Source organism: cf. Phormidesmis sp. LEGE 11477, assembly GCF_015207105.1.
Lineage (GTDB): Bacteria > Cyanobacteriota > Cyanobacteriia > Phormidesmidales > Phormidesmidaceae > Phormidesmis.
The window spans coordinates 1-50,473 of sequence record NZ_JADEXO010000037.1 but is presented as its reverse complement, the minus strand read 5'-3'; the positions used below and the strand labels follow the sequence as shown (position 1 = coordinate 50,473).

Annotated in this window: 51 protein-coding genes, 3 tRNA genes and 1 pseudogene; 19 read left to right on the top strand and 36 right to left on the bottom strand. The window is 50.0% G+C overall.

Translation table 11 applies throughout. From position 1 onward, the window contains the following. Positions 1-414: 414 nt before the first annotated feature. Positions 415-663 (top strand): hypothetical protein, encoded by a 249-nt coding sequence (locus IQ256_RS12875; RefSeq protein WP_193855949.1) that lies wholly within the window; start codon positions 415-417, stop codon positions 661-663. A gap of 53 nt (positions 664-716) precedes the next feature. Here the strand turns inward: IQ256_RS12875 and IQ256_RS12870 are convergent, their stop codons facing one another. From IQ256_RS12870 to IQ256_RS12830, 9 genes are all read right to left on the bottom strand, one after another. Beyond that, entirely contained in the window at positions 717-1,520 is an 804-nt protein-coding gene (locus IQ256_RS12870; RefSeq protein ID WP_193855948.1) for a D-Ala-D-Ala carboxypeptidase family metallohydrolase, read from the bottom strand. 79 nt (positions 1,521-1,599) lie between these two features. Continuing rightward, positions 1,600-1,956 (bottom strand): hypothetical protein, encoded by a 357-nt coding sequence (locus IQ256_RS12865; RefSeq protein WP_193855947.1) that lies wholly within the window; start codon positions 1,954-1,956, stop codon positions 1,600-1,602. Next, the gene (locus IQ256_RS12860) at positions 1,946-2,275 is read right to left on the bottom strand and encodes a hypothetical protein (RefSeq protein WP_193855946.1); all 330 of its coding nucleotides are present in this window, start codon (positions 2,273-2,275) and stop codon (positions 1,946-1,948) included. The genes IQ256_RS12865 and IQ256_RS12860 overlap by 11 nt, the downstream gene beginning before the upstream one ends. Beyond that, entirely contained in the window at positions 2,259-2,888 is a 630-nt protein-coding gene (locus IQ256_RS12855; RefSeq protein ID WP_193855945.1) for a hypothetical protein, read from the bottom strand. The genes IQ256_RS12860 and IQ256_RS12855 overlap by 17 nt, the downstream gene beginning before the upstream one ends. After that, positions 2,888-3,298, bottom strand: a complete 411-nt coding sequence (locus tag IQ256_RS12850; protein WP_193855944.1) for a hypothetical protein — start codon at positions 3,296-3,298, stop codon at positions 2,888-2,890. The genes IQ256_RS12855 and IQ256_RS12850 overlap by 1 nt, the downstream gene beginning before the upstream one ends. Then, on the bottom strand, positions 3,299-3,592 hold the full coding sequence (locus IQ256_RS12845) for a hypothetical protein (protein WP_193855943.1): 294 nt from the start codon (positions 3,590-3,592) through the stop codon (positions 3,299-3,301). A gap of 5 nt (positions 3,593-3,597) precedes the next feature. Next, complete coding sequence (locus tag IQ256_RS12840; protein ID WP_193855942.1) at positions 3,598-4,233, bottom strand: hypothetical protein; 636 nt, start codon at positions 4,231-4,233, stop codon at positions 3,598-3,600. 155 nt (positions 4,234-4,388) lie between these two features. Then, entirely contained in the window at positions 4,389-5,909 is a 1,521-nt protein-coding gene (locus IQ256_RS12835; RefSeq protein ID WP_193855941.1) for a hypothetical protein, read from the bottom strand. Beyond that, on the bottom strand, positions 5,909-7,651 hold the full coding sequence (locus IQ256_RS12830; protein WP_193855940.1) for a hypothetical protein: 1,743 nt from the start codon (positions 7,649-7,651) through the stop codon (positions 5,909-5,911). Before IQ256_RS12830 ends, IQ256_RS12835 begins: the two co-directional genes overlap by 1 nt. A gap of 253 nt (positions 7,652-7,904) precedes the next feature. Between IQ256_RS12830 and IQ256_RS12825 the strand changes: the two genes are divergently transcribed. The 7 genes from IQ256_RS12825 (at position 7,905) to IQ256_RS12795 (ending at position 12,347) form a co-directional block, all read left to right on the top strand. Further along, complete coding sequence (locus tag IQ256_RS12825; RefSeq protein ID WP_193855939.1) at positions 7,905-8,171, top strand: hypothetical protein; 267 nt, start codon at positions 7,905-7,907, stop codon at positions 8,169-8,171. A 104-nt stretch (positions 8,172-8,275) separates the two neighbouring features. Beyond that, complete coding sequence (locus tag IQ256_RS12820; RefSeq protein WP_193855938.1) at positions 8,276-8,542, top strand: hypothetical protein; 267 nt, start codon at positions 8,276-8,278, stop codon at positions 8,540-8,542. A 192-nt stretch (positions 8,543-8,734) separates the two neighbouring features. Next, the gene (gene bchI, locus IQ256_RS12815; RefSeq protein ID WP_370623433.1) at positions 8,735-9,811 is read left to right on the top strand and encodes a magnesium chelatase ATPase subunit I; all 1,077 of its coding nucleotides are present in this window, start codon (positions 8,735-8,737) and stop codon (positions 9,809-9,811) included. Positions 9,812-9,823: 12 nt separating this feature from the next. Next, positions 9,824-10,318, top strand: coding sequence for a crossover junction endodeoxyribonuclease RuvC (gene ruvC, locus IQ256_RS12810; RefSeq protein ID WP_193855936.1), 495 nt, complete (start codon positions 9,824-9,826; stop codon positions 10,316-10,318). Between the two features lie 84 nt (positions 10,319-10,402). Continuing rightward, positions 10,403-10,915, top strand: a complete 513-nt coding sequence (locus IQ256_RS12805; protein WP_193855935.1) for a hypothetical protein — start codon at positions 10,403-10,405, stop codon at positions 10,913-10,915. Between the two features lie 269 nt (positions 10,916-11,184). Further along, complete coding sequence (locus tag IQ256_RS12800; RefSeq protein ID WP_193855934.1) at positions 11,185-11,817, top strand: glutathione S-transferase family protein; 633 nt, start codon at positions 11,185-11,187, stop codon at positions 11,815-11,817. Positions 11,818-11,888: 71 nt separating this feature from the next. Beyond that, entirely contained in the window at positions 11,889-12,347 is a 459-nt protein-coding gene (locus tag IQ256_RS12795; protein WP_193855933.1) for a cupin domain-containing protein, read from the top strand. Between the two features lie 43 nt (positions 12,348-12,390). Here the strand turns inward: IQ256_RS12795 and IQ256_RS12790 are convergent, their stop codons facing one another. The 8 genes from IQ256_RS12790 to IQ256_RS12755 all read right to left on the bottom strand — a co-directional run bounded on the left by IQ256_RS12790 (position 12,391) and on the right by IQ256_RS12755 (position 19,887). Then, positions 12,391-13,335: an NAD(+) kinase gene (locus IQ256_RS12790; RefSeq protein WP_193855932.1), complete on the bottom strand. Its 945-nt coding sequence runs from the start codon at positions 13,333-13,335 to the stop codon at positions 12,391-12,393. 44 nt (positions 13,336-13,379) lie between these two features. Further along, positions 13,380-13,685 carry an NADH-quinone oxidoreductase subunit NuoK gene (nuoK, locus tag IQ256_RS12785; protein ID WP_193855931.1) on the bottom strand — a complete coding sequence of 102 codons (306 nt, stop codon included), beginning with the start codon at positions 13,683-13,685 and terminating at the stop codon, positions 13,380-13,382. Positions 13,686-13,779: 94 nt separating this feature from the next. Continuing rightward, the gene (locus tag IQ256_RS12780) at positions 13,780-14,409 is read right to left on the bottom strand and encodes an NADH-quinone oxidoreductase subunit J (RefSeq protein ID WP_370623430.1); all 630 of its coding nucleotides are present in this window, start codon (positions 14,407-14,409) and stop codon (positions 13,780-13,782) included. 171 nt (positions 14,410-14,580) lie between these two features. Then, the gene (ndhI, locus tag IQ256_RS12775; protein ID WP_228024836.1) at positions 14,581-15,216 is read right to left on the bottom strand and encodes an NAD(P)H-quinone oxidoreductase subunit I; all 636 of its coding nucleotides are present in this window, start codon (positions 15,214-15,216) and stop codon (positions 14,581-14,583) included. Between the two features lie 98 nt (positions 15,217-15,314). Continuing rightward, on the bottom strand, positions 15,315-16,433 hold the full coding sequence (gene nuoH / locus IQ256_RS12770; RefSeq protein WP_193855929.1) for an NADH-quinone oxidoreductase subunit NuoH: 1,119 nt from the start codon (positions 16,431-16,433) through the stop codon (positions 15,315-15,317). 381 nt (positions 16,434-16,814) lie between these two features. After that, the gene (locus IQ256_RS12765; RefSeq protein ID WP_370623434.1) at positions 16,815-17,966 is read right to left on the bottom strand and encodes a citrate synthase; all 1,152 of its coding nucleotides are present in this window, start codon (positions 17,964-17,966) and stop codon (positions 16,815-16,817) included. Between the two features lie 74 nt (positions 17,967-18,040). After that, positions 18,041-19,195: a bifunctional oligoribonuclease/PAP phosphatase NrnA gene (locus IQ256_RS12760; RefSeq protein ID WP_370623429.1), complete on the bottom strand. Its 1,155-nt coding sequence runs from the start codon at positions 19,193-19,195 to the stop codon at positions 18,041-18,043. A gap of 191 nt (positions 19,196-19,386) precedes the next feature. Then, entirely contained in the window at positions 19,387-19,887 is a 501-nt protein-coding gene (locus IQ256_RS12755) for an HNH endonuclease (protein WP_193855926.1), read from the bottom strand. A gap of 145 nt (positions 19,888-20,032) precedes the next feature. Here IQ256_RS12755 and alr point away from each other — a divergent pair, with 145 nt between their 5' ends. Continuing rightward, positions 20,033-21,232 (top strand): alanine racemase, encoded by a 1,200-nt coding sequence (gene alr, locus IQ256_RS12750; RefSeq protein WP_193855925.1) that lies wholly within the window; start codon positions 20,033-20,035, stop codon positions 21,230-21,232. Between the two features lie 40 nt (positions 21,233-21,272). After that, positions 21,273-21,361 (top strand) — tRNA-Ser (locus IQ256_RS12745). Between the two features lie 82 nt (positions 21,362-21,443). Here the strand turns inward: IQ256_RS12745 and IQ256_RS12740 are convergent. The 7 genes from IQ256_RS12740 to IQ256_RS12710 form a co-directional block, all read right to left on the bottom strand. Then, entirely contained in the window at positions 21,444-21,983 is a 540-nt protein-coding gene (locus IQ256_RS12740) for a peroxiredoxin family protein (protein WP_193855924.1), read from the bottom strand. 37 nt (positions 21,984-22,020) lie between these two features. Then, positions 22,021-22,620, bottom strand: coding sequence for a peroxiredoxin (locus tag IQ256_RS12735; RefSeq protein WP_193855923.1), 600 nt, complete (start codon positions 22,618-22,620; stop codon positions 22,021-22,023). Positions 22,621-22,675: 55 nt separating this feature from the next. After that, positions 22,676-22,748 (bottom strand) — tRNA-Met (locus tag IQ256_RS12730). 213 nt (positions 22,749-22,961) lie between these two features. After that, positions 22,962-24,950, bottom strand: a complete 1,989-nt coding sequence (locus IQ256_RS12725; protein ID WP_193855922.1) for a peptidoglycan DD-metalloendopeptidase family protein — start codon at positions 24,948-24,950, stop codon at positions 22,962-22,964. A 742-nt stretch (positions 24,951-25,692) separates the two neighbouring features. Continuing rightward, positions 25,693-26,166: a tRNA (cytidine(34)-2'-O)-methyltransferase gene (locus IQ256_RS12720; protein ID WP_193855921.1), complete on the bottom strand. Its 474-nt coding sequence runs from the start codon at positions 26,164-26,166 to the stop codon at positions 25,693-25,695. Between the two features lie 28 nt (positions 26,167-26,194). Further along, the gene (gene gshA, locus IQ256_RS12715) at positions 26,195-27,349 is read right to left on the bottom strand and encodes a glutamate--cysteine ligase (protein WP_193855920.1); all 1,155 of its coding nucleotides are present in this window, start codon (positions 27,347-27,349) and stop codon (positions 26,195-26,197) included. A 544-nt stretch (positions 27,350-27,893) separates the two neighbouring features. Further along, positions 27,894-27,976 (bottom strand) — tRNA-Leu (locus IQ256_RS12710). 162 nt (positions 27,977-28,138) lie between these two features. Between IQ256_RS12710 and dnaK the strand changes: the two genes are divergently transcribed. The 3 genes from dnaK (at position 28,139) to IQ256_RS12695 (ending at position 32,403) form a co-directional block, all read left to right on the top strand. After that, positions 28,139-30,961 (top strand): molecular chaperone DnaK, encoded by a 2,823-nt coding sequence (gene dnaK, locus IQ256_RS12705; RefSeq protein ID WP_193855919.1) that lies wholly within the window; start codon positions 28,139-28,141, stop codon positions 30,959-30,961. 82 nt (positions 30,962-31,043) lie between these two features. Next, positions 31,044-32,114, top strand: a complete 1,071-nt coding sequence (locus IQ256_RS12700) for a DnaJ C-terminal domain-containing protein (RefSeq protein WP_193855918.1) — start codon at positions 31,044-31,046, stop codon at positions 32,112-32,114. A 73-nt stretch (positions 32,115-32,187) separates the two neighbouring features. After that, positions 32,188-32,403 carry a hypothetical protein gene (locus IQ256_RS12695; RefSeq protein WP_193855917.1) on the top strand — a complete coding sequence of 72 codons (216 nt, stop codon included), beginning with the start codon at positions 32,188-32,190 and terminating at the stop codon, positions 32,401-32,403. Positions 32,404-32,472: 69 nt separating this feature from the next. Here IQ256_RS12695 and IQ256_RS12690 read toward each other — a convergent pair whose 3' ends face one another. Next, positions 32,473-33,057, bottom strand: coding sequence for a thioredoxin family protein (locus IQ256_RS12690; RefSeq protein WP_193855916.1), 585 nt, complete (start codon positions 33,055-33,057; stop codon positions 32,473-32,475). Positions 33,058-33,344: 287 nt separating this feature from the next. On the opposite strand from IQ256_RS12690, the gene IQ256_RS12685 reads away from it, so the two are divergent. Further along, positions 33,345-34,112 (top strand): hypothetical protein, encoded by a 768-nt coding sequence (locus tag IQ256_RS12685; RefSeq protein ID WP_193855915.1) that lies wholly within the window; start codon positions 33,345-33,347, stop codon positions 34,110-34,112. Between the two features lie 195 nt (positions 34,113-34,307). Next, positions 34,308-35,141: an ABC transporter permease gene (locus IQ256_RS12680; RefSeq protein ID WP_370623428.1), complete on the top strand. Its 834-nt coding sequence runs from the start codon at positions 34,308-34,310 to the stop codon at positions 35,139-35,141. Between the two features lie 188 nt (positions 35,142-35,329). On the opposite strand, the gene IQ256_RS12675 is transcribed toward IQ256_RS12680, so the two are convergent. The 6 genes from IQ256_RS12675 to gltX form a co-directional block, all read right to left on the bottom strand. Next, on the bottom strand, positions 35,330-35,677 hold the full coding sequence (locus tag IQ256_RS12675) for a 4a-hydroxytetrahydrobiopterin dehydratase (RefSeq protein ID WP_193855914.1): 348 nt from the start codon (positions 35,675-35,677) through the stop codon (positions 35,330-35,332). Between the two features lie 54 nt (positions 35,678-35,731). Then, positions 35,732-37,015 carry a GTPase Era gene (gene era, locus IQ256_RS12670; protein WP_193855913.1) on the bottom strand — a complete coding sequence of 428 codons (1,284 nt, stop codon included), beginning with the start codon at positions 37,013-37,015 and terminating at the stop codon, positions 35,732-35,734. A 3-nt stretch (positions 37,016-37,018) separates the two neighbouring features. Beyond that, positions 37,019-37,453, bottom strand: coding sequence for a secondary thiamine-phosphate synthase enzyme YjbQ (locus IQ256_RS12665; RefSeq protein ID WP_193855912.1), 435 nt, complete (start codon positions 37,451-37,453; stop codon positions 37,019-37,021). 87 nt (positions 37,454-37,540) lie between these two features. Further along, the gene (locus IQ256_RS12660; protein WP_193855911.1) at positions 37,541-38,641 is read right to left on the bottom strand and encodes a glycosyl transferase; all 1,101 of its coding nucleotides are present in this window, start codon (positions 38,639-38,641) and stop codon (positions 37,541-37,543) included. Positions 38,642-38,761: 120 nt separating this feature from the next. Continuing rightward, a complete protein-coding gene (gene ftsH2 / locus IQ256_RS12655) occupies positions 38,762-40,654 on the bottom strand; it encodes an ATP-dependent zinc metalloprotease FtsH2 (RefSeq protein ID WP_193855910.1) in 1,893 nt (630 codons plus the stop codon). Positions 40,655-40,879: 225 nt separating this feature from the next. Then, the gene (gene gltX, locus IQ256_RS12650; protein ID WP_193855909.1) at positions 40,880-42,322 is read right to left on the bottom strand and encodes a glutamate--tRNA ligase; all 1,443 of its coding nucleotides are present in this window, start codon (positions 42,320-42,322) and stop codon (positions 40,880-40,882) included. A gap of 375 nt (positions 42,323-42,697) precedes the next feature. Between gltX and IQ256_RS12645 the strand changes: the two genes are divergently transcribed. Together IQ256_RS12645 and IQ256_RS12640 are read left to right on the top strand one after the other, a co-directional pair. Next, complete coding sequence (locus IQ256_RS12645; protein ID WP_193855908.1) at positions 42,698-44,563, top strand: DUF3825 domain-containing protein; 1,866 nt, start codon at positions 42,698-42,700, stop codon at positions 44,561-44,563. 116 nt (positions 44,564-44,679) lie between these two features. Then, entirely contained in the window at positions 44,680-44,904 is a 225-nt protein-coding gene (locus IQ256_RS12640) for a hypothetical protein (protein ID WP_193855907.1), read from the top strand. Between the two features lie 180 nt (positions 44,905-45,084). Here IQ256_RS12640 and IQ256_RS12635 read toward each other — a convergent pair whose 3' ends face one another. From IQ256_RS12635 to IQ256_RS12625, 3 genes are all read right to left on the bottom strand, one after another. Then, positions 45,085-45,516 (bottom strand): 23S rRNA (pseudouridine(1915)-N(3))-methyltransferase RlmH, encoded by a 432-nt coding sequence (locus IQ256_RS12635; protein ID WP_193855906.1) that lies wholly within the window; start codon positions 45,514-45,516, stop codon positions 45,085-45,087. Between the two features lie 27 nt (positions 45,517-45,543). Continuing rightward, positions 45,544-46,218: an amino acid ABC transporter permease gene (locus tag IQ256_RS12630; protein ID WP_193855905.1), complete on the bottom strand. Its 675-nt coding sequence runs from the start codon at positions 46,216-46,218 to the stop codon at positions 45,544-45,546. A gap of 89 nt (positions 46,219-46,307) precedes the next feature. Beyond that, positions 46,308-47,114: a basic amino acid ABC transporter substrate-binding protein gene (locus IQ256_RS12625; protein WP_193855904.1), complete on the bottom strand. Its 807-nt coding sequence runs from the start codon at positions 47,112-47,114 to the stop codon at positions 46,308-46,310. A 285-nt stretch (positions 47,115-47,399) separates the two neighbouring features. Here IQ256_RS12625 and IQ256_RS12620 point away from each other — a divergent pair, with 285 nt between their 5' ends. Both IQ256_RS12620 and IQ256_RS12615 read left to right on the top strand, forming a co-directional pair. After that, entirely contained in the window at positions 47,400-48,164 is a 765-nt protein-coding gene (locus IQ256_RS12620; RefSeq protein ID WP_193855903.1) for an amino acid ABC transporter ATP-binding protein, read from the top strand. Positions 48,165-48,325: 161 nt separating this feature from the next. Further along, a complete protein-coding gene (locus IQ256_RS12615; RefSeq protein WP_193855902.1) occupies positions 48,326-49,078 on the top strand; it encodes a phosphatase PAP2 family protein in 753 nt (250 codons plus the stop codon). Positions 49,079-49,093: 15 nt separating this feature from the next. Here IQ256_RS12615 and IQ256_RS12610 read toward each other — a convergent pair whose 3' ends face one another. Beyond that, positions 49,094-49,921 (bottom strand): DUF1206 domain-containing protein, encoded by an 828-nt coding sequence (locus IQ256_RS12610; protein ID WP_193855901.1) that lies wholly within the window; start codon positions 49,919-49,921, stop codon positions 49,094-49,096. 185 nt (positions 49,922-50,106) lie between these two features. Beyond that, a pseudogene (locus IQ256_RS12605) lies at positions 50,107-50,473 on the bottom strand (glycosyl hydrolase family 57); the annotation flags it as partial.

The following is a 50,473-nucleotide window of genomic DNA, read 5'->3' as shown; positions in this document are numbered from 1 at the left end:
ATTCAATTGCTTGAAGACATTCTTCCTGCTATCGGCTTAGCCACACGCACACGCTGCGATGAGGAGTTGCAATTACTCGCCTCAATAAAAGAAGACTTGAGCAACATCTAGCCCGACTAGTTGCGATACCCAGCAACCAACCATATGAAATTCACCGACTTAATAGGAACACCCCCTGGGCCTCCTTCAACAGAAGATCTACGTCTCTTTTCCGCTCTGATTTCTTTAGCCCGCGATTGGGAAACTCTCTCCGACGGCTACGGCTACAGACGTAGAATTGGAGGTTTGATATTCACTATCTACAGAGAATCTTTGAGGCCAGAAGCTGACTGGTATCTATCAGTTGTCGATAGCCAAGACCGATGTTTAATCCAAACTGGTCTTCCATAGCCAACAAATAACCAAAGGGACGTAATGCCTACTCTTCGTGAAAAAGCCTTGGAAGAAGCTGGCTTTTATTACAACGAAATAACAACTTACTCAAAGGAATTAGGAGACTATATTTGCTCGATCACGTTTGAAGAAGGAGTTGCTCGATGGAATATAGATTCTGAAGAAGAGGTAGGAGTCTGTAGCGGCGAGCACATCTATGATCAGTACGCTATTCACCTCGCTGATAGCGCTTTGAAGATGTTGGCTAACGCCCCCAAAATTCCTTTCTAATATGCCAGGAGGCGGACTTGAACCGCCGACACGAGGATTTTCAAACCTCTGCTCTACCACAGATCAACTTTAGGCCCGCGTGGGTACATCCATCGAGCGGGCGCGCCGGGGCGCATATCCAAATGCACGAACCCGTTGCCGACTGCCAAACCGCCCTTCGTATGAAAGCCCTTCAGCTTGTAAAAGACATCCACAACGTTTATGCCTTTCACCCAGAAGTCTACGGCATCACCAGCCATATGACGCGAGCTTCTAGCACCCCCTACCCGTTGGTTAGTGATGGGGTCGCGGTATGCCGATGTGATATGCATCGGCTTGTTGCCGAGAAACGCGCGAACCTCATCTAGATACTTGCATAGCTCAACGATTCGAGCTGTGATGCTGGCATCGACGGGGATACGAGTACCCCCTTTTGTCATCTCTGACCAGGTGAAGTTACAGACTGTCGGTTCGAAATAGACAGGCTCAAAGACACCTACAGGGCGGCTGATGCCTGGTAGTGAGATCTTTGGCCCATAGTCTTTGTCTTGTTTGGCCTTTGCGATCGCAGCCTCCTGATTTTCAATAGGCTCATCCTGCGGATCGTTGTCGGGGTCGGTGCCCTCGATCTGAGAATGCAGCCCATACACAAACCAGCGGATGCCGAGAGTTTCAGCCAGTGGCTGCGCGAGCTGTACAAACTCGTGGTCATCGTTAATCGAGCTTTTATTGCCTTCGTAAGGCCGTGAGTCAACCAGCTCAAAAGATTGCCCGGCTTTAATCTCCACCAATTGATTAGGCAATCCCTTCAGCCTAATCTCGCTTGCTTGATTGGGTAGCGCTTTGAGAAAGGTATCGGCTGTAATGATAAGCTTCATTTTTCAATTGATAGATAAACTATTGCAGAATTCACGGCTCTCTCAACTAGAAATAGAGCGCATCATCAACAGAAAGAGCCTAATCATCGGCTCTACGGCGGCTAGTTATCATCTCCATCACCTTAAAAGCACCTGCCAACTCGCTTACTCGGTGCTCTAGATCCAAAATCCGTGGCCTATAGTTCTCATCTACGGCTGTAATTCTGGCCTTGGATTCATCATCTAAAAACTTTAAATTCTCACCCATCTGAGCAAGATTTCTCTTCATATGGCCAATATCTCGGATGTGGCCCTCTTGCTCCACCATCTTAGAGCCGTACTCGTCCAGCGTACGCCGTCTCTCATTTCTGAATTCGCGCCCGTGCTTCCAAAGCGTAAATACGTTCGAGCCCACAGCCCCAAGGATGGTTAGCAGTAAGGGCAATTCAATTTTCATCATTCACCACTAGTAAACCGCTGCTGTCGAAGCTGATAGGCATATCGTTGTCGGCTGCGATCGCATCCCATGTCGCCGCTTCCCCTGCCACTGGCTGCATAGAAGCCGGAACGCTCTCAACCATCAGTTTCCATAGCTGCACAGCTATAGCCAGCTCACCGCCTTGGATAGAAAAAAAGGTTTCCACCCGGCTAACACTCAATTGATTCTCTGCTGTGGTGCTGATTCGCTGATAAGAAGAATCGGCAAGCATAGAGATCATAAAAGCGCTCCAGTCTGGCGAGCTAGCGGGCTGTGGAACTCTATTGGCTTTGGGCATCGTACAACCTTCGGATTTTGGCCGTAATCGTGACATTTCGCACTCTGGGCACTGAATTGATGCGAGAGACTTTTATCCACAGTGCAAACCCTCCGTCAAGGGGTAGTGATTCGCCTGCAAATTCGCTTATTTCAAAAATTTCTCCTAGTCCTATCCCTTCTAGCTCTAGAAAGTAATAGCCAGTTTGCTGATTATCAGAATTGATAAAAGCGAATTCGATCCGCCATTTCTGCCCCGCTGAAAAGGCATCTTCACCCACACCTCTAATCGAGAAGCTATCAAGCCATAAACTTTGTTCAGGCAATCCATATTTTTGAGTTCCCCCGCTGCTGAGAATAGGCTCATGATGAGAAACTCTAATTACTTCATCTGATACCCACAGCCCACCAGGTCGCAGCATCCAAAAATCTACAGGGAGCCCGTCCGACATCTGCCACCACAGCGCCTTATCATTAGGCGGCGTTTCTGAGTAGGCGATCGCGCCTCCTGTAGCAACCTCTCCAGCTCTAGCTAATTGCGAGACAGAAGCCCGGTACGGCTGAGAACCGCGACCAACCAACAAGAAATCATCATCCTGTAGTTGAGTCAGCGCCAGATCGTAAAACTCACTCATTAGATCTCTACGGGACTACCGCCTAAAGTAAAGGGCTCCTGGTTGATCGTCATGGGCCCAGCTTCGTAAGAAATCAGATAAGGCTCAGCCTGAAACTCCTCTACTAAAACGCTGTAATTCGCGTTCGAGCTATAGGGGTCTCGGCGTTTCCTGATCTCAAAATAATTTGAAGCGATGGCTATAGGCACAAACAGAAAGACCTCTTTTAGCCCATCCTTCGGCCAAATCGTAATCCAGTCATGCATATAGTCTGAGCCGATTCGGAATCGAAGGTAAGCCCGTGGCTGAAACTTTTTGAGATAAGCCTCATCGCCAATGTACGTAAGACGCAACAGCCGCGATTGCAGGCGAAAAGATAGTGAATCCCATTCACCATCAGGCGTAATTGACCCTAAATTAGCCCAAGCCATCTATTCAGCCTCTGTACTCGGCTCCCCAATTTGGGCCATCCGTTCAGCGTGCTCACCGCCCTGGAAATACTCGCGCAGATCCTTGGGCGACACTTCAGAGAGCGTATCCTCTCCCGATCGACACACCAGCACTTGAGCTGATTTAGCCGCCTTCATGCGAGCCCACGCAGACGGCGGCGGTGTCGATTGCAGTAACTGAGTAAAGCCAGGGTGATTCCTTAGCCAGAGCTGATGCTCTGGGGTAATCCACCCTAGTTCTACTTGGTCATTGAGGGAGAGGTAGATATCACTCATGAGCGCTATTCAGCTACGGGTACGGGGCTGATAGTAGGATCAGCGCTAGCATTGCGGATGACTGCGCTCCAGCCGTCAGGCAACGAGTCTACAGCGGCGATATCGACGTAGCCAACTGATAGAGTATCGTCAACGCCGGGGTTCACAGCGCCGTAGATGGTTGCGCCGAAGTAGGAGTTAGCACCAGTCACGGCAGTGACACCCGCTCCCTCAGTCAGGGTAGCGATGCCCATAGTGGCAAGATTGGCAGCGCCAATCTTTGTAAACTGGGTCTGTCGCATATCCCAAGCTACGTTTAGACCGTTAGCGGCCTCAGCGTAAACGCGAACAGAGCGGGTGCTACTTCTGGGTGCTGGTCCGGCTTTATATCCCCTAGATTGCTTCCAGCCTGCAGCTTTGGCAGCGTTAAAGCTACCGTGGTCAACAAAGCTGCTCGTAGTACCAGTCGCGCGCTGCCTGCTCATGCGAGCAGGCTTTGGACGCGAAGTGCCAGCAACCGCAATTCCAGTCAGTGTTGAGATGGCTTTCTGACCTAAAGCAGTTCGATCGGCGGCGTCGATATTTGTTTGCCAAGCGTACTTGACAGTTGCTCCGTTGAACGGAGTAACAAACACCGTATCTTTATCGTCGTAAACGCTCATAGATTTAAACCTTGTTGACAGTGAATTGATAGCTATCAACATTTAGCCCAACAACAAGCCCCAAAAACACACCTGTAAAAGGGCACAGGACTAGCATGGAACCTTAGGTTTTTGCTATTTGGAATGTTTTTTGAGTTCCATCAACAGCAGTAGATTTATCCCTGCTGTTGCGGCTGATCCGCTACGCCGAATCGGTCTATGCCGACAGGCTGATCTCGCCACAAAAACATAGTTTGAGTCTCGATGTCGAAGCGGCCTGAGACTTGGTTTAGCGATCGCGTCGCCATTGTCGCCTTGACCGGATAAAGACGAACTGATTCTTTTCGCTGGTTTGCAGATACGCCGCTGTTTACGTTCGTGTAAACGGTTCGCGTAGCCTCAGCAGAGGTAAACGAGAGCAGCGATTGAATCATGTCGTTGCATTCTGCGTCGCTGATGGCGTACACCGCTAGTTGTCGCCCGTTGTCTAGTTGGGTGGTTGCTCTTATTCCGCCCCACGTATAGGGCTTAAAAGCAATTTTTAGCTGATTGAAGGTGATGCCTAGCTCTGAATCGGACACCTTGAGTTTTGCCGTCTTCCCTCGTCTTCCTAATCGGGTGAATGGCGGCTTTTCAAATTCGTTGTAGTGGATAGTCAGGGTGTATCGAGATGTAGCCGGGGTGACGACTTCGTGCATTGGCACGGCTGCAATATCGCCTACGTCTTTATTTTCTAGCGCTCTACGGTTCGCCAAGACACCCTGTACATGCGGTATTAGCTCGTTTTGGTTGCCAACTAGAACAATTTTATCGTTGGGATTATCTCTATCCGGGTAGAGCAGTATTCCGCGCTCTGGATCGTCGGTCTTGGCATTTTTAGCAGCTTCTACCGCTGCATCTAGCTCGCCGGCCACGATAAATCCAGCTTCGATAAAAGAATCGAAGAATTCATCCACGGCTTCTTCAGCAAAGATTTGGCCGACTAGCGGCAGCGTTTCAAGCCGCTCTTCAAATGATTCAGCAATTGTGACCCTTGGGCCATTGTCGCTGCCCCACTCATCTACGATTTCTCGCAGGTTTTCTGGCAATAGATCTCTACGGCGCTTCAGAAACTTACGGCTGTTGATGTACAGGCTGATGCTTGTTTGGTCTACCAGTAGCTGAAATGTCTGGGCTATGGCTTGAAATAGCTTTTGTGAAACTTCTTCAATAGCTTCTTGAGCAACTCTACCAGCGACATATTTAGCCAGAACTGCCCCGCCAATAACCGGCACCAGCATAGATACGCCATACCCTAGGCCAATTCCGGCTGTCCAGCCCAAAGCGGAGCCAACAAATGCGCCCCATGTCGCCGCAGCGGCTGTGTAACTACCTTGGACAAGCTGCTTAAGTTCTTCATCCGAGGCGTTCCAATCGAAGTTGACGACTCTAAAGCTAGTGTTTACGAGCCAGCCCCAAGCAGACGTAAACGTGAGGGAGCCAAGTTTTAGCAAGTTGGTTGCGATCCAACCTGCACCCTTCACGGAGAATCGAAAAACCTTCTGAAAGAAGCCTAGGATGCCACCCGTATCGTCTTGCTCTGAGTTGGAAAGAAAGCGGTTGAGGGTTGATAGCTTTCTGATGCCTCCTGAGTTTTGGGTGACGCTTTGCCGGATTGTTCGGCTAGAAAGATTTGAGGCGGTAACAATAATTCCCATTACTCATTTGGACGGTCTGGCAAGACTGTTCCAATATCTAGTGCATTATCCACTGATGTTGCCCGAGGGCGTGGCGAAACGCTTCTGTCGGTCAAATTGCTCTCGGCCCTATTTAGGGCGTCAATGAACTTTTCCCAAGACTCAGAGCTGTCTTCTGGCTGATTATCAACAACTGATTGAACCTCATCAGTCAGGTTGCCTTCTAGGTCAGCGCCGCGAAACAGACTAGCTTTTACCAGACCAGCCGCGTATTTGAATTGTTGAACCCACTCCACTAGGGTGTGCGGATCGTCATCTTCTACACCCTGAACCTTGTATTTTGAGGGGTTTAGGAAATCTACTAAAGACTCTGGAGTCAGCGGGTTAAAGTTGCTGTCAACTTCTCGCTGAACGTTTTTTGTGCGGAAGCCGAGCCAGTTAGTGACGGCTTGAATGTAGTCTTGAGCGGTGAGGCTGGAATTTTTCGCCGCGATCACTTCGGGGATGAGTCGAAAGATCATGTTCACCGCCAACTCACTATTTGTGTTGGCTTCGTAAGCTAGGCCAAACAACTCAGCCATTGCTTCGGCCTGGTTCGGTAGCTTGATGGTCTCTGATTGGTTGCCCCGTGTGATGGGGTCGGTGTCTTCGATCTCTAGGGTGATTGGGTATTGGCCGCTGATGGCGTCGATGTTTCTGGCTAGCCATGCGATCGCCTGTGGCAGGCTTTCAATATCGTAGGTAGCGCTGTCGTCAACTGTGAGCAGGTCGGGGACGGTAATTGGCCATCCGTTTGTTTCACTATCTGTTTCGCCACAGATCCGCTGTTTCACACAGCTATCGTCGCCAGATCCATCGCCGCCGTCACCATCACCATCAGGCGAATTACCACCTTCAGCACCTAGCCCAAAATCAATAGATCCGTCGGATGTGTTAACGGAGCCAGCTAGAGCCCAGTCGTCACCTTGCATTATGAAAGGGATTCTTAAATTTCCGTCTCGATCAAAGTACGGGTTGCCAAAAGTTAGGTTCCCTGAATTTGGCCCAATTTGCACAGGATAGACGGGGTTTGGTGGTGCTGTGCCATAGGTCGGATCATATTCTTGGCCATTGTCACAGGTAGTTCCATAAGCAACGGAACAGCCAAAATTACTACCATCACCGCCTTCTGAGTTTTTAAGCTCTCCAAAGCCGGGCGCAGGCTGTGTTTTGCTAGTGCTTGGTGCGCCACCTGCTTTACATGCTCGCAGCCATCCAAAAGCACCGTTTCTATTACTCGTCAAAAAACTAAATTGTTCGTATCCTGTGTGAGTGGGGGAATACGTTCCATCGCTGTTTCTTGTCTGGTAGTAAACACCACATTTAGGCTTAGAGCCGTTTACATTGCCGTCTTTATCAGTCTCTCCAGGGTTTATTAGATCGGGAATAAAGGGCGGGTATCCAGTGAAGTAGTTTGGGCCCAAACCCCTCCACCCTTGAGACCCTATTGCTTCCCAACTCCAGGCTACGGAGTGTTTTTGTGGACAAAACCCTTCTCCATTTGGCGGTGGAGAAACAAGCGGCTCTGACTCATCTTTGAGCAGTCCAGCCAACCCTTTGTATAGATCTACCCCCAATTGCAAAACGGGGTCTAAATTGACGCCAAATCCGTTGCCAGTGTTGGCTTTAGCCTTGCTGAGCACATACTGTGATCTGCTCTCAGCCATAAAAGAATTAAAGCCTGTGGTTACTTCGGTCTTTGCTAGTTCTAAGAGGGTTGTCATCTGCCCATATCAAGAGTTTTGCATAGGCTACCCTCTAGCGTTAGGTCTCAATTTCTGGGCTACAATTAGCCTAAGAGATTAAGAGCCTTGGGGTAGTAGGGGTCGTGGGTTCAAATCCCGCCGCTCCGATTCGGTTATTTAATTTGCATAGTAAGGCTTACAAGCGCGGACTGTTGTCGGCGCTTGTCTTCGTATTGAGAGATAGTTTTCTGTGAAGAGTGATCGCGCACTGATATGTAGGTAGTGACGCTCTATGAAGGCGATAAAACTAGAAGCTGTGATTGATGATCGCCATGAACTTCACTTAAAGTTACCTAAAGAAGTAAAGGTTGGTCCGGCTGAAGTCATTGTTGTGTTCGAGGACGATAGTGATGTTTCAGGAATCCTGCAAAAGTCGCCAGAGGCCAAAGTAAGGTCTTTAGGAGAGGTGCGGAGGTTTGGACAGTTTAGAGGACTCATTCAGAGCGCTGACGATTTCGACGCGCCTTTACCTAATGCGTTTTGGCTAGGAGATAATTGACTCGGTTACTAGCTTTAAGCGTTGGCAAATGCCAGCGATTCTCTTATATCTGGTGCGATCTATTCAACGTAGGATAGACAAAAGGACGATAAGAGGAAAGTGCGGTGACCGAAACTAGAGTGAATAATCTAGAGAACCGGATGGATCGGGTAGAAGCGGCGCTAGTAAGCGCTGGCGATTTTCTTACACAAGCTTCAAGTCTTATTCTGCAAAATGCGGCAACCATCGACAGATTGACTGAGAAGTTTGACAGACTAACTGAGAAGGTTGATAGCTTGGCGGCGGCAAGTGCTCAGCATGACCGCATTCTTGATTTTTTGCTTAGAAGAGAGACAGAAAACGGAAGTGGCGGCGCAAGTGGTAGCAATTAAGGTTGAGTCCAATATGTCTGGCACATCTGTTCGATGATCTATGTCTGATGCCCATAGTGCTTTCTACAGTTCTTATATCTATACCTCTGGCATCTGCCCTCTTTCCCTACGAGTTTATTCTCTGCGAAAGAACTAGGCACAGCCTCCTATGGCACAATGGAATCAGCCCAATGTAATAGATGATTGACACCTGTGAGTATCGCAAAATCGCCAGTCCGCCGAGCCGTTTTTCCCTTCACTGCGGTGATCGGCCAAGAAGATATGAAGTTAGCGCTGATCCTCAACGTGATCGATCCTAAGATCGGTGGCGTGATGATTATGGGCGATCGCGGCACAGGTAAGTCCACTACGATCCGTGCTCTGGCTGACCTGCTACCAGAAATTGAAGTAGTCGAAAACGATCCTTTTAACCGCGCGCCTGACAATCCTGATATTCCGACTGATTACGCAGGCCAAGAGATTACGACTACCGCTAAAAAAGTACCTATGGTTGACCTGCCGTTGGGCGCAACCGAAGACCGTGTCTGCGGCACGATCGATATTGAAAAAGCGCTAGCTGAGGGTAAGAAAGACTTTGAGCCTGGTCTATTGGCTAAGGCGAACCGGGGTTTGCTCTATGTAGACGAAGTGAACCTGCTAGACGATCATCTAGTGGATGTCTTGCTAGATTCTGCCGCCTCTGGTTGGAATACTGTAGAACGCGAAGGCATCTCCATTCGTCACCCAGCCCAGTTTGTTCTAATCGGCTCTGGTAACCCAGAAGAAGGCGAACTGCGTCCTCAGCTATTGGATCGTTTTGGTATGCACGCGGAGATTCGTACCGTACGTGAGCCCGCCCAGCGAGTTCGAATTGTCGAGCAGCGAACCGAGTTTGACCAGGATCCAGAGGGATTTTCCGCCCAGTGTCAGGTAGAACAAGAAGCATTGCAAGAGAAGATTGTCGCCGCACAGAAGCGATTAAAGGCGGTCACCCTCGACCGGGAGTATCAGCTCAAAATATCTGAAGTCTGCTCGGAGCTTAACGTTGACGGGCTAAGAGGCGATATCGTCAGCACTCGTGCGGCTAAGGCGCTAGCCGCATACGAAGGCAGAACCGAAGTGACCCTAGAAGATATTCAGCGGGTGATTGCTCTGTGCCTGCGTCATCGCCTGCGGAAAGATCCTTTGGAATCGATTGATTCTGGCTTCAAGGTAGAGAAGACGTTCAGTACTACTTTCGGCGTGGCTGCACCAGAAATGAATGGCCGTAAGCCGATGGCTACTCGATAATTTAGCGTTTGCATGACTAAACGCATTCTCGGCTTGGACCCAGGTCTGGCAATTTTGGGATTTGGCGTAATCGAATACGACCCGGCTCAGATGCGAGACTTAACGCCAGACATTCGAGTGATTGACTACGGTATCGTGCAGACTCCCGCTAGGACAGAGACAGGCAAACGTCTTTGCACTATCTACGACGATTTACACAGCGTCATTGATGAGTACAAACCCGATTTGGTTTCGATAGAAAAACTGTTTTTCTATCGGATGGGCAATACCATTTTGGTCGCCCAGGCTAGAGGCGTTGTGATGCTGGTGCTGGCTCAGCGTAATCTGCCCTTTGTAGAATTTACGCCTGCTCAGATCAAACAGTCGATTACAGGCCACGGCAACGCGGACAAAGTAGAAGTACAAGATGCCGTGGCCAGAGAGCTGAAGCTAGACACTATTCCTAAGCCCGACGATGCGGCAGATGGCTTGGCGGTTGCTTTGACCGCCTGGTTTCGGATGGAATAGCTGAAATGAAATGGGTGTAGATCAGCAAATGCGAGTCGTAACTCGGCAGATGCGAATAGAGCGACGCAGATGGAGGAAAAAGTCATGCCTGAGTTTGTAAGCGCTGCCGATAGAGAGAAGGTTGATCGGTTAATGCAGCCTGCTTTGATTCGAGTGATTGACAATATCCGAAAGCAGTTGGATAGCACCGCTTGGGAAGGCCGCTACGAAGAGAAGCTAGTGTGGCCAGAAGGGACGACGCCATCGCAGCAGGAAGAATACGCAAGGCTGCAAAAAGGTCTACATGGTGTGCCGACTGAAGAGCATGACCGGGTAGCGGCGCTGATAGCTGTGCTGCCGCAACCGTCGCCTCTTTATACGCTGAGGCTGACGCATGATGGGCAGGTAGATCAGACGGTAGATATTTGGAGTTTGTGCTACCGGGTGTGCGCGTCAGCGCCGTCTGCCGATGCGAAAATCGCCGCTCAGGACAATCTTGGATCGGCGATCGCAACCGATAACAGCCTGTTCGATGAGTTTGGCGAAGTCGATTGGCGAGCACTTGATGACAAGACATTGGGTCTGGTCAAAGACATCTTTGCCGCCTTGCCAGCTTAGCTAACAAGTTAATGCGATCTCACTTCTAGTTTTATTGATTCGCTATCGGTTTAATAGACCCATCCGATTCAGAGAATAGATAGGGTGAGCTCTAGATTTGTGCTTATCTGTGTTTGACAAGAGATATAGCAATCTGGCCTTAGCTTGCAACATCATCAGAGGCTACAGCCCTAACCAAATAAAGCCCTCACCCAAAAAAGCTAAATGCTGAGCGATTTGCTGACTAAAGACACGCCGAAATATCTACTTAAAGTCACCAGGATAGAGCTATGCAACTGATTGGAATGCTTGATTCTCCTTATGTCAGACGGGTGGCGATCGCCCTTCACGCGCTCAATATCCCTTTTGATCATTCGCCGCTGTCAGTCTTTCGCAATATGCCAGAGTTCAGCCAGATTAATCCACTAATCAAAGCGCCGACGCTAGTGTGTGACGATGGCGAAGTGCTGATGGATTCTAGCTTAATTCTCAGCTATATCGAGCGGATCGCTAGCCCCGACAAAACGCTGATGCCAGCGGATATAAAACGCTATCAGCGAGCCATCCGACTGATCGGCTTAGGCATCAATGCCTGTGATAAGACTGTACAAGTTGAATACGAGCGTAAAAGGCCCGAAGAAAAGCAGTATCAGCCCTGGCGCGATCGCATCCAGGCACAGCTGATCGCCGCCTACGATCAAATTGAGCCCTATGCTGCTGAGACTTCAAACTGGCTAGTCTTAGAGACCATGACCCAGGCTGATATCACCGTCTGTGTGGCCTGGCAGTTTACTCGCTTGATTGCAGATGACGTGATCGAATCTAATCGCTATCCGGGCATAGCGGCGCTTTCAAAACGCGCCGAAGCCAGCGCTGCATTCAAAGCGGTGCCAATAGAGTCTGAGTGGCAACCAAAGTTTTAGTTTGCTTTTGCGTGGATTGCCATATCATCTGGCTCACATTACTGGCTCGCTCATATTAAATGACATGCCCTATGAAGATAGATTTATCTGCTGTGCCAATTGAGATCGGCACGAATTACCCTGCCTCGTTTCGATCGGCTGTGAAGGGACGATCGCGTCAAAGAGTCGGCAATGCGGCTGGGCTGACAAACTTTGGCGTCAACCTCACAACGCTTGCACCTGGTGGCCAGTCAGCGCTGAGGCACTGGCATTCTGTCCAAGATGAGTTTGTCTACGTGACGCAAGGCGAGCTGGTGCTAGTGACAGACGCTGGAGAGCAGGTGCTAAAAGCTGGAGAGATGGCGGGCTTTGCTGCAGGCGTTAATAACGGACATCATCTGATCAATCGATCTAGTGGCCCGGCTACGTATTTAGAGATTGGCGATCGCACCGCGCCTGACCAGGTCGATTATCCAGATCAGGACTTGCAATGCGTTCCTTCAGACAAAGGCGACAGAGTATTTATCCATAAGGACGGTCGTCCCTATTGAAGAATTAATGAAAATAAGGTGCCAAGGACAACCGGAAACGCGGCTAATCCGCCCCTTTTCCTCGGTGTCGCTGACGATGGTCGTTAAAGTAATTTACTCTTGCGCCTGCCCACTGCAGTTTGTTTCGCAGCGTTCGGTAGTAGGAATGGTCTTTCCCTAGCAAGATAAACTTCGCCAGGTGGCTAGCCATCCGAATATCCACCCTTTGCCCAGGCCAAATCGTCGTAGCTAACACGCCATCGGCCCACAGTTTGGTGTTACCTTCAGGATCAACTAGCGGCCAGACGCTGACAGTACTGCCCGGTGGTAGCACAATCGGACGGCTAGATAAGCTCATTGGGCAAATCGGGGTCACAATCAGCGCGTGCATTCCCGGATGCACAATTGGGCCATTGGCCGAAACCGTATAGCCTGTTGACCCGGTGGGTGTGCTAATTAGCAGACCATCCCCCTGATATTGATCAACGACTTCTCCGTCGATCTCGATTTCTAGCGTGGAGGTGATCATGCGATTGGGTGAGGCTGGCTTTACGCACATTTCATTCAGCGCGAAGTAGCGATCGCTTACTGGCTCTATGTTGTAAGATTCCCCTTCATGTGTTCTAGCCTGCAGCATCATCCGCCGCTGCACCGCAAATTGATCGCCCAACAGGCGCTCCCACGCCCGCTCAAAGTCCCCAATCACCTCTGCCGAATCGGCTAAGAACCCTAGATGACCACCAATGTTCACAGCTAGGATAGGAATATCATCCATTGCCAGATGGCGAGCGGCAGCTAACGCAGTGCCATCGCCCCCTAGTGCCACGGCCAAATCGATCGGCTGCGGCGAAGATTGTAGAAAAACGGGATAGGGATTGTCCTGAGCGCCGCTTGGACCCATCATCACGTTGGCACCGAGAGCCTCTAGCTGACGAGCACATTTGTCGGCGCAGTTTTTACTCAGCTGATTTCCAGCTTTGTATACGATAATGACTTGCTTGAGCTGCACAGTGCTTCCTGATTTCTATCAGCCGTGATTTCTATCAGAGGCTACTACCACTTGAGTAGATTGAACTGCTCCATATCTACAGTGTCACGATTTCGATAGATAGACAATACAATGGCTAGACCCACAGCCGCTTCAGCCGCAGCGATGGTAATCACAAAAACCGAGAACACCTGCCCCTTAATCCCGTCTGGATCGAGATAATTTGAAAAGGCCATCAGATTGATATTGACCGCATTGAGCATCAGTTCAATAGACATTAATACTCGAATAACGTTGCGGCTAATGACTAGACCGTAAACACCAATACAAAATAAGGCCGCCGCTAATATCAGAAAATACTCAAGTTGCATAGGAAGAGATAGGTTCAGGTAAGTCTTAAAAAGGGAATATCAGCCTAGTGTCAAGAGCCTCGCCATTCAAACGCGATCACGGTTGGGTGATCGCCTAGAGCGACTGATCTGTTGGGCTACCAGCAGCGACTAATTCACGCGGCCTTTCAGGCAAGGTCAGTGCTTCTGTAGGAGAAATCGACTCGCCTGGAATGTATTCGCGTCGTGCCAAGATGATCGCCCCAACTAGTGCAATCAACAGCAGCACAGAGGCTAGCTCAAAGGGCAGCAGGTAATCACTAAAGAAGTGCTGTCCAATCACTTCAATGGCTTTATCTCCAGCCGCAGGTGCGGTAGAAATTGCCCACGGATGCGAAACCACCATCGTACTTAGCAGTCCAAATAGACCCGCGCAAACCGCGCCAGTAGCAGCTTTACCGACCCAGGCATTCTTGAGCTCAATAAAGTCTTCTTGCTTGTTTACTAGCATGATCCCAAACAGAATCAGCACATTGACCGCACCGACATAGACCAGCACCTGCGCGGCAGCGACAAAGCCAGCATTGAGCAAAATGTAAAAGCCAGCAACGCCGATAAATACCAGAGCCATTAAGAAGGCGGAGTGCACAATATTAGAGAGCAGTACAACGCCTAATGACCCAACTATTATAATTAGACTTAACAGCGCAAAAGATACAAGCTGTACCCCTTCTGCCAGGCTAAGCGGTGCGAAATCTAAAGCCAAAATCAAAACGATTTTCTCCTCATAATACAAACGCTAGATACAAACGCTAGTCGAACTTGCTCATTAGCCGTTGGCCGACCAGATGACTGACTATATGACGGCTCGATTAAAACCACAGCCAAAGCCCAATTGAAAGTGCGGTCATCCAGCCTAGTCTTCAATCATCTGGGCTTAATCTTCTGCCGTACTCTTGGCCGGCTCCTTTTCAGCCGCTTCTTTGGCCTGTTGGGCCTCTATTTCCGCCAAGATATCTTTCGGTAATCTGCCTGCTCTTTGACTACCTGCCGGTAGATCGTGCGGGCCCATCACCCCTTTCGGCAAGTAGGCAAACTCACGCATAGGCGTCACCATCGGATCGTTAGTGACTTTGTAGGGCAGACGACCTAGGGCAACGCTATCGTAGTTGAGATCGTGTCGGTCGTAGGCCGAGAGCTCGTACTCTTCTGTCATCGACAGACAGTTGGTCGGACAGTATTCAACACAGTTCCCGCAGAAGATGCATACTCCAAAGTCAATACTGTAGTGGTTGAGAACCTTTTTCTTAGCCTGCTTGTTAAATTCCCAATCAACGACTGGTAAGTTGATCGGGCAGACCCGAACGCATACTTCGCAAGCAATGCACTTATCAAATTCAAAGTGAATACGACCGCGATAGCGCTCAGATGGGATCACTTTCTCGTAGGGATACTGCACCGTAACTGGCCGCCGCTTCATGTGATCGAAGGTCACAGAAAGCCCTTGACCGATAAACTTTGCTGCCTGGGCCGTTTCTTTGGCGTAGTCACCAACTTGTTTCAAGAAGTTCAACATGGCACGAGGTCTGTATTAGGTAAGCAGTGAGATAGGGAATAAGTGCGAGTGAGGCGCGATCGCCCTTACAAAAGGCAGATAAAGAGCAGAGAGCGTTAGCCTCCGAACGCTCCTGGAAACGTCAGCTTTAACGCGGCGGTTGCTAGCAAGTTAACCAAGGCGATCGGAAGCAAAAACTTCCAGCCTAAATCGAGCAGCTGATCGATCCTGACGCGGGGCACTGTCCATCTGAGTAGAATAGTCAAAAACACCAGCAGATAAGCCTTAAGCATTGTCATCACAATCCCCAAGGCAGCAGTGATAATCTGCACCCAGGCAACATTGGCATCAATCCCTAGCAAAGCAGTGATCGTCTCAACCGGAATTGGAAAGCTCCAGCCACCCAGGTATAGCACTGACACAATTAGCGCCGATAGCATCAGGTTGACATAAGAGCCCACATAGAACAGGCCAAACTTCATTCCTGTGTACTCAGTCTGATAGCCTGCGACCAGTTCCTCCTCTGCCTCAGGTAGGTCGAATGGCAACCGTTCACACTCCGCCAAGGCCGAAATCCAAAAGATGACAAATCCCACAGGCTGCCGCCAGATATTCCAGCCTAAGATGCCATAGCTAGACTGCTGGTTGACGATATCAATCGTGCTGAGGCCGTTTGACATCATCACAACTGCTAGCACCGCCAACGCCAGCGGAATTTCGTAGCTGATTGACTGGGCAGCGGCGCGCAATCCCCCTAGCAAAGAATATTTGTTATTAGAAGAATAGCCAGCCATCAGCAGTCCGATGGGTGTGATGCTTGAAAGGGAGATCCACAAGAATATGCCGATACCTAGATCCGTGATGACCAAATTTTGTCCAAAGGGAACGATCAAAAAGGACAAAAAGACTGGAATAACAACGACAGCAGGGCCAATCACGAAGAGCCAGGGATCTGCTTTAGCAGGGGTGATATCAGCTTTAAAGATAAGCTTGAGCCCGTCCGCTACGGCCTGCAATGCCCCCAGTGGGCCAATATATTCAGGACCGATGCGCTGCTGCGCGCCAGCGGAAATCTTTCGTTCTAGCCAAACGCAAATAAAAATGCTGACTGTGGCCACAATCAGCATCAGTAACATCGGCAGTGGAATCCAAACTGTTTTAGCGGCGGTGATGGGCAAACCCAGTTCAACAAGTGCTTGAACGAAGGTTCCTTGAAGGTCAATCCCTGAAGTCATGCTAATAAAAGACGTTTTGCGGTGTCTAGATACGTTGCTTTAACAAATTCTAGCGCTTAATCAACTTCTATACCCTCTATCTCGGCGGCAAACCTAGCCTGAAGCTATAGATAAAGCCTATGACCCAGATAAAAGAGTCAACAATAAAACCCCCCTGGCAAAAGCCAGAGGGGCTGGAGTTCCTGAAAATCGTCACTGGATACATAGTCTACGCAGTCTCGGAAATTGTAAAGGGGGGTGATGCCCATCACTGTGTGTTTGTGATGTGAGAATGTAACTTTTGACGGCTGATCCTGCACTTTAGTGCATGGTTTTACTGAAGTGTGCGACTAAAGTGCATGGTTAGAACCCACTTACTAGCCGTTGCAGTCCCTTAGACGATCATTTGTCCCAGATATCAGGTCTTTTATCGATAGGGATATAGCGCTGCCCGTGGAGACCTTCGTATATTTGGGTCGGGCGAAAGATTCGATTGGTACTAATTTGCTCTTTCCAGTGGGCTAGCCAGCCGGCGACTCGGGCGATCGCGAAAATGGGCGTAAATAAATCAGACGGGATACCTAGCTTGCGGTACACCAGACCAGAATAAAAGTCTACGTTGGGATAAACGCCCTTATGGCCTAATTTTTCTTCTACTACGAGCTCTAGCTCTAGGGCAATATCGTAATAGGCATCGCGGCCAACTTTCTCAAATAGCTGTTCGACTAGCCCTTGTAAAATGACCGCCCGAGGGTCTTTTACCTTGTACACGCGGTGCCCAAAACCCATAATTTTCTCGCGATTAGCGATTCGAGCATCAATATAAGGCCGGACGTTATCGACCGAGCCAATTTCTTCTAGCATGGCGATCACCTCTTCATTTGCCCCGCCGTGCAGCGGCCCTGCTAGCGTACCAACTGCGGAGGCCACGACTGCATAGGGGTCGGTTAGCGTAGAGGCTGTCACCATCGCCGAAAAGGTAGAAGCATTGATAGTGTGCTCAGCGTGCAGAATCAGGCATACGTCGAAAATTCGAGCCGATAGCGCATCTGGCACCCTTTCGTTGAGCATGTATAAAAAGTTTGAGGCATAGTCCAGATCGTCTCTAGGCTGAACCGGGTCATTCCCTTTACGCATTAGCTCAAAAGCAGCCACCATCGTCGGGATCTTAGCCAGTAGCCGGACGACCGCATTTTGCACGTAGGCAGGGTCATTCAGCTCTCGCTTAGAGTGAAATAAACCCAGCGCGGCGGCGCATGCTTGCAAGGCATCCATCGGATGTCCGCTTTCTGGGAAGCATTTCATCATGTCTCGGATGCGATACTTTAGCCGACGGTGATACTGGACTTCATGTTTGAAAACGTCTAGCTCAGCCTGAGTCGGTAGCCCGCCCCAAATTAACAGATATGAGCTTTCTAGAAAGGTGCTGCTACGAGCGAGATCCTCTATTTGGATGCCACGGTACTCTAGTATTCCGCTTTTACCATCTACATGGCTAATACTCGACTGCGTAGCCGGAATTCCTTCTAAGCCCGGTCGGTATTCATGTAGCATCGTCGTCATAGTGAGGTTCCTGATTTAGTCAGATCAAGCATCAATGCTTTTTCAGTATCTCACTACTCGGATCTCTAATCGGTATTGAGAACACCGTTTTCGGGATTGACCAGCCGCTGAAGCTTTTGCTTGATCTGCTTGTCAAACACTTCCCATTTCTGACGGTTGTAGTCGCTATTTTCATAGTAGCCAGACAGAAAGCCAATCGGAATCTCGAAGCCACCGGCCATCGATCGCCCGCCCCCAAAGAAACGACCATGGTTGTCTTGACCTAACGCTTCTTTGATGAACTCGTCAGGATCAAGGGTAATCTTGTTCGTTCTCAAAGAGCCGACGACTAGCTCCTTTTCTTCGTCCTCGTCATGAACGATGCCATAGACAACGGCGGTGTGAACGTTCTCTTCGGTGACTAGAAAGTCTGCTGCTTGAGGGATGGCGTCTCTGTCTTCGTAGCGCAGGTAGCCTACCCCGGCAATAGAGACGCTGTTTTGAATTTGACGGTTGCGTAGCGATCGCTCAATCACATCCATCACCCGGCGCGATCGCGATGCCTGCAACACCGCACTTAATAGCTGCGCGTCAGAGTACTTACTCAAAAAAGCCGCCGCCAAAAAGTCAGGCTCTGTTGCCTGCATGAGATTGGCTGTATCAGAGCGGAGCCCATGCATCAACGCAGTCGCACACTTGATATGGGTGTCATTACTGCGATCTAGTTGAACAATTCCAGAGCGCAGATACTCGGTCATGATGGTAGCTGTTGAATGGATATCTGGTCGGATATCGATTAGCTCACCTAATAGCTTGCCCTGGGGTGCGTGGTGGTCAACGACCAGCAAAAGGGGCAGTTCAGCCTCCTGTACCTTTTGAGTCAGATGGCTAGTTGTGCCCTGTGTATCGACTAAAACGTAGCCCTGATATTCAGAGAGATCGGGCGCTTCTTTGGCCCCGGCAGGCCATCGTTTAGCCGGTAGGTTGGTTAGCTTCACTAGGGCAATGTTTTCCTGGTGGCTAAGTGTGCCTGAATAGTAGATATCGCACTGGATGTTGTAGGCATTGGCCATGAGTCGATAGGCCCAAGCCGAGGACAACGCATCAGGATCAGGGAAGTCCTGCAAAAGAACCAGCTGATGAGTGCCACTGTGCTTTTTCAGCAGCTTCTCTAACGCTTCGGCGCGATTGCTTTCAAATCCTGCCGCACGGCGCAGCTGATCGGTCTGGTCGGCTGTCACTGTACTTTTTGCTGTGGTGTCTAAGGGGGCCCTTGACTCTGACGACTTATCAGAGTCAAGTTGTCTATTGTTCAATAAGGTGCCTTCGTCTAACAAAGTGCTTCTGGGGAATGGCGTTTACTGTGTTCTCTTATTCTGATAGATATGAGCCGATTGGGATAGTAGGGTTTGCCCGCTATGCGTTTGGTTGCTTAGTTCAAGCCGATCACGTACCTACGCCATTCTTGATGAACGCCACCGCGTACGTGCCTAGATATCTCAAAATACAGACTGCTGTGTGGTTTGCGCGGTTGATTTGATAGAGGCATTTCTGCTTCTCTAGGGGTGCGACTGCCCTTTTTGACGTTACAGCGTACGCAGGCGCTAACGATGTTTTCCCAGGAATCGCCGCCGCCGCGAGACCTAGGAATCACATGGTCTAGGGTCAGCGTGTCACCCGTATAGCCACAGTATTGGCAGGTGTGATTATCGCGATGAAGCAGATTGCGGCGGGTGAGCGGAATGTCTTTGTAGGGAATGCGGACGTAGTGGCGCAAACGGATGACGGTAGGCAAAGGAAAGTCTGGATAGATCTGTTCCTCTCTTTGCTCGATTTGTTCGGCTTTGCCTTTGATGATGAGCACGACCGCGCGTCGCCAACTGGTAATGTTTAGCGGTTCATAGGAGGCATTTAAAACAAGGACCTTACTCATGTACTAGTGCGCCTAATCCTGAATAGATAGTAGCACAGCCAAGTAATTCCGAGGGTTTGAGCGCTGGTACACTGTTCTTCTAAAAGAATCTGATTTGTTCTACTCGCCGATTCTTTTTAACTATTTTCTTTCTTTTGAGGTTGTTATGCTTAGCTGGGAGGCAACGCCAGCGCTATCGCCCATGCGCTGTGCCAGGGCTTGGGTCGAAATTAATCTGACGGCGCTAGCTCACAACGTTAGATCGCTTAAAGCGCTGCTGCCAGAGGGAACTGACCTGCTGTCTGTGGTTAAAGCGGATGCGTATGGCCACGGCGCAGTGATGGTCGCTGACGTGGCGATCGCAGCGGGCACAACTTGGCTAGGGGTAGCGACGGTGCCAGAAGGCATAGAGCTGAGGCAGGCCGGTATCGAGGTGCCTATCTTGGTGATGGGGGCGGTGAACGACCCCGCCGAGGTCAGGGCGATCGCGCACTGGAATCTACAGCCCATCATTGTCAATCCAAAGCAAGCACTCGTCTTTTCTGAGACGTTAAAAGGTCAGGGCACCCGCCTGCCGGTTCACATCCAGCTAGATACGGGCATGTCGAGGCTAGGCTTTAGCTGGCAGCAGGCTGTAGAATTCGTCCGTTTTGTTCAGCAGCTACCCTATTTGGAAACTGTCGGTCTCTGTTCTCATCTGGCTACTGCTGACAGCCCTGACCAGAGCGTGATGCAATTACAGCACGAGCGATTTGAATGTGCGATCACCTCGCTAAAACAAGAAAACCTTTTGCCTGCCCGGCTCCACATTGCCAACTCTGCTGCTGCCTTAGTAGATCCAGCGCTTCACTACGATATGGTGCGTGTGGGTCTAGCAACCTACGGACTCTACCCGGCTCCACACCTACGGACTCAGCCTAAAATCGCGCTGCAGCCGGTTCTAGAAGTCAAAGCTCGCATCACCCATATTAAAGAGATAGACGCTCATACAGGCGTGAGCTACAGCTACAAATTCATTGCGCCTAGACCAATGAAGATCGCAATTGTTGGCATCGGTTATGCGGACGGCGTCCCTCGTATCCTTTCTAATAAGATGCAGGTGATCTTGCACGAGCAGCGAGTTAACCAAATTGGTGCGATCACAATGGATCAGCTCATTATCGACGTTTCAGACCTTAAAAGTGTTCAAGAAGGCGATATCGTTACGCTCTTAGGGAAAACCCAGCACCACTGTCTGCGTGCTGACGACTGGGCCGATTTGGCCGATACCATTTCTTGGGAAATTCTTTGTGGATTTAAACATCGCCTGCCTAGAATTACGCTGTCAAACCAGAGCGCCCCTCAAATTACCTCGAAATACCGCTAGAGCTTTCGCAGAGTTCTTGGTATTATGGTTGCTCACTCATGGAGAAGTGGCTGAGTGGTTGAAAGCGGCTCCCTGCTAAGGAGTTATGGGGTGTAAACTTCATCGAGGGTTCGAATCCCTCCTTCTCCGTTGGTTTACGAACTATACCTGTCTAGTCATTGTTGGCTAGCGGCTGAGTGCCGAAGGTTTCTAAACGCTCTTTTTGGACGCGCTAAAGGTTTCTAACTGCCCAGAGCAGCCGCTCTGGCGTCGCGTTCGTGTGTGCGAAAGAAAATAAGTGTTGAAAGCGCAGTCGGCCCTGGGCATCTAGGACGAACTGAGCAGGAAGCGGTGCCCCTAGTGCTTGACCCGTGCCATACCTACGGAAGACTGTGTGGTCTGAGTCAACTAGTAGCGGCAGCTCTAGAGACAGCTCCTGCTGAATCTTTTGGCTTTGGAGTGTATCTGTACTGGTTATCATCAGTGCGATCGCCCCTAGTCCTACAAACTGCTTGTACGCTTCATTCACTGCCAGGATGTGTGGATAGCAAAAAGGGCAGTACTGCCTTTCAGTAAAAATTCGAGTGAATAGCAGTACAACTGGCTTTCCTCTGTAGCTAGAAAGCTGATGAACCTGCTTGTCAGCATCTATCAGTTGGAAATCAGGCAGGCGCTCTCCCAATCGAAATCGGCAGCGTGCAGGTAAAGGCAGAAAATTGTCTAAAAAGCGTCGATTAAATAGCCCTTGAAGGTTGCCGGAAGTAATTTGCATCTATGCATCTATACAACTATCTGCACAGTCTGATTACCTACACAGTGGCGAAGAACTCTTTAGATTTCACTGGGTCAGGGTTCATCGTCGCGTCACCAGGCTGCCAGCCAGCGGGACAAACTTCATCAGGATGAGACTGAACATGTTGAATCGCCTGCAGCACGCGCAGCGTTTCGTCTACGCTGCGACCAAACGAAAGATTGTTGATAGTGGCATGCTGTACGATGCCTTCTCTATCGATAATAAATAGGCCACGTAGCGCTACGCCTACATCTGGATCAAGCACATTGTAAGCTGAGCTGATCTCCTTTTTGATATCTGAGACCAAAGGGTAGTTAAGATCGCCGACGCCACCCATTTTGCGCTCTGTCTGAATCCAAGCTAAATGAGAGAATTCGCTATCGATAGAAACGCCCAGTACTTCTGTTTTGATGTCTTTGAAGCTGTCGTAGCCATCGCTGAACGCAGTTACTTCTGTAGGACAAACAAACGTAAAATCTAGTGGGTAGAAAAAGAGAACAACGTATTTACCACGATAGTCAGACAGCTTGATCGTTTTGAACTCTTGATCAACCACAGCAGTAGCCGTAAAGTCTGGAGCGATTTGACCCACCCTGAGGCACCCTAGCTCACCCATAAACTTTTCTCCGCGTGTTCAATAACTTTCTGGGTCCATTTTCATGGCGTCTTCATGGCTCTGGCGGGATTTGAACCTGCGACCTTGGGCTTATGAGTCCCCTGCTCTAACCACTGAGCTACAGAGCCGTCCGTAATTGATTGCTGCCGCTTGGCGGTGCTAATCTTAGCTCAACAAATGTAACACGAAACGGAAAACCCTAGAAAAGTATCGTAGATATCGCTTTGGGGGAAGAAAGTCCGCTGATACATAAACGGCGACTAGCCAGTGAGCTAATCGCCGTTTATGTAAGCTAGCTGTTTCTAATCGTTCAGCAGACTGTAGATCCGCAATTTAGCTCCTTAGCGACCAGTGGGGAGATGGGCAATAGGGTTGACCGCACCTTGTCCGCTTAAGTGAACTTCAAAGTGAAGATGAGGCCCAGTGCTGTAGCCGGTGCTGCCCATTTCAGCGATCTTTTGTCCTTGCTTAACGGCCTGACCCGTGCTGACGTTCAGACGATTATTGTGGGCATAGAGGGTCAGACTTCCGTCTGGATGGCGAATCTCTACTAGATTTCCGTAGCCGCCAGAGTTCCAGCCTGCTTTTTCGACGATGCCGCTGCCTGCTGCCACAATTGGCGTGCCGACTGGCCCTGCCACATCTACACCACGGTGCATTCTGCCCCATCGCCAGCCGTAGCCAGAGGTGAGCGTACCACGAGCGGGCCAGATGTAACCGTCAAAATAGTCAGGTGCTTCAGGCAAGAACTCATCGGCTCCTGGCAAAAGCGGCATATCTGGTGAAACCACCTGTCCGGCTGGAGAACGCTGAGCGGGAACGTATGCCTCTGGGCTCAGCGGCGCTGCTGCTAGCAATGTGGGATCGACGTTCTCTGAAGCTGTTGGGGCGATCGCAACTTGTTCTGGAACCCGTTCTGCTACCCGAGGCGTAGTAGAAGTCCTTGTTTCTACCTCGGTAATCTGCGCTTCAGCTACCTCAACAGGCTGGCTTTGAATATCTTGAACTTCTTCTAAAAGATTGGCAACGTATGGATCGATGCCACCTTGGGCGCTATCTTGAGCAGCGACTGCTCGATCGTCGCTCACTGTCGTAGAAGGCTGCACAGACTGTAGTGATTCGCTCTGAACCTCTTCAGCTACCGCTTCACCCTGTCTGAGGGCAGTGCTTTGTAAATAGGCCAGTCGACTGGTTGTAGCCGTTTGCTCTGATGCACGGTTTGCAGGTTGGTTGATTCGTCTGCCACCGATCGCAGTCGGTACGACCAGCGTAGCGCCTGGCATGATGACATCTGGATTGGCCAAATCATTGGCTGAAACCAACGCTGCAGTAGTTGTCCCTAATGAGGAGGCGATCCCTGCGATCGTGTCACCTGCTTGAACCTGGTAGCTAGTGAAAGATTGAACAGGCGTAGCGAGTGCGGTGACAACAGGCGCGGACTCAGTAACCGTTTCTTTCGCTGTTTCTCTGGCCGTCTCTCTGGCCGTCTCTCTGGCCATCAAAGAAGCATCAGCAATTTCGATTTCTATGCCTGCTGGTTCGGCGCTTGCTAGTTCGGCTGCTGGTTCTGTGCTTGCTGCCGCCTGCTCTGCTCTGCTGTCGGCTCGTACCTTATTGGCCTCGACGCTGGCTGAATCCTCAGACTCTGAAGGTAAGCTAGCCCCAGTGCTAGTTTCAGTACCGATCTCAGAGCTAGCTATCTCAAATGAAACCTGCACCTGATCGAGCTGAGGAACGTTTTGGATTTCTGTCTGGGAATTGTCTGCTACCTCTTCAGAGGCTATCTCTGCAGTGGGCTGACTCTGCTCAGAGATTTTGGCCTTTGCAACTGTTTCAGCTTCTTCTAAGACAAGATCGCTGGCTGTAGCAAGATTTGCAGATTCCGATTCTCCAGCAATCAGGTCTTGAATAATTTTTTGAGTGGGTGACTGAGTCGCTGTAGCGGTACTCGGTACTTTCAATACCTGGCCGACTCGAATAGATGTTTCGGCAGGTAGATCGTTGGCCGTCTTCAGGTCCTGCAAGCCTACGCGATGAAGCTGAGCAATTTGCCACAGGCTCTGGCCTGATTCGACGGTGTGATGAGCAATAATCTGCGCCTGTGAGGCGGCTGATGCTGATCTAGAAACTGGACGATCGCTTGAAAAAGCTTTGGCTGTAGCGGGAGCCTCCGTAACAGAGATAGCGGCTGACGCTTCAGATTGGGCGGTGAATACTCCAGATGCCCCTACTGATAGCGCTAAACCTAGCATGGCGGCTGATTTGATTGGACTGCCGCTAGCTGTGCTTTCGCACGTTTCTTGGATACATGAGTGACTTGAATCAGACATGGACTCCTGTGAAATTGCTTGTTTCAAGGATTGACCTCCTAATAATTTTCGGCGACTAAGCGCCTATTAACCAACTGCTTGCTAAACACGTTTGTAAAACTTTTAGCTGGGAGTGAACGATCTTCGACAACAGCAATGCTGCTCATAAATTAGCCTCACAACTTTCAGGCAGTTGACTTATCCGCCTGTCAGTCATGCGCTCGTGCAAGTCTACAAGTTATTTCTCTCGTACGACTTAGGCAAGTTTACACGACTTAACGATCATTTCTATCTTCACTCGTTGGACACATTCTTGATGCCCAAATTCACATTATTAATAAACTTCGTGTCTATATTTGGGAATATCTCGCGCTTCTTATCAGCCAAACTGGCTATTGAAAAAACCTTGTTTTGCTAGGATTCGAGCGTTTAATAAGTAAGCCAATCATTTTTTTGGCACACTCTTCACTTTTGAGATTTTACGGACCTCGGTAGGGCATACGACGCGGATCGATTTTTCGAGACAATAATGTCTGAATGTCGCGTGGAGAGTGTTCTCTACGGTATTCCTCTCAAAATATGTAAAAAACGGCTTTGTATTAGTTACAGATAATAACTTAGTGAGATTAATAAATAAATCTGATGCAAAATGCGCTGTTTTCCCCCTAGACACCGATCGTTTAATGACCACTATCGTGGGCTGAGTGGTTCGTGATTTCTGACGATACGTAGATAGATATTTCCATATCACGCTCTTTTCTTATCAAACTGTTTGAGAAAGGTAATCGGTCTGTCTAATGGCTTCGAAAAGGCCGACTGCGGCGCAGACAGAGAGATTAAGACTACGAACATGGCGGCGATCGCTCATCGGAATAGTGGTGACTACGTCGCAGCGCTCTAATACTTCAGCCGGCAGTCCCTTGCTTTCACAGCCAAATAGCAGCCAGTCGTCACTCTGGTGTGTGAGTTGAGTGTAGATGGCTGTTGCCCTAGCGCTGTAGCCAATTAGCTGGCCGCCTTCGGCCCTAGCGTGCTGCCAAAAATCTTCGATAGATTCGTGCAGGTGTAGATCGACATAGGGCCAATAGTCTAAGCCTGCTCTTTTGAGATAGCGATCGCTCAGCTCAAATCCTAGTGGCATTACCAGGTGTAGCGGCGTTTCGGTTGCCGCGCAGGTACGCGCAATGTTGCCAGTGTTAGGCGGAATCTCAGGATTGACAAGGACAATGCTGGGCATGACTTAGAGATATTCAGATCGTGGGTGTTTAGGCGTAGGCGATGGCCGGCGTGCAGATATCTCTGGCAAGCTGATTTTCCTGATGCTGCATTTGGGCGATCGCACCTTGCATTACCTCTGTTGGGCTGCTGGTTTGAGCCTTGTGTAACCACTGCTGAGCCTGATTGCCGTTTCTCAAAATTTGTTTGACTGGGTTGAGGAAGCAGGCAATACCAGAGCGCTTAGCGAATGGATAGACCTCTTCGTAGAGTTGCGATATCCATTCGTGGGCCGTCACCGTTTTGCCCGTCTGCCAGTGACGAAGCTGAGCATTTAGACTTTGCTTGGCCACGGCTTTTTCATTGTCTAACGTAATGGCTACGAGATCTTCAGCTCGGCTTTGGCTAGAAAAAGCGCTGCTGTGCAGCGGGTCTAGCGAGGGTGTTTTTAGCATCTGGTCTAATCGCGCTTCTAGTAAGGCCGTGATGGCCAGTAAGTGCAGCGGGTCAGTGACCAAATCGCAAATGCGTAGCTCTAGGCGGTTGAGATTGTAGGGTCTGCGATCGCCATTGGGCCGCACAGAGCTCCACAGGTGGCGCACACTCTGCATAGTGCCTTTGTCCATCTGCTCTTCTACCCAGCGGATATGGTGAAGATGGCTTTCAAACAGAGGGACATCGGCTGGCGTTTGTGGAAATAGCTGCCAGCGGGTGGAATGAAAGCCGGTGATATCGCCATCGAAAAAAGGCGAAGACGCGCTCAGTGCTAGGTAAAGCGGTGCTTCTAGGCGAATAAGCCGACAGGCGCGGATCAGCTCTTCTAGGTTGCTTATCCCAATATTGATATGGATGCTAGCGGTGACAACATCGGTGCCGTAAGTCTCTTCTATATAGGTGTGATAGGGATTTTTAGGATCGGATCGGTAGAAAGTTGCTGCTCCGCCTAATGGCAGGGTGCTACCAGGAATGATGGTGTAATTGCCTAGCGTCTTGAGATAGTCACGGAGTCTGACCCGAGGCTTGATCAGTTCGCACAGAAGATGTTCGTAACGGCAAAAAGGCGCTGTAGTGTATTCGACGTTGCGAGCATCTGGTTCACGCACGAAGCCATCTAAGGCTGCGACGATTTTGTCCGAAAAGCCGACGACCTCTCCGGCAGGCGTTCCGGTATACATCTCGACTTCAAAACCTTTGGATAGCAGCACAATGGTGTCCTAGATAAAATCGGCACTTTTGAGGTGACTTGGGCGATAGATTTGGTGATGACAGTGGGCGATGGAATGGGCTAAACCTGCACAAGAAGCGAACTGCAAATTTAGAAAATTCTCTCCTTATATATAGGGGTAATTAGGGGTAATTTTAAACTGTGTAAAAAATGACGTTTAGAGCGCTGAATTGCAGAACTGGCACAGCTGAATTGCTAGTTGCGTATCTTTGTTTCTACAGCAGTCTTTTCTACAGCAGTATAGAGCGTCGAGAATACTGCTTTGCTCTGCCTACAGTTCAAGCTCGGCTTTTCATATTGTAGGTTTATGGCAGCAGCTCTCTTGTTCAAAATGTTCAGATGCCGAGAACATCCAGATACCAAAAAGCATCCAGGACGATAGCCACCGTTCTGGATGCTCTAGGATTTTGCCTTTTTAGGATTGGGTTCCTTTGGGCTTTGGTCGTCTTGGGCTTAGATCTTCATAGGTTCCGGTGTTTTAGGAACCTATTCTTCTTAAACCTTGCTTTGACCCTACTTCAGAGTGCGGATGAAAGGACTTGAACCTTCACGTCACGAGGACACTAGAACCTAAATCTAGCGCGTCTACCAATTCCGCCACATCCGCGCCGGGTCATAATAATAACAATAAACGAGACCGCTCTACAACGAGAATCACCTGAGAGCGCTTATGATGAGAGGAATAAAGCCAAAGAAATGTCCAGTGGCAACGGACAAGCGACATTTTTTTATGTCAGATCTTGGTACTGGATGAGGAGAAACGCTTCGGATGGGTAAGGTAGTTGGCATTGACCTTGGCACAACAAATTCTGTAGTGGCGGTGATGGAAGGCGGCAAACCCGTTGTGATTGCCAATGTAGAAGGCATGAGGACAACGCCCTCTGTGGTGGCCTTTAGTAAAGAAGGCGAGAAGCTGATTGGGCAGATGGCTCGCAGACAGGCTGTGCTGAATCCTCAGAATACGTTTTATGCAGTGAAGCGGTTTGTCGGTCGCAAGTATGACGAGCTGTCTGCGGATACTAAGCGGGTGCCTTATACCGTACGGCGTAGTGAATCTGGCAATGTGAAACTGCGCTGCGATCGCCTCGATAGAGAGTTTGCCCCTGAAGAAATCTCGGCGATGATTTTGCGGAAGCTGGCAGAAGAGGCTTCTGGGTATCTAGGTCAGTCGGTCACAGGCGCGGTCATCACCGTGCCTGCCTATTTCAACGATGCCCAAAGGCAAGCGACGCGAGATGCTGGGCGAATTGCTGGCTTAGAAGTCAAAAGGATTATCAACGAACCGACCGCAGCGTCTTTGGCCTATGGGTTGGATCAGCAGTACAACCAGACGATACTGGTATTTGATCTAGGCGGCGGTACGTTCGATGTATCGGTGCTAGACGTAGGTGATGGCGTATTTGAGGTGCGCTCGACCAGCGGTGATACGCAGCTAGGCGGATTAAATTTTGACAAGGTGATTGTTGACTGGCTAGCTGAAGATTTCTTGGAGAAAGAAGGGGTCGATCTGCGGCGCGATCGCCAGTCCCTTCAAAGGCTAAACGAAGCGGCTGAAAAGGCCAAGATAGAGCTGTCTGGTGTGCCAGTGACGGCTATCAATTTGCCATTTATTACAGCTACCAAAGACGGACCGAAGCATATTGAAACCAAGCTGGAGCGATCGCACTTTGAATCTTTGTGTAGCGATTTGATCAGTCGCATGCGTGGCCCTTTGAAGCAGGCGCTAGCCGATGCCAACGTGACGCCGACTCAAGTCGATGAAGTCGTGCTAGTCGGTGGGGCTAGTCGGATGCCGATGGTTCAAGATCTGGTTCGCTCAGTGATGAACCGAGAGCCGAACCGCAATGTCAACCCGGATGAAGTCGTGGCCGTCGGTGCGGCGATTCAAGCGGGTATCTTGACCCAAGAAGTCAAGGACATTCTGCTGCTAGACGTTACGCCGTTGTCTTTGGGGCTAGAGACGATTGGCGGTGTGATGAAGAAGCTAATCCCTCGCAATACGACCATTCCGGTTCGCCGTTCTGATACGTTTTCTACGTCAGAAAATAACCAGACCGTTGTAGAAGTCCATATCTTGCAAGGTGAGCGCGAGATGGTGGATGACAACAAATCCCTAGGGCGCTTCAAGCTGATGGGGATTCCGCCTGCGCCTAGAGGTATCCCGCAGGTGCAGGTGTCTTTCGACATCGATGCGAATGGCATTTTGCAAGTGTCAGCGCTCGATAAGACCACAGGCAGACAGCAGAGCATCACGGTGCAAGAAGCCTCGAATTTGTCTGAGGCCGAAATTCAAGACATGATCCGAGCGGCTGAGGAAAATGCCGCTACCGATCGGCTACAGCGCGATCGCATCGAAAAGCGCAACCGGGCCGAAGCGCTAACGTTTAAAGCCGAAAGGGTATTGCGAGAGGTGGCGATTGACTTTGGTATGCAGTTCGGACGCGATCGCCGCCGCCGCATAGAAAATCTAGTACAGCAACTGCGAGCTGCCTTAGAACAGTCTGACGATCGCGGTATCGACATGTTCCAAGCCGATCTGCAAAACGAAGTCTATGAACTCAACCGAGAAGCCTACCTCTATGACCTAGACGAAGATGGCGAGGGGATTCTAGGTGCGATCGGCAATACCCTCAAACAGGCGTTTTCTGGTGAAGATGACGACTACTATCGCACGGGTGACTATGGCTACGGTGCTAGTAGCGGTTATGATACGGGCTATTCGGCTGGTGGCTATGCTGCGAATAATCCTTACGGCCAGCAAGCCCAGTGGGACGCGCCTAGCTGGAATCAAGGTAGCGGTAGGGGAAATAGCTGGGATGACTGGGACGATGACTGGGAAAGTACTCGTCGCCCTCAAACTCCGCCCGCTGCGGGATATAGCGCTCCTAGAAACGACTATCAACCGGATAGCTACAGGCCGACAGATAGCTATAGGTCAGATAGCTATAGATCAGACAGCAGATCAGATAGCTATGGGCAAGCGCCACCCTATACCCAAGATCCATATGCCCAGAACGCCCAGAACGCCCAAGGCGATCGACGCTTAGCCCCTAGCGATCCGAGCAACGGATACACTCAGGGCAACGGCTACAGCCAAGATAGTTACAGCCAAGATAGCTACAGCCGAGAAAACGGTTACGCTCAACCGAGCACTAGCAATCAGGACAGTTATGGCCAAAGTCGTTCTAGTCAGTATGCTCAAGATAATTACTCGCAAGAACGCTACAGTCAGCCAGCCGCTAGCCAGGACGCCTATGATCAAAGGGGCAGTTGGCAAGACGGTAGTCGGCAAGGCGATCGCCCGCCAAGCGACTACCAACAAAGTGATTACCAACAAAGCGACTATCAGCAAGGTGACTACCCACAAGATAACTACCGCCAAGACGCGGGCAGTTCGGGTACTTCCGACCGCAGCTACGGCCAAGGCAGTTACGGCCAGAGCAACTATGGTCAAGACAGCTACAACCAAGACAGCTACAGCCCGCGCCGTCAGCAATCAGACTATACCTCGCAGGATTATGCTAAAGGGGGGCAGCGATCGCCGCAAGAAAGTCGTCGGCCAGAACGTGAGACTGAAGACGACTGGTTTTAGACCTCTACTAGTTTGTGCCAGACAGCCTGCATCAGCTAATTTCTCTTACTTAGGTTGCGCCAGTTAAGTTAAGCCTTCTTTCATGCAGAATTTTCGGGACTACTATCAAATCCTGGGAGTCTCTCCAGACTCTAGCGCCGAGGAAATAAAGCGCGCTTATAGAGCATTAGCTCGTCAGTATCATCCCGATGTCAATCCTGGTGACAAAGCCGCTGAGGAAAAGTTCAAGCTACTCGGCGAAGCTTACGAGGTGCTTTATGACGCAGACAAACGACAGCAGTATGAACAGTACAGTCAGTATTGGAATAAAGGAGATAGAAAGGGGTGGGGGAGAAAGAGTAAACGCTCTAGTAAAGAGGCTGACTACAGCGCCTTTGAGGACTTTGATAATTTTGTTGAACAGCTATTAAAGCAGCAGCAGGCGAGCGATCAGGTGGTTTCGCGTTCAGTTTCGCGCTGGCCTGCGGCTCAGCCAGCTTCCAAGGCGGCCAGTGAGGAAAACGTTGCCTCACAGACGACTTCTCGCAGTGCAGATACGGCCCGTTCTTCACAGCGGCAGCCCGCTCGCCCACCTGATAATTCGTCAGAACCGAAGCGGCGATCGCGCCCTACCTATCGCAGGCAGGCAGCGTCTTCTTCTAGGCGAGATGCAGAGGCGGACCTGACCGTGCCGATAGAGAAGGCATATGCTGGTGGACGCGAGCGAGTGCGATTAGAAGACGGGCGATCGCTCGAAGTCGACATGCCACCAGGAATGGTCACTGGGCAGCGTCTCCGGCTCAAAGGCCAGGGAATCGAGGGCGGCAATCTGTATCTGCGGATTGAAGTAGAGCCGCACAGCTATTTCACTTTGCAAGACGGCGATGTCTACTGTCGCTTGCCACTAACGCCTAGTGAAGCGGTGCTAGGCGGAACGATCGCGATGCCGACTTTAGGGGGACCTGTCAACATGATGATTCCACCCGGTGTGCAGCCAAGGCAGCGACTGCGGCTGACGGGCAAAGGCTATCCCATTGGCCAAGGTCTCTATGGCGATCAAATTGTAGAGATTGAGGTGGTGATGCCAACGGTGTTAGATGACGAAGAAAAAGCACTCTATCAAGAATTACGCAACATTGAGCGATTCAATCCACGGGCAGATTTACCCTTTTAGAAGATCTGCTTTTTGAAGCTCGTCTGCCTCCCGAAGATACTCGATTTGAAGATATCCAACTAAAACATCCCTCATGCAAACGATCACCCTTAATCTGCCTCAGTCACTTCGCGCTCAGCTCCAGATCTTCCAGAGCGATCGGGGCATTGAGCAGCCTGAATCTGCCATTGTCAAAGCCTTGGAAAACTACTTTCAAACCTGGACGCCCACCCAAAAGAAAGACCCACTACCTACAATGTACGATGCAGAAGATGGGCCTTGTGAAGTGATCAATTCGTTTCGCGAGTAAAGCTAAAAGTCACATATTCAGCTCTGTATGCCTACAAATCAATGAGCTACAGGAATGGGCTACAGGCAACTACGCGCCAAAGTAAGCAGGTTCCTTGCCGGGAATCCACTTGATGTTGCAGCCAATGCTGGGCTTTTGCGTTTCTGGTATAGATTCGCCCGAAACCACCTTATCTAGGGCTGCTCGAAGATCCTTACCATTGACAGGTAGGTCATTACCTGGACGGCTATCGTCTAGCTGACCACGATAGGCCAGTTTGAACTCACTGTCGAATAAAAAGAAGTCGGGTGTGCAGGCAGCAGTGTAGCTTTTGGCGACTGCTTGGGTGGCATCGTAAGCATATGGGAAGTTGAAGTTGGCTCGCTTTACTTGCTCGCGCATGTTCTCAGGACTGTCCTGAGGATGGCTTTCAATGCTATTAGAGCTGATAGCGAGAATACCAATACCTCGATCTGCGTAGTCTTGCCCAATTTGGCCAAGCTGATCTTCTACGTGCTTCACAAAAGGGCAGTGTTGGCAGATAAACATCAGCAGCAGCCCCTTTTTGCCCTTGAAAGTATCTAGGGAAATCGCTTTGCCAGAGATGACATCTTCTAGCGCAAAGCTGGGGGCAGGTGTGCCTAAAGGCAGCATGGTGGATTCGGTTCTGACCATGGATTTAGCCTCCTGCGCTCATGCCTGCCATCACCAAGACGGAGAGCAGTAGACCGGGACTGAGTAGAAGGATAAGTAGAAAGAAGTCGTTGAGTTCCATAAGCTCTTTAGTTATGTAGATTGGTTGCGTGGGTTAGATCGAAATGTTTATATGATGACGAATTTGAGCTTAGATTATGGCGGTTTTATCAGTACAAAGCTAATAACTTTCTGAAAATTAATGTGCTGGGTTTTGAGTTTATGGCTTATCCTGTTCCTGTAAATTTGTATGAATGGGCGCAAATTTCATGGGCAAAACATCAATATGTGGTAAGTGGTTGAGCCTAACTTTGAAAGGAGTGGGCGCGATCGCATTCTCAACAGCAGGCGCATTCTTCGCAATAGGCATCCTACCCGGACAAGCCGCCGAGCCACAGCAGCGCTCTGTACCGGAGCCAACAGAACTAACGCCATCGGATCGGTTCGGCCTCAAGCAGGCAGTACCTGAAGAGAACACTGCCGAAGACCTCAAACTCTCTCCTGAATCACTTTTGCCAGACGGTGACCTGTCCGAGCTGCCTATCCTAGAGCCGTCCGTTCCGCTTGACCAGCCTGTGAGCGTTCCGCCTATCGAACCACTTGAGGCACCGGTTTCTCCGACGGCTGAGCCGACTGAAGCAGTCGTGACTCAAAGTCAAAGTGAGCCTGAAATTCCTCTAGAACCTCCCTTTATCGGCGATCTGGCTCAGCCGTCGACCTCGGAAACAGCAGCCGAGCCAGTTCCAGCAACCGAGCCTGCCCCAACAGCAACCGAGCCCGCTTCAGCGCCGAGCCCAGCAGCAACCGAGTCAGTTCCAGCACCAGCAACCGAGCCAGTTCCATCAGCCGAGACGCTGGCTGATGGTAGCCCGCCCTTTATTTCACCAGCAGCTACAGAGTCGGCAGTTACAGAGCCAGCAGCTACAGAGCCAGTAGCAACTGAGCCAATGCCAGCCACAGTTCAAACTGTCCGTCCTGCCAATGCCAGTCGCTGGCCCGAGCCTATTCCTTTTGGGCAACCGCTGCCAGATAGCTAACGAAAGTAGCAATAGGCGCACACGTCGCGGCACAATAGAAGCGGGCAAACTAGAGCTTTGGCTACTTAGCTTTAGCTCACAAGCCCTGCGCCTTGACCTCATCTTGACGGGGCAAGGTGCTTGGTAAGTGGATGAACGCATTCAACGCCAGCTATATCTATTAATCTTTGGCTGTAACAGGCCAAACTCTCTTCTGTGAAAACTGCCTTTAAACTACCGATAGCGCTTCCTAAATCTGTAACCAAACCCGTTTGGAAGACACTGTTTGCTGATTCCCTGACCGTGTTTTGGGGAGACTGGCTAGATCTAAGAGTAAGGATTCCACAGGTTGCTGCTTCTGGGCTGGTGTCGCCGCTGATTTATATTTTAGCGTTTGGTCTAGGGCTGGGCAGCTCTCTAGATAGGGTCAGTACACCAACGGCTGGAGATAGCTATCTAGAGTTTATTTTGCCGGGGATGGTAGCGCTTTCCTCGATGGTGATCAGCTTCGGTGGAACGACATTTTCGATCTGCGGGGAGCGCCTGTTTTCTAATACGTTTGAAGAGATGCTGCTGTACCCGATTCATCCGCTATCGCTGCACCTTGGCAAGATGATGGCAGGCATCGTACGGGGTTTGATGACGGCTTCGGCTGTGATTTTGGTGGCCGTGCTCTTCACGGGCAGGGTGTGGAGCTTTCTAAATCCGCTGTTTTTCTTGCTGGTTATTTTGAACTGTGCGGTGTTTGCTGGCTTAGGGGTGATCGTGGGCCTAAACGTAAAGTCGTTAGAAAGCGTTGGCCTGTTCAATAATTTCTTGATCGTGCCGATGTCGTTTCTGGGTGGTACGTTTTTCGATCCGACGACGCTGCCCGTAGCGCTCAAGCCGATTGTGTACGCGCTGCCGCTGACGTACACAACGATCGGGCTACGATCTATTGCATACAAGCCGCTGACTGAGTTTCCTTGGTATAGTTTGCCAATTCTGTTAGGGTTTGCGGTTCTACTCTCATTCTTTGGTGCGCGCCAATTTGCTAACCAACAAGACTAGATGCTACTAAGTAGAATTGAACATAGACGGGTAATAAAACTCTTTTTCTGTAACCGCTGCAACTATCAATGTTGAAACTTTGATTGCCCGCCCGCCGATTTTTCGTGATGGCAGACCACATATTTGTCGTAGGAATATGATGGTACGCACGATTGCCTTTCGATACAAACAGGGCTGCGATCGCGTCTTCAATCCTCTTGCTCGTAGGCTAAATCTGTCTTCGCCGCCATAATAAAGTCGTTTTGATGCAGCCCGTTAATCACATGGGTCCACCAAAATACGCTTACCTTTCCCCATTCTGTGATCAGCTTAGGGTGATGCCCTGCTTGCTCGGCGGCTTCGCCAACTTTTTGAGTGAAAGCCAGCGCAGCTTTAAAGTTAGAGAATTTGTAGGATCGAGTCAGCTTCGGTGTGCCGCCTCGGTCGACGATCCGCCAGTTGTCTACTAAGATCCTCATCTTTTCCATCTCCTCTGGCGAGAGCGGCGGCTCGCTGCCTCTGCAAGGAACGCAGGTCTGGCTACTGAGTGCTGTCATCGCAATTGCTGTGTAGTAAGTAGTGGCTTTTTTAACTAGTGGCCTTTTTCTGGCCTACTTTTCGACTCTATAGCCAAACTCTGACAGGCGAGTGCGCGACTGCCGCCAGCGTTCTTGCACCCGCACGAATATTTCTAGATAGACTTTCCCGGCAACTAGCTTTTGCATCTGCTCACGAGCGGCGGTGCTGATCGCTTTCATCATCAGGCCGCCTTTGCCAATCAAGATGCCTTTTTGCGATTTGCGCTCGACGTTCACTGTGGCCAAAATACGGGTAATATTTTCGTCTTCTTCTACTTTTTCGATGGCGATCGCCACGCTGTGCGGTACTTCTTCTCGGGTGTGCAGTAATATCTGCTCTCGAATCAGCTCGCCCATAATAAACCGCTCAGGCTGATCGGTCACCAGATCTGGCGGATAGTAATACGGTCCTGACTCCAGCTTCGTAATCAGCTCCGACTGCAGGTTTTCTACGCCTTCACCCGTCAGGGCAGAAAACTTCACGACTGACCAGCCGTGCTCAGCCGCCAGCGCTTCGTAGCTATGTTTAATCTCAGCCGCTTTTCGACCACTTTCAAGTAGCTGATCAACTTTATTGATGCCGAGGACGACCGGGCATTTGGTTTGGGCTACCAGATTAGAAACAAAGAGATCGCCTTTACCTGCTGCCGATGTCGCCTCGACGACAAAAAGGACAACGTCTACCGAATTAATCGCCACCCGCGCATTTTGCACCAGCACTTTGCCTAATTCGTGGTGGGGTTTATGAATACCGGGTGTGTCTACAAAAATGATTTGAGCTTGGGGCGTGGTCAAAATCCCCTGAAGTCGGTTGCGGGTCGTTTGGGCCACAGGAGAGGTGATGGCAATTTTTTGACCGACCAGATAGTTCATCAGGGTCGATTTGCCGACGTTGGGGCGACCCACAATGCTGACGAAACCCGAGCGAAAGTCAGGCGCGGCAGTGGGAATTAAGCCGCCGCTGATGTTGGGTTTGCTTTTGACCGGAACTTTTTCGTCGGCAGGGTTGGTCAGCGGTGCAATTTCATATCTTGCTTCTGAGCTCGCTGCGGTAGTGTCAACAATTTTGCCGTCTTTTAGAATGAGTCCTTTTTTAAGGGTTTTATTGGTATCTGGCTTGTCTGTGTCTGTAGACACCGCTCGCTGGCCAATTTTTAGCTTTGGTGCAGGCGCTGCTTTTCTGGGTTTATCGAATTTGCGATCACCCGGCTTTCCTCCATCACTTTTATAGCGACTCTTCTTAAACTTTTTTTTCCCAGGCGCTCCTTTGGAGGGGCCTTTGGAGATTTTATCCCAGGGATTGTTCTGATCGCTCATTCGCTAATTCCCGGTAATGTGAATGACGATTTCTCTGGTGTGCGAATAGTCGCGATGCTCCCAGACGTAAAGGCCCTGCCACGTGCCTAGAGCCAGTCGCCCGTTCATAATCGGAATTTGCTCAGAGGTATGAGTTAGCGCTGTGCGGATATGGGCGGGCATATCGTCTGGGCCTTCATCGCTATGACGGTAGTAGTTGCCCTCAGGTACCAGCTTCGACAAAAAAGTCTCCATATCCAACAAAACGTCTGGATCGGCGTTTTCTTGGATGACTAAGCTAGCGGACGTGTGACGCAAAAATATAGAGCATAGTCCGGTTTCCACCCCGGACGCGGCAACGACTTCTTGGACTTTGCGGGTAAAGCGACCGAGCGATTTGGGCTGGGTTTTCAGACGAATGACTTGCTGGTAGTGAGTAGTTTCTAAGGTGGTCACCATAAGACTTTAAAGGGGCCTTTGGAGGCTAAGCGATGTTTCGTCAGTTTATCGCAATGATTCGTTAGTTGAGCTTTGTTAGTTAGACTTCTAGCTAAGTTCGCTGAAGTGTTCGATGACGGCAGCGGCGATCGCATCCTTTCCCCCTTTGTCCAATCTTGCTTGCTTTCGAGGCGGCAATAGATCGCCAGTGATACAGGCCCAGTCGCCTGCAAAAAAGCTTTCTGCGCTCACGATCTGGTGGTGGGCGTGATCCTGGATGCCTTCTAGCAGGTAGTGGGCTTCGGCAAAGTCGTCGCGGGTGATGGTAATAACGCCTTTGTCTAACAGGCAGGCTTCGGAGAAGGTGCTATAGCCAGGTTTGGAGAAAACGCGATCACATACCACCATCCAGTCTACGGGCCGCATCGCGCGATCGTTTACCCGGTAGAGATTGGGCAGCGTTGGCCCGCTCTGATCGAACGTAACAAACTGCCAGTCTGGAAAATCGGCGAGGGCTTCGTAGGGCGTTTTGGCCACGCCCATACCACCGAAAGTCAGCAGCACCGTCCGCTCGGTGGGAATATCACGCTGCATCAGTTGCCGTAAATGCTCGGTGCTGTAGGCTGGCTCGCCCCCGGTGAGGCCAACGTCTGTTTGGTTTGGCAGGGCGGACATGGGTTCGTGAAACGGTAGGCGGAAGGTGCGAGTTGCCTGTGAGAAGCAGTGGGCAATGTAGGCTGCGATCGCCTCAAACCCTGCATACTCATCAATCCAATCTCGGTAGATAAAATCCCAGCCAAAATTACTAATCATCCAGCAGGGGATATCTGCCGCCGCCGCTATCTTTGCCATCAGTGGTGGAATATCTGCTAGCACCAAATCTACCTTTTGCGCTTTCAAAAAGGCCACCTCGTCAGCAATCAGCCGATCTTCTGCCGCTTGAATTGCCTGCACCGCTGCTAGGGTCGCAGCCTTATCCATATTTAGGCTGTCGCTTTGTAGTACACCAACATCAAACGCTACCTTTCTGTGCTCGTACGGTTCCTTCAGATAAGTATCCAGCAACCACTTCGGTGCTTTCGTGGCCATAATCAGGCGCAGTGGAATCCCCACAGACCGACAGCATTGGCTAATTTTGGCTGCCAGCGCTGCTGAGCGCGTGGCATGACCAAACCCGTGATTAGTAATCGCAAAATAAAGCGTAGGCATTAGCAGTTCAACGGTTAAGGGGCATCAGCAAAACCTTAAAAAAGGGCTTACCAATTTTGCTTGGCAAGCCCTCCTCTATCTATTTAACGCTAGCAGGACACTTGCTAGATTAACCGAGTTCTACAGCTGTGGAACAAACCGCTCCTTGTCAGGCACTGTTGTGTACTCACTCACAATTTGACGGAACTCATCGCCATCGATGGACTCCTTCTCGATCAGCAGATCAACTACCCGGTCAATCACGTCACGGTTCTCGCGAACAATATTCACCGTATCTTCGTAGCACTTTTGAACAATCTCGCGCACCGCAGCGTCGATCTTCGCCGCAATCTCTTCAGAGTATTCAGATCGGCCACCCCAGCTACCGCCTAGGAAGACTTCGCCTTGCTCACTCTCTAGAGCCAGCTGGCCGAGATCTTCTGACATGCCGAACTTGGTCACCATCTGGCGGGCCATGTTCGTCACCTGTTGCAGGTCATTGCCTGCGCCTGTGGTGATTTCAGCGTCGCCAAAGATGACTTCTTCAGCCGCGCGTCCACCCAATGCGCCACAGATTCGAGCCTTGAGCTGACCCCGAGAAATTAACATTTGGTCTTCGCTAGGCGTGAACCAAGTCAGACCTTGCGCCTGACCACGAGGAATCAAAGTCACTTTCTGAACCGGATCGTGATCCTTCACCAGCGTACCGATGATGGCATGACCCACTTCGTGATAGGCAATCAATCGCTTGCTCTTACCGTCAGTCAGCGGTGTTCCTTCCATCCCCGCAATCACGCGGTCAATGGCGTCATCGATTTCTAGCATCGTGACTGCTTCTTTGCGGCGACGAGCGGTGAGAATAGCGGCTTCGTTCAGCAAGTTAGCTAGATCTGCGCCTGTAAATCCGGGTGTGCGGCGGGCGATCGCATCCAAAGAAAGGTCATCAGACACCTTCTTATCACGCGCATGCACTTCCAACACTTCGCGGCGACCCTTGATATCTGGCGGATCGACCGATACCTGACGGTCAAAGCGACCAGGGCGCAACAGGGCGGAGTCGAGCACGTCAGCGCGGTTCGTGGCGGCAATCACAATGATGCCAGTATTACCTTCAAAGCCGTCCATTTCAGTCAGCAGCTGATTGAGCGTTTGCTCTCGCTCATCATTACCGCCACCGATGCCAGCGCCACGAGAGCGACCGACGGCGTCAATCTCGTCAATAAAGATAATGCAAGGGGCGTTTTCTTTGGCTTTCTTGAACAGGTCGCGAACGCGAGAAGCACCCACACCGACGAACATTTCGACAAATTCAGAGCCTGAGATCGAGAAGAAGGGAGTCCCGGCTTCACCTGCGATCGCCTTGGCCAGCAACGTCTTACCTGTTCCAGGCGGGCCTACTAGCAGCACCCCCTTAGGAATCCGGGCTCCAATCGCGGTAAAGCGCTCAGGCTTTTTCAGGAAAGTCACCACTTCTTGCAGCTCTTCTTTGGCTTCCTCGATACCCGCCACATCATCAAACATGACGCCAGTATTGGCTTCCATCATGAAGCGCGCTTTGGACTTGCCAAAGTTCATCGCCTGACCCGGACCCCCCGCGCCGCCGTTGGAACGACGAAATAGGAAGAACAATCCACCAATCAGCAGGATGGGGAAAAGCAAATTGCCCAAAATTCCAATCAAAGCGCCATCGTTGCGAGGCTGATGAGAATCTAGGCTGATATCAGACGCCCGCAGACGCTCGACCAGCTCAGGGGCATTGCCTGGCAAATCTACTCGCCAGCGCTGAACCCGATTGTCGATTTGAGGATCGACGGCCTCAATAATAGCGGTCTGGCCGCCTTCATAAAAATCGACGGAAGTCACTCGACCTGCGTCTAGGTAATCCAAAAAGCGTCCATAGGTCATGCTAGTGCTAGCAGTGTTTCGACCTGAATCGACGGGATCTGCGCTACTGAAAGAGCCCTGCCATAGGAAAAATCCAACGACTAGAAGGGGCATGGTCCACAGTAGGGCAGTTCTCCAAGAAAATTTCATAACTCGGTGGCCTCTGTTAAATAGATAGCTCGCAAGATAGCTGGCAAAAATGATTTGTAAAAATCAATCCGCTTCTTATCAGATTGCTAAGCGATTACAAGTTTTATGAGACTTGTGTTTACTAAATTTAACGTAAATCTTCAGGTTCAAGCAATCAATATTCCGAAAATCCGCAGAATGCGAACCTTAGAAGTCTCTACTAGAAGCCGTTCACAAAGCGTAATATTACGGCTTTGCAACGGCTACAGCCGCTTCCAACCTCTGCAAATCGTATTTTTGCTGATGCAAGATTGTCCAAGACTCCACCAGGTCAGGGCCTTGCATATCGCCCATTAACGCCGCTCGCAGCGATTTCATCACCAGTCCTTTTTTGACACCCAACGCCTTTGTTGCCTGGTTGATCACCCCTTTCGCATCCGCAGGTTCATTGATGGGTGTTTCTTTTAGCGCCTCAACGACCGCCTGCATGATTTCAGCCACGCCTTCTGTCTGTAGCTGTGCGATCGCCTTCTCACTAAAATCCATCGTCGGCGTGGCAAAAAAACGACCTAGCTCCACACAGTCTTTTAGCCGAGTCAAACTAGGGCCGATCATCCGTGCTAGCAATGGCAGCCAGTCTGCATCCGCCTCGAAGCCATAGCCCGCTTCTCGCCAATAGGGCATTAGCATCGGCAATAGCGCTTCGGGTGGCTTTTCGTGCAGATACTGACTATTGATCCAATCGAGTTTGTCCCAGTCAAATTTTGCGCCTGCCTTATTCACCCGCTCAAAGCTGAACAGCTTGGCTGCTTCTTCTAAGGTAAATAGCTCCTGCGCGTCTGGTGCAGACCAGCCTAGCAGTGTCATGTAGTTTGCTAGCGCCTCAGCGGTAAAGCCCATCTGGCGAAAATCATCTACTGAGGTGACGCCATCGCGTTTGGAAAGCTTCGCACCCTTCTCATTCAAAATCAGCGGCGTATGGGCAAACTCAGGCACTTCAAAGCCTAGCGCCTCGTATAGCAAAATCTGCTTCGGCGTGTTTCCTACATGATCTTCTCCGCGAATCACATGGGTAATCGCCATGTCCGCATCGTCTACGACCACCACAAAGTTATACAGCGGCTGCCCTACATCTGATCCTGAAGACGCCCTGGCGATCACCATATCACCCCCTAAGTCGCGGCCTTTCCAACTCACGGTTCCTCGAACCAGATCGTTCCACTTGATCTCTCGCCCATCATCAATCTTGAAGCGAATCACCGCCGGGCGACCTGCCGCTTCAAATTCGGCAATCTGCTCAGGCGTTAGGTTTCTGTGCTGATTGTTGTACCGTGGCGCTTCTTTTCTGGCCTGCTGCGCCTCACGCATGGCGTTCAATTCTTCGGGCGTTTCATAAGCCCGGTAAGCAAGTCCTTTGTCTAAAAGTTCTTGCACCTTTTTCCGGTACATCTCTAGTCGCTGCGACTGATAAAACGGGCCCTCATCCCAGTCCATTCCTAGCCATTTCAATCCTTCAAGAATATTGTCGGTGTATTCTGTCTTCGAACGTTCTAGATCGGTATCTTCGATTCTCAACAAAAACTGACCGCCTTGGTTGCGGGCAAACAGCCAGTTGAAGACAGCAGTGCGAGCGGTACCTATATGAAGATTACCAGTGGGGCTAGGAGCGATGCGAACGCGAACTGACATATGAATTAGTGAGTGTTGATAAGTTGAGGCGGCTCGGTGAACGGAGAAGCTATTGCTAAATCAGCACTTCCAAGTCAGCACTTATTGTAGCGAGCTGCGGAGCTCGATTAGCTACTGGTCCACCCATCTGTCGGTTAGCTATCGGCTCGACCAACGTTGATAGTAATATTGGCAGTCAATATCGGCAGTTCGCATAGGTGTAACGCATTCTTTGCCCCGAAGGCATACCAAATTTTTATGAATGTGTTAGCAATAAGGCAGTTACTGTTGCATTTTTTAACAGGATGCATTCTTTGACAGACCTTACAACAGACATAGCCATAGAAATATGCTCTGGGTATTTGAGCGCTATTATCAGCCGACCACCTTCTCTCGATGAGTTCTTTATTCGCGTCTCTTTTTCGATTCTTAAAACGCCTTTTCCGGTTAGATTCTGCTTCTACTCAGCGCAACAATAGCCAATCGGCAAATCAGCGATCTAGGCAGCAACGTCTCGCAAAAGCTCAGTCTGTAAAGGGATCTGAGCCTAAGCGATCGCAAGACGATACGATCGCACCTAATCTAGGCACGCAACATCTAGGCACGCAACGTCTAGGTACGCAGCCTGCCCTTCAACCTGAATCAAACGCCGCGCCTGCATCCCCTGTGTCTGTGGCTGTTTCATCGGATGTTGCCCCAGCGCTAAGGCGGCTGATCTACCGAGCTACCTGCGCTATGCCCAAGCCTCGAATGCACGCTGGGCAGTTTGCTTCCCTACTTAGAAGGCAGGATAGTTCGTTCACCTACAGGAAGTACAACTTCACGAAGCTGATCTATTTATTAGAGGCTGTGCCCGATCTAGTCGTTTTAGATCGCGTCGAAAAGCCTGAAGCGGCCCCTGCTTACTATGTCCGTCCGCTCATAGATATGAAGGCGATGATTTTAGAGGCGATCGCCCCCTATTCCGATTCAGACTGGGTACATATTGATAGCCTCAAGCAGTCAATTTTTGATAAAAATCCCGGCTTTTCTCTACAAACGTACGGTTTTGCAAACTTCAAAACCTTCCTAGAGAGCGGCTCAGCCCCAATCGAATTCAAGCTAGAAGATACAGACTATCTGCGTACAATCGCATCTCTAAACCACAACGGCTCAGCGCCCAGCGGCTTAGGATCTGTCAGTTCGCTAAAGCTGACCTCACCCCCTAAACGCAGACCTCCTCGTCCTGTTATTAGGCCGAAGCCTCAGCGTCAGAAGATCATTCACATCTCGCCCTTTGCCGGATTCTCACCCGATGTGCTGAACCAAAAAGTGAGTGAGTTAGCTGCGATCGCTTTGCCCGAGTCTTGGTACTTCGGCGCTAACCCACCAGACGACTTTGCCTATCCCATCCTCAAAAGCTATTTGCGCTATACCTTCATTCGCCTGCAGCACGAACGTAAAGTGGTCGATAGCCCTAACGGCGAGTTCAAATCCTTCAATACCGGCTTGCTCGATCGCCTGCTGCGCCCTATCTATGCGCTGCTAAGCCCCTATCCTACCAATGCCCAAGTCTGGGATCTTACATTCTGTATCCCCGGTGAAGCCGCTGCTGGCAAAAAGCTTGTTGCCCACTTCAACCATCTGCCTACCGCTGCCAACTACCTCAAAGATCCGTCCAAAGCCTTCTACGATCTTGCTGCTGGCCCGCCGAAAGTCGACTGGCCGCACATCATCAAAGACAACATGGAGCGCCTTCCCTGTGCGTTCATCGCCGAACACGCTCCCGCCAACTTCATTCCGCTCGATACGACAGCCCTAAACGGCACCCAGTTCCACGCCTACAAAAAAGCCTTCGCCGAGGCACTAGACGCCGATCCTATTGCCTATCGAAACTTGGTCAACCGCCTGTCCGAGGCGCTTAGCCGCACGTTGATCAAAACCCAGATCAACTATAAAACTGCTGTTCCCACTTACTATCCCACCCTCAACAGCATTGATTTACTGCTGCCTATCTGCCTAGTCGAAGAAGACATCGCTGACTGCGCCATCGTTGCTCGTCAGTCTGATTCTGGCACCTACATTGGTCATACTATTCTGACGATGCGTCAGGCATATAACAACGCTCGCCTCATTTGCAAGCTAGACGAGCACTGGCTGAGTCGGGCGATGACGCTCAGCCAAGAGAGCTTTGAAGAAGAGGATGATGACTCGGAAGAATTTGAGTCGGAATCAGAGAATTCTGCTGAAGATTCAAGCTTTGTGAACGTTGCGAGCGTTTAATGCGAGCATATTTCAGTGTAGTGATACAAGATTGGCAAAGCCTTCAAAAGGCTAAGTAGACCAAGGCTAAGATAGTGTAGGCGATTGGCTCACATCTAATAATTGGCTCTTTGACTATGGCAAATACACCTGTCACTGTAGATATTCAAATTCTGAAGTCCTTGATAAAGGAAAGCGTCCGAGAGGTGTTGAAAGAGGAATGGTTTGGGCTATGGCAGTCATTTATTCCTGAAGTAAGTGATGCTGAACAAGCCGAAATTGATCAAATGTCTGGTTGCCCCTCAGACTATGACGCCGATGATTTTATCGATATGACTGGCTGGCTAGCCGATGAAGGTTGAGTTCAGCAAAAGAGCATTGAAGTTTCTTCAGAAAATAGACGACAGCCAAACAAAACGTATCAAAGCAAAAATACGATTTCTAAAAGACTCGTTAGAAAAACAGAAAGCATTTCCCCTCAATCAGCTTGCATACGACTGAACCCACCCCGTCATCAAGCGACTTACTCAACAAAATTTGGTTCACTTGTGATAGCTGCCGTTATTCAAAATTGTCTTTGCCCGGTACAGCTGCTCTAGCAGCAACAGTCTGGCGATTTCGTGCGGGAAGGTCATGGCAGAGAGGCTGACCATTGGATACTTTTTCAGGCGATCGCACACCCCTTCTGGCCCGCCAATAAACAGCACCAAACTACCAAAGGCTTCCTGGCCTAGCCACTGAGCGAATGTTAAGGAATCGTACGCTTTGCCATACTCCGTCATCACAACTAGACGATCTTGAGCGCTGATCATGCTCAGCAGTTTATTGGCTTCTTTCTCTTTATTGCTATCTTTGATTTCTACAATTTCAACTTCAGGTAGACGCTTGGCGTATAGGGTAATTCCTTCTTTTAGCCAAGACTTTTTTACTTTGCCTACCGCAATAATTTTGACCTTCGGGAAACTTTGACCCATTACAGCTCGTGTCTCAGCTAGCAGTTGTCATGACGTTGGATTCATTTTGCGCTCCAGCAGAGAAAATACCTGCGAAGCTACAATAGTCAGCAGCAGATAAATTAAAGCAACCGTAATGTAAATTTCAAAGCCGCGAAAGTTTCTAGCTACGATCAGTCGTCCTTGATTTAGCAACTCCTCATAGCCGATGATCGTAACTAGGCTGGTGTCTTTGAGCAGAATGATGAACTCATTGCCCAAAGGTGGAATCATTCTTCGCAGCGCCTGCGGAAACACAACATAGCGCATCGTTTGCGTAGGGCTTAGACCTAGTGATTCGGAAGCTTCTTTCTGACCGGCTTCAATTGACTGAATACCTGCTCTTACAATTTCTGCCAGATAGGCAGATGCATTGAGGCTGAGTCCTAAAACAGCGGCAATACCCCTGTCCATACTGAAGCTAATGCCAAGGGACTGGACAAGTGCGGGAATACCAAAATAGATAATCAGCAGCTGAACGAGTAGCGGCGTACCTCTGAAAAAATCAATATAAATTCTAGAAAGCAGTCGCAGCATGCCTATTTTTGAGAGTCTGGCAATGCCTAAAGCAGTCCCTCCAATAGCGCCAAAGAAGGTTGCAGCGGCTGTGAGCTGGATGGTAACTAGTGCCCCATCTAGCAGAACAGGCAACGCCTCAAGAATCACGTCGAGTGATTTATCCAACGGTAGAACTCCAAAAAGGTCAGGCTAAAAAGATTTTGAGATACGTTACCAGCCATAGAACGTATCTGCTAGATTCTGCTAAACAAGGACTACTCAGCAGGCGGCTCTGCGTCGAACCACTTTCGATACAGCTCTGCGTAGGTCCCATCGGCTTTAATCTCTGCCAGCGCAGTATTAACGATCTCTACATTCTCCGATCCGTCTGGCATTGCGATACCGTAGGATTCTTCTGTGAGCAGCTCGCCAACTACGGTGATGCTAGGAATATTACCTGTTGCGATCGCATCCAAAGTCGCCGGTGCATCGTTAATCACTGCGTCTACATTTCCATTGGCAAGTTCCTGTAATGCCAACGGCGCGTTCTCAAACGTCGTGACCTCAGCGTTCGGCACACTGTTGGCAGTATCCGCGCCAGTTGTGCCAATCTGGACTGCGATCCTCTTACCTTCCAAATCATCGAGAGAATTGATGTCTGTGGTGCTTTCTTGGACTGCGATCGCCAATCCCGCATCGAAGTAAGGATCTGAAAAATCAACCGTTTCCTCACGCTCTTCAGTAATCGTCATACCGCTAATTGCCGCATCAATCGTGCCACCTTGCAACGCTGGAATTAGGCTATCAAAAGGCAAATTTTCAAACTCGATAGTTTTCCCCGACTTTTCACCAATCGCTTTAAACAAATCAATATCAAATCCATCAAGCTCCCCATCATCGCCGACAAACTCAAAAGGCGGAAATCCTGCTTCAGATCCAACCGTCCAAACGTCGCTGCTACCATCACCTACTGTTTCGGTATCTGTATTTTCGGTCGTCCCACCACCGCAGGCGGATAAAATCCCCGCAGCACAAAGCCCTAACGCTGTATTTCTTAAGAAAGCAGAGCGTGTAATTTTCATCGTCAATGAGTCCACTCAAAAAAATTGAATAACCTATTATCTCGTGCCTGTGCATTAGAACCGTTGCAAATGTTACCTAAGAAAACACGGCGTATTAGCATTTCTACCTGTAGGCTAATTTGTCGGCTCTAAATACATTAGCTTTACTACGTTAGCGTTCTAGCATCGTCACCCATATCCAAGCAGACACTGTCCTTAAGCATGTTGAGGATGAACATTGCAACCAGAATGCAGAATGTTAGGCTGTGTTCTATCGACTGATTGTCTTGTTGACGGAGTATTGTAATGTCAGAGCCGATTCCAGCCATCATCAGCAATAATCTCCAAAAAAGCTTTGGCGAGCTAGAGGTTCTACGCGGCATCGATTGTCAGATCAACAAGGGTGAAGTCGTCTCAATTATTGGATCGTCCGGCTGTGGCAAAAGTACGCTACTGCGCTGCTTCAATCGCTTGGAAACAATCACGGGTGGTCGTTTGATTGTCAACAGTATCGACTTATCCCCAGCAAACCTAAGCCGTCGCCGCTTGCTAGAACTTAGAGCCCAAGTTGGCATGGTCTTTCAACAGTTCAACCTGTTTCCTCACCTTTCCGTACTCGAAAATCTGTGCCTTGCTCCCCAAAAAGTGCAGGATCTCTCAAAAAGTGAGAGTCGAGAAACTGCTCGCTTTTATCTGGATAAAGTCGGCCTTAGCGAGAAAGTAGATGCCTATCCCGATCAGCTTTCTGGTGGACAGAAACAACGAGTTGCGATCGCCCGTGCTCTTTGTATGAAGCCCGAGATCCTTCTATTTGACGAACCGACTAGCGCATTAGATCCTGAGCTAGTCGGCGAAGTCCTGTTGGTGATGCAGCAGCTTGCCAAAGAAGGCATGACTATGATTGTTGTTACTCACGAGATGCAGTTCGCTAGAGAAGTTGCCAATCGAGTTATCTTCCTCAATAAAGGCCGAGTCGAAGAAGAAGGCGATCCTCGCAAAGTGCTGACGAATCCAAACAGTGAGCGATTGCAGGCATTCTTGAGTCGGATGAATATGGCTTTAGCTTCGTAGATTTAGTTCCTTATTCTCTAGCTTCTGTAGCTAAAGATACAGATTCCCACCGTTCGACAGATGTTTGCTCAACCCTCTCATGGGCAAAGTAGACCAGTCATATCGGCTGATTTTCAGTCGAAGTGTCTGTATGAGCTGTCCGTGTGGAATGTTTGTGTGAAATGAGAGAGCCGAAGAGTAAAACAGTCGTGCCCGCTGGAATAGCTGCGATCGCACAGCGCTTTTGGAAAGAGAGTAGTGCGCTGCCGCCAGGAACCTGGGCCAACTGGTGGAAAACGTTAGTGATTGGTCTGGGCGTGAGCTCACTGATTGTCTACGGCCTGACCTCGATTGCCATGCGCCAGGTAGATACGGGTCTGCAAGCTTGGGACGAAGCATGGCTCTTGAAGATGCGCGACTATTCCCCGCTATCTTTTTCAAAAGGCGTCACTTGGGAGTCTCCTGGAAATCTGGTGGGTATGCTACCAGTGTTTTTTACCTTTACCGTACTGACAGCCTGGTTTCGCAAGCCAGTAGTCGCTGCCACCGTAGTAGCAACTTATATCGGACAGTTCGCACTGGTGTGGATTAGCTGGGGAATGTGGAGCCGCGATCGCCCCGATCTTATCGCCAATGGTATCGCTGCTCCTAGTCTACATTCCTTCCCTTCCGGCCACGTTGTTGTCTCGGTCACGATGTATGGCCTGCTGTTCTATCTATGGTTTCGCTCTTCGCGCAATCCTATCGAGAAAGTAGTCTCCATACTCTTTGCCATTGTCTGGATAGGATTAATCTCCCTATCTAGGCTGGCGTTAGGGGCTCATTGGCCTAGCGATGTTCTAGCGGGTTGGTTCGTGGGATTGCTGTGGCTAACTACCGTTATCGTGGCTATGAACCGTGCGCTTGAATTTACGAAGCATAAGCCTACTCAATAGGCTTCGGAGTCAGGGTTAATCAATTGGCTCGATACTGCGATAGACCGCCTGAAATCCCATGTGGATTGCGTAGGCGACAAATCCAATTCCTAGAATCGCTAATATCCACTCATCTGTTGGATTGTCATCAAACAGAGCTAGCGCTTCTTCTGTCGTTTTAATCATTGCGGGCTCAAACTGCCAAGCTGCGCCAACTGCATACGCACCGATCAGCACATAGACGACGCCTCGGGCGGCAATGCCAACTCGACCCATGATAGAAGCCCATGTCTTGGCGGCATCGCTCATATGATGTCGCTTGAAGCGTTTACGAAACTCAGCCTTGATTGCTCGGTAAAAGTAATAGCAGCCGATACAAAAGAAGACAAGGCCAACCACGCCAACTAGCAGTCTGCCTATGGGCCTGGCCATAATCTCGTACGCCCAATCCTCCAAACTCTTTTTAGCTTCAGAAGGCTGTTCTGTCAGGATTTCTACGACGCTATAGGCAATACTGGCGTAAACCAATCCACTACAGCCATAGCCAATTCGCCGTACGATATCTGGGAAGCCTTTGCCACCGCTGTGTTCTGGGTCCCAACCTGCTTGGATTAAGCGCCAGAGGACATACCCCATCAACCCAAACGCAATCAGGACGACCAGCACCTTACCTAATGGTTGGATTCCAATAGCTTTGAGGACGCCGGTAGAGCTAGCAACTCCTTCATCGGTGAGATCAAAAGCTTCTGATAGTGCCAGAAGCCCTGTACCTCCGTAAATAATGCCTTTTGCACCGTAGCCAAATCGCGCATAGCTAGAGACCCACTTGCGAACAAGACGCTCGTTTGTTTCTGCTTTTGTCATCTAATATTTGTCATCTGATAGTTTGGCCTGTGGCACAGTGCCCTACAGCGTACGCCTACATCGCGACAGAAGTCATCGTTCACAGGGCAGGCTCTACTGTGCGCGCCACGAAGAGAGATGACAGCGGTATATCTATCTAGCGAGGACTATCAGGGAAATTATGAAGGGTTCAGAAGATAGAGGGTTCAGAAGTCGTGTTTTAAGATAGCGAGTCCACGGCGATATATCTCTTTGGCATAGTCGGTCCATCCGCCTTGACCCCAGTAACGAAAGCAGCTTGTTTGTAGCAACAGGTTATGAAGCAACGCATCGCGGTAACGCAGCTGCTTTCTTAGCACTTCAAGCGGCTCACCCGTAGCAGCTATCTTTTGGTGAAATTGATTGCTTAGCTCTTCCATTGGCGTCAGTACATCGCTGTAGCCTTCAACCCAGCTTCTGTCGTTAGTCCACGAGCCGCCAGTCATGCTGATACTGTCGGCAGCGTCCTTTAGCTGGGCGATCGCATTTCTTACTTTCTCCGATGTGATCTCACCTGCTACCGTTTCCCATAGC

Coding starts and splice junctions, on each gene's coding strand:
- IQ256_RS12735 (WP_193855923.1), bottom strand. CDS start 22,620: ATGGGTGAGCTAGGGTGCCTCAGGGTGGGTCAAATCGCTCCAGACTTT.
- IQ256_RS12640 (WP_193855907.1), top strand. CDS start 44,680: ATGGCAAATACACCTGTCACTGTAGATATTCAAATTCTGAAGTCCTTG.
- IQ256_RS12665 (WP_193855912.1), bottom strand. CDS start 37,453: ATGGTGACCACCTTAGAAACTACTCACTACCAGCAAGTCATTCGTCTG.
- IQ256_RS12805 (WP_193855935.1), top strand. CDS start 10,403: ATGCCTGAGTTTGTAAGCGCTGCCGATAGAGAGAAGGTTGATCGGTTA.
- alr (WP_193855925.1), top strand. CDS start 20,033: ATGCTTAGCTGGGAGGCAACGCCAGCGCTATCGCCCATGCGCTGTGCC.
- IQ256_RS12795 (WP_193855933.1), top strand. CDS start 11,889: ATGAAGATAGATTTATCTGCTGTGCCAATTGAGATCGGCACGAATTAC.
- IQ256_RS12875 (WP_193855949.1), top strand. CDS start 415: ATGCCTACTCTTCGTGAAAAAGCCTTGGAAGAAGCTGGCTTTTATTAC.
- IQ256_RS12635 (WP_193855906.1), bottom strand. CDS start 45,516: ATGGGTCAAAGTTTCCCGAAGGTCAAAATTATTGCGGTAGGCAAAGTA.
- IQ256_RS12870 (WP_193855948.1), bottom strand. CDS start 1,520: ATGAAGCTTATCATTACAGCCGATACCTTTCTCAAAGCGCTACCCAAT.
- IQ256_RS12835 (WP_193855941.1), bottom strand. CDS start 5,909: ATGGGAATTATTGTTACCGCCTCAAATCTTTCTAGCCGAACAATCCGG.
- IQ256_RS12690 (WP_193855916.1), bottom strand. CDS start 33,057: ATGGTCAGAACCGAATCCACCATGCTGCCTTTAGGCACACCTGCCCCC.
- IQ256_RS12720 (WP_193855921.1), bottom strand. CDS start 26,166: ATGCCCAGCATTGTCCTTGTCAATCCTGAGATTCCGCCTAACACTGGC.
- gltX (WP_193855909.1), bottom strand. CDS start 42,322: ATGTCAGTTCGCGTTCGCATCGCTCCTAGCCCCACTGGTAATCTTCAT.
- dnaK (WP_193855919.1), top strand. CDS start 28,139: ATGGGTAAGGTAGTTGGCATTGACCTTGGCACAACAAATTCTGTAGTG.
- IQ256_RS12855 (WP_193855945.1), bottom strand. CDS start 2,888: ATGAGTGAGTTTTACGATCTGGCGCTGACTCAACTACAGGATGATGAT.
- IQ256_RS12840 (WP_193855942.1), bottom strand. CDS start 4,233: ATGAGCGTTTACGACGATAAAGATACGGTGTTTGTTACTCCGTTCAAC.
- IQ256_RS12685 (WP_193855915.1), top strand. CDS start 33,345: ATGGGCAAAACATCAATATGTGGTAAGTGGTTGAGCCTAACTTTGAAA.
- IQ256_RS12625 (WP_193855904.1), bottom strand. CDS start 47,114: ATGAAAATTACACGCTCTGCTTTCTTAAGAAATACAGCGTTAGGGCTT.
- IQ256_RS12755 (WP_193855926.1), bottom strand. CDS start 19,887: ATGAGTAAGGTCCTTGTTTTAAATGCCTCCTATGAACCGCTAAACATT.
- IQ256_RS12615 (WP_193855902.1), top strand. CDS start 48,326: ATGAGAGAGCCGAAGAGTAAAACAGTCGTGCCCGCTGGAATAGCTGCG.
- ftsH2 (WP_193855910.1), bottom strand. CDS start 40,654: ATGAAATTTTCTTGGAGAACTGCCCTACTGTGGACCATGCCCCTTCTA.
- IQ256_RS12620 (WP_193855903.1), top strand. CDS start 47,400: ATGTCAGAGCCGATTCCAGCCATCATCAGCAATAATCTCCAAAAAAGC.
- IQ256_RS12850 (WP_193855944.1), bottom strand. CDS start 3,298: ATGGCTTGGGCTAATTTAGGGTCAATTACGCCTGATGGTGAATGGGAT.
- IQ256_RS12695 (WP_193855917.1), top strand. CDS start 32,188: ATGCAAACGATCACCCTTAATCTGCCTCAGTCACTTCGCGCTCAGCTC.
- IQ256_RS12610 (WP_193855901.1), bottom strand. CDS start 49,921: ATGACAAAAGCAGAAACAAACGAGCGTCTTGTTCGCAAGTGGGTCTCT.
- IQ256_RS12830 (WP_193855940.1), bottom strand. CDS start 7,651: ATGACAACCCTCTTAGAACTAGCAAAGACCGAAGTAACCACAGGCTTT.
- IQ256_RS12645 (WP_193855908.1), top strand. CDS start 42,698: ATGAGTTCTTTATTCGCGTCTCTTTTTCGATTCTTAAAACGCCTTTTC.
- IQ256_RS12740 (WP_193855924.1), bottom strand. CDS start 21,983: ATGCAAATTACTTCCGGCAACCTTCAAGGGCTATTTAATCGACGCTTT.
- IQ256_RS12675 (WP_193855914.1), bottom strand. CDS start 35,677: ATGACAGCACTCAGTAGCCAGACCTGCGTTCCTTGCAGAGGCAGCGAG.
- ruvC (WP_193855936.1), top strand. CDS start 9,824: ATGACTAAACGCATTCTCGGCTTGGACCCAGGTCTGGCAATTTTGGGA.
- IQ256_RS12660 (WP_193855911.1), bottom strand. CDS start 38,641: ATGCCTACGCTTTATTTTGCGATTACTAATCACGGGTTTGGTCATGCC.
- IQ256_RS12865 (WP_193855947.1), bottom strand. CDS start 1,956: ATGAAAATTGAATTGCCCTTACTGCTAACCATCCTTGGGGCTGTGGGC.
- IQ256_RS12845 (WP_193855943.1), bottom strand. CDS start 3,592: ATGAGTGATATCTACCTCTCCCTCAATGACCAAGTAGAACTAGGGTGG.
- IQ256_RS12800 (WP_193855934.1), top strand. CDS start 11,185: ATGCAACTGATTGGAATGCTTGATTCTCCTTATGTCAGACGGGTGGCG.
- IQ256_RS12725 (WP_193855922.1), bottom strand. CDS start 24,950: ATGTCTGATTCAAGTCACTCATGTATCCAAGAAACGTGCGAAAGCACA.
- IQ256_RS12860 (WP_193855946.1), bottom strand. CDS start 2,275: ATGCCCAAAGCCAATAGAGTTCCACAGCCCGCTAGCTCGCCAGACTGG.
- nuoK (WP_193855931.1), bottom strand. CDS start 13,685: ATGCAACTTGAGTATTTTCTGATATTAGCGGCGGCCTTATTTTGTATT.
- era (WP_193855913.1), bottom strand. CDS start 37,015: ATGAGCGATCAGAACAATCCCTGGGATAAAATCTCCAAAGGCCCCTCC.
- IQ256_RS12825 (WP_193855939.1), top strand. CDS start 7,905: ATGAAGGCGATAAAACTAGAAGCTGTGATTGATGATCGCCATGAACTT.
- IQ256_RS12700 (WP_193855918.1), top strand. CDS start 31,044: ATGCAGAATTTTCGGGACTACTATCAAATCCTGGGAGTCTCTCCAGAC.
- IQ256_RS12765 (WP_370623434.1), bottom strand. CDS start 17,966: ATGCTACATGAATACCGACCGGGCTTAGAAGGAATTCCGGCTACGCAG.
- nuoH (WP_193855929.1), bottom strand. CDS start 16,433: ATGACTTCAGGGATTGACCTTCAAGGAACCTTCGTTCAAGCACTTGTT.